Genomic DNA, 56,075 nt, shown 5'->3' with positions numbered 1-56,075 from the left:
AAGCGGTACGTCGCGTACACGCCGTGCTACCGCAAGGAGGCCGGCGGCTACCGCACGGCCGAGCGGGGAACCCTGCGCGGGCACCAGTTCAACAAGGTCGAGCTGTTCCAGTTCACCCACCCCGACGCCTCGGATACCGCGCACGAGGAACTCCTCGGCAAAGCCGAGGAGTTGGTGAAGGAACTGGGCCTGCACTACAGGATCACGCGCCTGGCGGCTGGGGACACCAGCGCAGCAATGGCCAGGACGTACGACGTCGAAGTGTGGCTGCCGAGCATCGAGGCGTACGTCGAGGTCAGCTCGGTGTCGAATGCCCGCGACTACCAGGCGAGGCGCGGCAACATCCGCTACCGGCCCCGGCAGGGCAAGTCGGCGTTCGTCCACACGCTGAATGCCTCCGGTCTGGCCACGAGCAGGCTTGTGCCCGCGCTGCTGGAGCAGCACCAGCGGGCCGACGGCACGGTCGAAGTACCCGAGGTGCTGCGCGAGTGGATGCCGAGCGGCGTCCTGGCCGCACGGTCGTCGGCCTGATGCTGAGCGGGCTGTCTGTCGAGCATGAATGGGGGCGACGCCGGTCAGAACGTCCAACCACGCCGGTCGGCCAGCCACCGTAGGGTGACCTCCCCGCACCACGTCTGATGCTGACGAATGTGCGGGGACCACTCTGCTGGGGGCTGTCCGCCGGAGGTCAGGAAGAAACCGGAGAGCGCGGCCAGCGCCGCATCGAGTTGCTCGGCGACGACTCCCCGAGAGGTGGGGTGCTGGGCGAACAGGCAGGTGGCATCGTGGCCGTCAGCGTAGGCGTTGGCCAGGAGGAGGACCAGATCGAACCAACTGGCCCCCAGGCAAGGCCAGTTCCAGTCGCAGATCCACGCGACGCCGTCTGCGTCGATCAGCACGTTGTCCTGCCGCAGGTCGTGGTGAAGGACGGCATTTCCTGCGACGGCCTCCCGCCATCCGCTCTCCAGGCCGGCCAGCACGTCCAGGAGGTCGAGTGGCATCCAGGAGGGGAGGACGCTCGTGGGTGTGGCGCCACGGGCGAGGTTGCGCCAGTCGGCGAAGTCACCGTCTTCGCCGACGGGCTTGATGCCGGCGTGCTGGAGTCCTGCGGGTGGGGTGGAGAGTGCCTCTGCAATGATCGTGTAGGCGTCTAGGGTGGCCGAGAGCTCGTCGGGTTTCCACGGCGTGGCGGGCAAACGGCCGCCGTTGACAGCTTCGAAGCCGAGGACGACCCATCCGTCCTGCTCCTCAATCCACTTCAGGCGTGGCGCCGGAATCGGTGCGGGGAGCGCCTGGTTGATCAACGCTTCCCGGCGATAGCAGTCGGCCACCACCGCGTTGTCCGTGCTGCGGACCGCTTTGATGAACTGAGGTCCGGACGTCCCACGGAGCACTGCGGCGAAGCCGCTGGTGAATCCGCTCCCGGTGCTGGGCCCGGCCTGTACCTCACCCCCGAGACGGTGTGCGATGAGTCGACGAACGTCCTGCGGGAGGTCCTGCCAGTGTGGGCGTACCGCCGTGGAGTCGTACCGGAGGCGGGGGGTGACGATCTTGGGCATGCCGTCAGGATGAGGGAACCGCACTCTCCGGCGCCACGCAGTTGTCGCGTGGACGAGTGCCGGTCCACGCGCTCACTGAGCCGCGTAGGGGCTGTGTCGAGACGAGGAGCGTCCTGGTCGCTGCGGCCACCGCCTGATCCTCTGTCCCTCACCCTGATGATCACCGGTGGCCGCACCCATGCCCGAACCGGCCGGCTGCCACGATCACGAACTGCGGACGGGATGAGGCATGGCCCAACCGGTGGCGGCCACCACCTCCCGCGCGATGTCCACGACAGGTCGTCCATCCGTCACCACCCGCACGGTATCTGCGGCGGCCCGCTGGTCCAGGAGCCGCCCCTTGCGCCCGCTCCCTTCCAGCTCCTTTTCCAGCTCCGAGCCGAGTTCCCGCCCCACCAGCCGCTCGCGGGCGGTGGCATCGGAGGCGGTGAGCAGGACTCGTATGATCCGCACCCCGGCCCCTATGGCACGCTCGAACATGCCAGCCGCCTCGGGCAGCACACTCACAGTGTTCGTGTAGATCAGACGCCGGTAGCCGCGCTGGGCGAAGTTCGCCCACACGGCAGTCAGATTGCTCTCGGTGATCTCCGCCCGGTGCGGGTCCCCTGCTGGTGCTGGATGCACCTGCCCCATGAAGTCCCCCTCGATGACCGCGTGAGGGACCGCCGCGGCGCGCATTTGCGCCGAAACCTCCCACCCCACCGTCGTCTTGCCGACGCCGGCTCGACCGCCGATGAGCAGTACTTCAGCTTGATCCATGAGGGTAGCGTGCCAGCGCGCGACCGCGGCACGCGATGCGATTACTCGCCACCGCAGTCTGATGAGAAGATCACGAGCTGAAGTGGAGCATCAGGAGAGTGTCCGCAGAGGCGGGCCTGGAGTGGCAGCTACGGGGCGGAGCATCGGCCCCGTGATGTCGACGGGTGCGTTCAAGCCGTCCAGGAGCACGATGATCCGGTCGATGTTGGTGAGGCGTCGCTGCCCAGATTCCAGCATCGACAAAAAAGCCTGGCTCAGCCCCGTGAGGAGGGCCATGTCCTCCTGGCGGAGGTGGCCGTACTCTCGCACGAGTTGGCACAGCCTGCCGAAGTCCTTGTGTAACAGGGCGTCTCTGACGTCCTGGCGAGCCCATACCTGAGGTGGAACGGAGCGCGCAGGCTCTACGGCTGTCCCACTGCGAGCGCAGCCGGAACAGATGTCTTCCCTGTTGTACCGACTCAGGCGGCATCGGCAGAGGCTGCAGAGCCGGGTGCGGCTGGTTGGCGTGGGGGTGCTTCTCGTGGCGCTCACGGCGATGCGCTCCGTGCCCGACGACGTTGGGGCGGCATCAGACGAGCGTCGAGATGAGTAGTCATTGCCACCCATCGCATCCGTACGTGCCTTCGGGCAACTCTTGGATGCGTCGCCCCAGGTCGTTGTGCCAGGGAGCGCCGCGCTCAATCCCTGATCGGGCATCCGGTCCCTCCGTTAGCCGATGATGCCCTCAGACTGGCGCCGGTCAGGACGAAGGACCCGGACAGACTGTCCGGGTCCAATTCTTCTTGTTTCCAAGCTTTAATGATGGAACGTCAGGAGACTGCCTTGCTGGCCTCGTCTAGTACGGCTTCCCACGGGTACCGGCGCCCCGGCATCCCAGCCCGCGGCTCCGCGAGCGGCCATACCTCGTCTCCGTAGATCAACCGCACACCTGAATCGTGAAGGGCTTGGATGTGCCCTTCCCATGCGGGGTGGCGAGCGTGCGCGGCGTTCACCCGGGGCCAGACGACTACCGGGAGGTCCAGTGTTCCGATGGCTTCGTTGACCTGTGTCAACGCCTGGTTGTCTGAGATCCCCAGGGCGAGCTTGGCGACGGTGTTGGCACTTGCCGGGGCCACGACGTAGCAGTCCACGGGCGGATGCGGCCGGGAGTCACCCGGCAGGCGTGATTCGGACCGCACGGGAAGGCCGGTCAGCCCCTCGAGCTGCGCCGTCTCCCCGCTCGCGCGGAGCCACTGACCTGCGGTCGGTGTGAGCGTGACCGCAACCGTCCAGCCCCGTTCGAGCGCCGGGACCACGAGCCCTGTACGCAGTTCCTCAATCCCGCCGGCGCTCGATCCGACGACGCCCAGTACCTTGCCCTGCATCGAGCTCACTGCACCGCCCTGCATCGTTGGGCCATGGCCAGCAGCTCGGACGAGTGGCTGCCGCCCGTGACCGGGGACTGCTTCCTCAGGTCGCGAAGGGTCTCGCGTACCCGTGGATTGTTCCGCACGAGCTGGGGCGAGGTGCGTTCGGCCTCCCGCAGTTCCCCGAAGGACTCGTCGACGCGACCTCTGAGGCAGAGGCCGCGGGCGTAGTCGATGCGATGAGACACGGCGCGTTCCGCCGGCATGTGGGAGACGTCGATGCCGCCATGCTCGACGACGTACGGGATGTTCTCCAGGTCAAGCTCGATCGACAGGCGGTGCAGCTCGACGTTCGTCGGACCGAAGCACGTGTGCCAGTGGTTCTCGTCGGAACCGAGACGGTCGGCGAGCCGCTTCGCCTTCTCCAACAGGGAGTTGGCGGTGTGCCGATCCTGGTGCCGTGCAGCGGCCACTGCAGCCCGCAGATGAATCATGCCAAGCAGGCTGAAGGCGGCCGGGTCGTCGTCGCGAACCCGACTGGCGAGCCAGGCCGCGGCGGTATCGCCCAGTTCGAGGGCGTCCTCGTATCGCCCGTTGGCCAGCAGTGCGTGCGTACCCGAGCGGGCGGCGGAGACGAGCGACAGCGGGTCCTCGGACTCGTCGGCGGCCCGCATGGCGCGTTCGGCCGCGAGCCACGACAAGTCGGACTCGCCGACCTTGGCGAGGGTGGTTGCCGCCAGGTGATGCGTGCGGGCCGAGACGGCGAGGCCGCGTCGCCGCTGATCGCCCGGCGGAAGGTCTTCCAGCTCCTGGGCAGTCCGCAGCAGACCGGGCAGGGCGGCGATGACGTCGCCCAGAACGCCGGCCTGGTAGTCGCCCCAGCTGCGCTCGACGAAGACCTGCGCCTGCCCCGGCCTCGGCAACTGCCGCTCCGCCGTGGGACCGAACATCTGCTTGGAGAGCCGTCGAGGGCTCATCAGCGCATCGCGGACCGCCGGCACGTCGTCCATGTGCCTTTCCTCGTCCTCCAAGAGGACGGGCTGCCCCATCAAGTCGCCGAGCGGGACACGCAATACGCGAGCGAGCTCAGCGAGCTTGTCGATTCTCGGCGGCTTTCGTACTCCTCGCTCGATCTTCGACAGCCAGTCGGTGCTATGCCCGACGAGGCCGGCGAGGACGGGCTGCGTGTAGCCCCGGCGCTCGCGGTAGAACGCGATCCGCTCTCCTACGCTGAGGTGATCACCAAGACCACGCATGCGCGCTGCCTCCCCAACTTTGGTCCGTCATTCACGGTAGCGGCCGAGCAGGCCGCGAGATCAGGCAGCGAATCGGGCTGCGGTGCCATGTTCAACATCCGCTCTCGGGCCTGGAACAGGCCGGACACTTTGTCCGGTTACACCCACGAGTCCAGGAGGTGCCAGAGCTTTGTACGTCCGCCATCCCTGCCAACGCTCGATGCCTTGGGAGGATCACTTGCGTGGTGGCGCAACGCGATGGAAGTCTCCGAGCCGCCGGATCATGAAGAAGGCTCCAGCGAACTCGTTGCGCACTCCACCGCACAGCAGTGCCTTGTCCTCAGTCAGAAGGCATCGCAATATCTTCGGTAGAGCTGAATCCGAGATCGACAGGCAGGAGCGCCCGGTGCTGCACCGTGCAGCTTGGATCTGGTCAGGCCGGGCTCCTGTCGCGGGCCGAGTGTGGCTGCCGCTATCGGGGAAGGACCACGAGCGCCGCACGGCTCCGGGACGGAAAGACCAGAGACCACTACCCACTTCGCCACCGAAGCTGGCGGGTCCTGGAGCCGATACGCTCCCAGCGACCACGCAGGGTAAGGCAGTCGACGGTCAGGCGACGGCCGGCTGAACCGTCAAGGTTCCTTCGGCGGTGTCGATCGTGGCCTGGGTGCCGAGCGGGATGGTCGGAGGGTGCAGGCCGTGTCCGGCGGGGAGTCCGCCGAGAACAGGAACACCCAGGCGAGTCAGCCGGTCACGCAGGACGTCGGCAATGCCCCATCCCCCCAGGGTCGGATCATCGGCATCCTGGTCGAAGCCAAGGAACTGGCCCAGTGCGACACCGCGCAGCCCGTCCAGGGCCCCACTACGGGTCAGCTGGGTCAGTGCACGGTCGACCTCCCCCAGCCCTGTGCCTCTCTGGTGTTCGAGAAAGAGGATCGCCCCCTTAAGGCTCGGCAGACCGGCTCCGGTCGTGGTGCGGATCGCGTCAAGGCTGCCGCCGACCAGGACACCGGTCGCGATGCCTTCGACGGTGACCGCTGCACTGGCCTGGCCGGTGTCCCGGTGGATGATGACGGGGTCAGTGGTCATCAGCGCGCGGCGAAGGGCGTCGGCTGATTTGCGCCCGGACCATGCGTCGCTCCAGTTGGCGAAGGGGCCATGCAGGCAGGCCAGGCGGCATCGGGCCCATAGTGCGAGGTGGATGTGGGTAATGTCGCTGAAGCCGACCACGGGCTTCGGGTCGCGGCGCAGCGTATCGGTATCGAGGTCGTCGACGATGCGGTAGGCGCCTTTGCCGCCCCGGGTGGCAATCACGGCGCGAACCCCCGGGTCGCCGAACGCAGAGTTCAGGTCGAAGACGCGGTCCTCATCCCGACCAGCCATATACCCCCATCGGTCAAAGACGTGCTCACCCAACTCGACCCGGAGCCCCCATGACCTCAGTAGCTCGACGCCGCGGGCGACTCCCTCGCGGCTGGGGGGACTGGCCGGAGAGACGATCCGTACCCGATCCCCGGGCCGCAACCGCGGCGACCGCACGGTCTGGAGACTGTCGAAGGTATCCATGCCACGATGTTCCTACACACGCCGAGCCGAAGAGCCTGCACATGAATGACACAGCGTCACGAAATCAGGCAGTCGTGAGCGGCCTACGCGACACCTGAACATGCCCCCTCATCAGGCCGGTCCCGTACGCCGCCAACCGGAGCGTGAGTGACTCCCGTTCTCGTGTCCGTGTGCCGCCCGCTACGTGTGCTTGGCCACCGGCCGTCGGTCGGCGCCCACACCGTCGGCCGACCGCTGCCACAATGACGTACCGTCAGGTCAGCAGCCGCCTCGTCACGGCCGACTGTGACCGGTGACGGTGCTGGTCTTGCAGGTCGACGAATCGTTCTGGGACTCTCCGGTGTTCCACGGGATCGACGACGTGGACGTTGAGGCGGCGACCGCCGCCGTCTGCACGATCGACACCACGGCCGGAGGTCCGGGCGGTCGGCGCCGCAGGTCCTGACTGCAGTCGCTTCTCGGATCGGGTGCACGACTCCTACCGGCGCAGACTGAAGGATCTGCCGCTTGATGGGCAGATTGTCGTGATCCATCTGACGGTCCGGCGATTCATCTGCGGTGCGGACGACTGCCAACGTCGAACGTATGCCGAGCTGTTCGCGCAGTTGACGGCCCGGTACTCGCGTTTCACAACGAGGCTCAACCACGTCCTGGAGCGAGTCGGGCTCGCGCTCGCCGGACAGGCCGGCACCCGGTGCCGGAACTGTCCTCTCGAGGCCGGTGAGCATCCAGCAGTAGGCGCGGGTGGCGGTAGTCCAGCCGGGTCGGTCCCAGTGTTCCATCTCGTCGACTTCGGCAGAGGCGTCCCAGTCGTGTGCCGAGACCAAGCGGGGGTCCCTGGATTCGGCTGAGGGCGCTGGCGAAAAGGCGCGCGTGTCGAGCGCGAGCGTCATCCAGTCTCCCAGCCTCGTAAATAGCCGGGCAGACCATCTGGCAGATGCCGTGATGATGCCCTGTCCATCGGCTACGGGGGAAGCCGAAGGACAGGGCGGCTCTTCATCGGGCAGCCGCGACGAGGGCCGGCGCATGTGCTGTCGCTCATAGATCGCGAGGTGTCACCATGCGTCTGGGCACCTCCGATTGCTCAACTCTGCACTAGGGCAAGGCACTTCGCACATCACTTGCGTGATATTGCTCTCGGCACCTGCTTGCTACATTACGACGCTACGCGACCCAGCCATCGCGCAGCGGTGGAAGCCTGCCTGATCATTCGAGGGGGGCAAATCGGCCGTGCGCCCCCCTGAAAGACGTCGGTTCCTGGCCAGCCCATGGTTAGGGACCGCGTTGGAAGGGGGAGAGCCTCTCATGCCGATCTGCAGTCGGTGCGCTGCTGTTGCAGCTCTACTGGAGTTCAAGGAGCGACTATGGCTATCGTTCAGGCAGGGCAGGCTTATCCGCTGTCCGATCTCGAGGCGGAGGTCGTCATCATCGGCGCTGGGCCTGCGGGTCTTGCAACAGCCTTGGGGCTAGCCTTGTCCGGACGCCGGGTCACGGTTCTCGAAAGCGGTGGCTTTGCCCCGGTGCCCGACTACGGTACAGGTGATGGGCGCGTCCGTGGACCCATGCCGTATCACAATCTATCCGAAAGCCGGGCGCGAGGGCTCGGTGGGAGTTCCGCACTGTGGGGTGGCTGGATCGTTCCGCTGGGCGACCTCGATTTCGAGACTCGCCCAGACGTCAACCTAACTGGCTGGTGCATGTCCCGTCGGAGCCTGGACCCTTACTACCAACGCGCACGCTCGTTCATCGGCGTGCCCGATGCCTTCCCTTACAAGGACTGGTCCAAAGCTAACGAACCGACCTTTCGCAACTCTCCCTTTGTCACGCGGAGTTTTCCGGCCATGGGGAGACTGCAACTTGGCCACCGCCACGCAGAGCTATTTACCATGGACTCAGCCGACTTGGTACTGGGTGCGACGGTGAAACGTATCGTCACGATCGCGGACGGATCCGCTGTCGATCACGTTATAGCGGGCACCGCCGAGGGTGATTTTGTCGTTACGGCGGACGTCTTCGTGCTCGCCACCGGCGGGATTGAGAATCCCCGCTTACTTCTGGCTTCAGCGAACAAGTCCTGGCCCAACGGTCTGGGAAATTCCTACGACTTGGTCGGGCGGTATTTCATGGAGCATCCACATGTCGACGCCATGCGGTTCCAAGCCGACCCTGGAGCGCTCGACACGGACTTCTTTACCCAACGACCAGCCGGACTGGCTGCCGACGGGGAGCCGATGGCCGTCAATGGAGCGCTCGTACTCTCGGAGGAATTTTGCACTGCCCAAGGAATCGGAGGTGCCGAACTCTTCGTGGAGCGCGCTGGCCTCCACACCATGGGCAGGATCCCCCTCGAACTCGATGGACAGCCCCACCCGCTGCGAAACCGCGAGTATCCGGCTAACGAACTGGCGTTGGTTACCGTTACAGAGCAAGTACCAAACCACAACAGCCGAGTCGTACTTGGCGACACCCGTGACCGATATGACGTTCCGCATCCCGTATTGCGATGGGAACTAGGGGAGATCGACCTACGAACCGTCCGCAACAGTGTCGACGCGGCCAGGGACCTTCTTCTGGCCTTGGGAGTCAAGGACGTGCGCAAGCGCCTACGTGGAGATGAGTGGCCAGATGACACCGTAGGCGGGCTACATCACCTGGGTACCACTCGTATGGCCCATTCCCCGACCGAAGGCGTGGTGGACTCTAACTGTCGGGCCCATGACATCCGCAACTTGTACATCGCTGGGGGTTCAATCTTTCCCACAAGCGGTTACGCGCCTCCGACCCTGACGATCATCGCCTTGGCACTGCGACTGGCCGACCACCTTGTCTCTGCTGGAGCTTGAGGTTTCGGACGCAATCGGATTCCACTACACGGGGTCCTTGGCGGCTCGCGGCGAAGCGCCTCACTGTTACTAGGAGAGTGACGCTAACTCAGCTAGCGAACCTGCTGCGCTACTCGGGCCGGAGGGGCCGAGCACATCGGTTTCTGGGCTCACCCTGCTGGATGATATAGATCACGTTCGCTCGGTCAACGTGGGTGGGAAGGATGGGTGGGGCATCCGCGTCTCTGATGCTGATTGTCGGGGAGGTGACATGCACCTGTAGACAGCTGTGCCGTCGGTGCGGGATCCGCGCATCCGCGCACGGTCTTGCCGTCGCTGGACAGGCCGACCAGTGTTGCACCGGGTTCGTCCACCGGGCCGGCGGCGTACCGCGCGAGCCAGGAGCCCACGGCGCCGTCCGGGGCGTCGCCGTCCAGGCGGCGAGGGTCTCCAGGATCTGGTGGGCGGGTTTGGCGGCCTGTCCACCGCGAAGCTACGGAAGCGCACGGAAGGATGGGACTGTGGTTGCGGAACGACGACCTATGACCAAACCGACTGGTTCTGATCTCGCTGGTTCCCGTCGCCCGATCTTCGGTATTGGTGCTCACAGAACCGGCACATCGAGTTTGACTGAGGCCCTCACCATTCTCGGCTACCGGGCCAGCCACTGGAGCGACCGCGCAGAGATCCGGCGAGATCTTGACCGGGGCGCCTTCCAGCTCGGCCTGATGAAGCGGATGGATGCCGTGAGCGACCTGCCAATCCCAACGATTTGGCGGAACCTGGCTTCCACATTCCCTGACGCTCGCTTCATTCTAACGATCCGCGCATCAGAGGAATGGATCGAAAGTGTGGAGTGGCACACTCGAGACCGCCAACTGGTTCAGGAGGAGCAGGAGTTCTACAATCGCTCAACCTTCGATCACCGCAGCTTTCTAGCCACCTATTTTGCTCACAACTCCGCCGTCATGAAATATTTCTCGGGTTGTGATAATTTCCTCGCCATGAACATTGCAGCTGGTGACGGATGGGATAAGTTGTGTCCTTTTTTGGGGGTTGATCTCCCCGGTGAAAATGTCTCTTTCCCACGGGCAGGATCTTCAAAGGGAAGCTGAGGTTTTTCAGCGAAATGATCTCCACTAGGGCGATGATCCGGGTGTGTCCGTGCCCGAGGTAGTTGGAGGGGTTCGACTATGACCACAGCGGCTGTCACGACGATCCTGTTGCGCCACGATGAGGCATTCGAATTCGTATGTGATTGGCAAGCGCCGGACGCGCCGACTGAGTTCTCGTCGGCTGAGTGGGCTATCGCTGCGTGGGAGCACCTGCCGCAACTCGGCGATCCCGCCGTGTTGCTGGCCGAGGATACCTCCGGCTGGTGCGCCCTGGCTTTGGCCTCGCACCGCGACGACGTTGGCGAGCAACTGACGCTTGCTGGCGCCCCACTGGGCGACGAACACGACATCGCTCACTCACCCGGAGCCGACCTCAATCAGCTGCTCCCTGCGCTGGTCGGCGCCTGCGAGCACCTCACCGACAGCTCTCGGCAGCGGGTGGAATTATGTGCCCTGGCCGAGGATGGCCTGCTCATCCGTGAGTTGGCACGACGACCCGAGCGCTGGCGGCTGCAGCGCGAGGCAGCCCCCATCATCCACGCCGACCGGGTCAGCATTGCCGCCTCTGGCCACCGACGGCGGGTCCGTCAGCTTGAGCGCGTGGGCGCGGTGACCTTCGGCACGGTCGAGGGAGAGTCGCTGACCTCCGACGAGGTGGAGGGGTTCGTCTCACGGAGACTGCGCAGTTGGTCGGAGCGCGGGCGCATCGATGAACTCCCGTCCGTGGAACACCTGCCGGGCTTTCCCCGCTTCATGGGCGCCGCCGTCGGCTCGCTGGCTCGCCGCAGGCGAGCCCAGCTGCGGGTGCTGGAGGTGGACGGCGTCCGGGCTGCCGAGAGCTTGCATCTCGGGCCGAACCACGACCCCCTGATGTACATGATCAGCTACGCCGCACGGTTCGCGCCCTACAGCCCGGGCCGGGTCCTGTTCGAGCACACTCTGCTCGGGTTGAGCGACGCCGCGCCGCGGCTGAGCACCGGCCGCGGCGACGAGCCGTACAAACTCGCCGCTGGCGCAGGCAATGAATGCGTCGTCACCGCACGGTCGGCCGTCATGGAAAGGGGCTGAGATGAGTCCGTCCGCTGATGACGGCTACATACCAGGGACGTACTGGGAGCGGGTGGCCAGGCGGGTCTCCGCACGAGACGGCGAGGCCAACGTCATCGCCGGCGACGACACGACATTCTACCGGCGGAAGCGGGAGCTGTTCCTGGAGCGACTGCTCGCGCCGGCCACCGAGGGCCTGCACGAGGTGCTGGAGGTGGGCTGCGGCCCGGGCGGCAATCTGGCCTGGTTGGCCGGCCGCGGCATGAGCGTGGCCGGGGCGGACGTGTCCCCGACGATGCTGGAGCACGTCCGGCGACTGCTGCCAGACGTTCCGCTCACCCACATCGATGGTCGTCAGCTGCCCTTCGCTGACCGCTCGTTCGAAGCGGTGATGACCGCGACCGTGCTTCAGCACAATCCGCCCGACGGTGCTGGGGAGTTGCTGACCGAGATCGCCCGGGTCGCGGACCGTGAGGTGCACCTCTTCGAGGACACCGCCTGGCTATGCCTACGCGACCGCCAATCGCACTGGTTGCGTCTGCCGCGGTGGTACGTGAGGCGGATGGCCGAGGTGGGCTTCGTGCCCGTTGTTCAGGAGCGGCTACCGCTGGCGGCGCAGGAGGTTGCGGCAGCCCTGGTGCGGGCCGCTGGGGACCGCGGCCACCACGAGGGAGAACGCGTCACCAGTCGGCGGCAGCGCGTAGAGGTATCCCTCGGTCAGGCCGCCAGCGTGGTTGACGCCGTGCTGCCCACCGGCGTGGGACTGACCCGGATGTCCTTCCGCCGGGCGGGCGCGCCGAGTGGCGAGAAGAACGGACGTCAGCGGTGAGCGAAGCGGAGTACGGCCTGGACCGGCAGGTGGTCCGAGCCCGCTACGCCCACCGCCCCGCCCGTCGCGGCGAGCGGCTGCCGGTCGATGAGCACGTGGTCGAGCTGGGCGACCGGCCAGTACGCCGGCCAGGTCCGGCCGCGCACGGCACGTCGGTAGCCCACGGCGGCCAACGTCAATGGCCACACCGTGTTGAGGTCGCCGAGGATGACCGTGGGGTGCGGCATCGGCGGCAGAGCACTCACCAGGCGGCGCAATTGGCCCGGGGTGGAGCGGATCCGGTACGTCAGATGGGTGTTGACGACGCGCAGCAGCATGCCGTCGCGCGTCTCGACGGTGACGACCTGAGCCGCCCGGCGGGCCATGTCACCTGGCGCCAGCCCCAGGTCGAGGACAGCGTTTTCCAGCACGGGCAGCGCGGTCAGCAGCGCCAAACCCCAGGCGCCGACGGCATGGGGGTCCGACCCGGGGATGCCCAGGTCGTGCCGGGTGGTTGCGGCGAGCAGGTCATGCCGCAACAGCCGCAGGCCGAGAGCGTCGGCCGCCACGCCGAGCGGGTCCTCCCCCCGGTGTGGATGCCACGCCTCCTGGAGGGCGACCACGTCGGCGGCCAAGTGCCGCAGCGTCTGCGCGACGTCGTATCCCCGGCCAGCACGGTCGCGGCCCGCGTGCAGGTTCATGCTCGTGATCTCCACCACGTGCGTCCCGACCCCGACGTTCTCCTCCGCGTACACGCCCTGCCCTTCGCTTCCCTCGATAGCTTCCGTGCCTTCTGCCCGTTCGGCCGGTTCGATCAGCATTTCATGGAGGAGTACGACGGTGTCGAACTATGAGGTTCATCCCGGACTTTCCGCAGCCCATCCCGAACTCCCACCTATAGCGGACGATCTGGAGACGGCCCGTAAAGACCTCGCCGCCTTCGGATGCGCCCGGCTCGGCGGTGCGCTTTCCAACACCGAGGTCAGAGAAATACGCGAAGCCGTCGCGCAGGCCGCGGAGGAAGAGGTACGGGAAGGAACCGACTACCTGTATTCAAACGGCTCCAACCAGCGTGTCTGGTCACTTTTCAACCGCGGTGAAACCTTCCTCCGGCTCGCCGAGCATTCGAGCGCCCTCGCTCTGATGGAGACCGCGCTGGGACCAAAGCCACTGGTGTCCAACCTGAGTGCCAACATCACCGGGTCCGGCGGCACGGCGATGGTGCCGCACTGGGACCAGGACTGGGCGGAGCGGCCGTGGCCGCACGCACTTGCGGCCCACGTGATCTGGATGCTGGATGACTTCACCGTGGAGAACGGTGCCACCCTGGTCGCGCCCGGCAGCCATCTGCTCGACGGGCCGCCTCCGGAGGGAACGTTGGTACCCGCCACTGGCCCGGCCGGAACCGCGCTTGCCGTCGACGGGCGCATCTGGCACGGCACTGGCGCCAACGTCTCCCAGGACGCACGGCGAATGGGCATCCTCGCCTACTACTGCCGTCCCTGGATCCGGCAGCAGGAGAACATGGCGCTCAGCATGACGCCAGAGGTGCAGGCCGGTCTCAGCCAGCAACGCCGCGCCCTGTTCGGTCTCGACTTCCATGAATACCTGAACATGGTTGGCGGCCCCCCGCGCGACCTGCCCCGCTATTGAAGGGGCGGGAGCGCATGGCCGAGAACATCACAAACCCCTTCACGGCCTCCGCACGGCTGGTCGTGCTGTCGCCGCACCTGGACGACACCGCCCTGTCCTGCGGCGCTGCCGTGGCAGCCGCTGCGACAGCTGGCGCGGACGTGGTTGCGGTCACCGTCTTCGACGGCGACCCCCAGGGCCCGCTGTCGGCCGCCGCCCGCGAGTTTCACCGCACCTGCGGCCATGGCGACGACGCCATGGCCCACCGCCGCGCGGAGGATGACGCGGCGATGGCCCGGCTCGGCGCCACCCCGGTGCGGCTGGGACTGCCCGAAGCGCTGTACCGGCGCGATGCGGTTGGCAACCCTCGCTACCCGGCAGGTCAGGACATCTTCGGCCCAGGCTTCGGCTCCGGGTGCGAGACAGCCGCTGTTGAACCGCACGATGACGCCGAGGGCGGCCCCGACCCGTACGGCATCGAGCCGGACGTCATCGCGGAGGTCGTGCGGCTGCTCACCAGCCTGGCAACCGTGCGGGAGGCGGAGGTGTTGCTGGCGCCGCTCGCGGTCGGCGGCCACGTCGACCACCGCATCACCGCCGCTGCAGCCCGGCGGCTGGGGCAACCGTTGCTGTGGTACGAGGACGTTCCCTACGCGTTGTACGACCGCTGCCGTGGCTGGCAGAAGACACTGAGACCCGTCGGACCGATGGTGCACCACGCGAGCCCCGCGGACTGGGAGGCAAAGCTCGATGCGATCGACCGCTACGTCTCCCAGCATCCAGTGCTGTGGGAGGAGCCCGACCGGCGCCGGGAGGCGCTGACCGCGTACGGCACCTCCGTCGGCGCGGGTCACACGCCCGCCGAGCGGTACTGGAGGGACCGGGCATGACGGATCCGCACTCTGTGATGCACCTGATCCGACCGCGCCCGCCCAGCGAGATCGGTGGCGCCGACCTTCACATCGCAGACCTCGCCGAAGCCCAGCATGCCGCGGGCACCAAGGTCGCAGTGGTCAGCTTCGGGGTCAACCCGTCTTTCGCGGCGCTGCTGCGGGATCGAGGCGTGGAGTGCGTTGAGGTCCCCGGCGAGAGTCTGTACAGCTGGTACGCCGCTGTCTGCCGCGCGATAGCCGAGCGTCGGCCGAGCGTCGTCCACTCCCACGGCTACCGCGCCGACCTCGTCGCCGCGCTGCTGCGGTGGGGACGCCGGCGACGGGCGGCGCACCGGCCTGCATTGGTGATGAGCGTGCACGGCTTCGTCCGCAACGGCCCTCTCTTCCGGGCTCTCACCAGGCTGAACGAGTTCTGCTTACGGGCTGCGGACCTCGTGGTCGCCACCAGTGCCCAGGAGGCCGCGCGGCTGGACGCCAAGGGGTTGCGCACCGTCCGTTTCATTCCCAACGGCGTGCGCCCGCTGCCGGACGCGCCGCGTGACTATCTCGCCGAGCAACTGGGCGTGCGCGCCGCGCGGCGAATGGTGTACGTCGGCCGCCTGTCGCCGGAGAAGCGCCCCGACCTGTTTCTGGAAGCGGCCCGACTGCTCGCCGACCGGTGGCCCGACTTGGACTTCGTAGTGATCGGCAGCGGTCCGCTGGAGGCACGGGTACGCGCGCTGGCCGAGCAGTCGGGGCTCGCGGGCCGCACGTGCTTCGCGGGACTGCGCCGCGACGTGGGCCGGTTGCTGCGCGGCGCCGATGTACTGGTGTGCCCCTCGGACACGGAAGGCACCCCGCGGGCGGTGATCGAGGCGATGAGCAGCGGCGTGCCCGTGGTGGCCACCCGGGTGGGCGGGCTGCCCGACCTCATCGCCGACGGCACCGGTGTCCTCGTGCTCCCCGGTGTCGCGGGCCCGCTCGCAGACGCCGTGGACGACCTGCTGGCGCACCCGGAGCAGGCTCGGCTGATGGCCCGCGCCGCCGCCGAGCGTGCTCGCGACAACTTCGCCATCGAACTCATGGAGAACCGAACGGCCCGCGCCTACGCGGACATCAACCACAACACGGAGGTAGTCAGATGAGATTCAAGATCCTCATGCCCGGCTGGAACTGCTATCCCTACCTGGAGCGCAGTCTGCGGTCGGTGGCCGCACAGACCGATCCTGCCTTCGACGTGTGCGTTGTCGACGACGCCTCCGACGACCCGCGCCAAGCCAAGTTCATCACAGACTTCTGCGCCGACCAGGGCTGGATGTCGGTGGTCAACGAGGAGCGCCGGGGCGCACTGTACAACCTCTACCACGCGGCCCGGCTACTGGAGCCGGAGCCGGAGGACGTCATCGTCTTCGTGGACGCCGACGACCGGCTGATCCACCCACGCGTCCTGGAGCGGCTCCGCTGGTACTACGACACGTACCGGCCGCTGCTCACCCACGGCAGCTACATCTGCGATCCGCGAGACGACCTCGTCACCCCGGCGCTGAACTTCCCCGACGAGGTCGTGGCGACAAACGCCTACCGGGCCTTCACCGGGCGCGACGATCCGGACGCGACCTGGTTCAACCACCTGCGATCCATGCGCTACGAACTGTTCGCCCAGCTCACCCCGGAGGACTTCACGTTCGACAACGGCGAGTGGTTCATGGCGTGTTACGACACGGCCATCATGGTGCCGGCCTTTGAACTGGCCGGCGGACGCCACCTGATGATCCCGGAGGTGTTCTACCTCTACACACGTGACAACCCCCTCAGCGACTGTCGCGCCAGCACCGCCGAGGTGGACACCGCGCACCAAGTGATCTTCTCCCGGCCGCCCAAGCAGCCGCTCGGCCCCATCGTGCGGCCCACCGTGCTGACCGACAAGCGCCCCGACCCTTCCGCGTACTACGACGCTTCCGGCACCTTCCTCTCCTTCCCCACGCCCGAGTCTCTCCCCTCACCCGAGCCCACCGCCGCGACCGACCAGCTGGCCTGATGCCCCTTCAGGAGCTCATGATGAACGAGACCGAGCGCTACCTCTTCGACCTCAACGGTTACATCGTGCTGCGCGGCGTGCTCGACGCCGGGCAACTGAAGCAGTTGAACAGCGCGGTGGACGCGGCAGGCGTCCCGGAGCTGCTAGAGAAGACCTCCTACGTCCACACTGGCTTCCCTGTTCTGGAGAACGGCAACTCCGATGAGGCAGCAGGACCGGTGGACATAGCCAACGGCCTGCTCACCGACTGGGGGCAGGAGTTCCGCGACCTGGTCGACCACCCGGCAGTACTGCCTGCGCTGGAGGAACTGCTGGGGCCGGAACTGCGGCTGGACCACAGCTATGCCATCTTCATGCGCGCGGGTGCCGGCACCACTACTCCGCACCACCTGCACAACGGTGCCACGCCCTACGACCCGTCGCAGTCATACACGGTGCGCGACGGCCGGATGTTCAACGGCCTAGTCGTAGTGTCGTACGCACTCACCGACGTGGGCCCCGGCGACGGCGGGTTCTGCGCTATCCCGGGTAGCCACAAGTCCAACTTCCCGGTACCCGCTGAGATCCAAGGCATCACCGGCGAGACCCCGCCGGTGATGCACGTGCCGATGAAAGCTGGCGACGCGGTCATCTTCACGGAGGCGGTCACTCACGGCTCCATCCCCTGGTCCGCTCCTCACGAGCGGCGCGCGCTGCTGTACAAGTACGCGCCCGGCTTTATGCAGTGGGAGCGGCAGTCACCGTGGGCCAGCATGGACCACCCGTGGACCGAGCAGCAGCGCCGACTCCTGGCAGGGCCGTACGCCGGTGGCCGACCCACCGCCCGGGGTATCTCGGAAGGCACTGCCACTGCGGACGGGCGGTAGGACGACGATGAGGTTCAGCTGGCTGGCCGAGCAACGGCTGTCCTGGCCGGAACTGCTCACCCAGGCTGCCGCAGTCAAGCGCGCAGGGTACGACGCGATCTGGCTCAGCGACCACGTCCTCGCGGAGGACGGCAGCTGGCTGCTCGACTGCCTGACAACCGCCGGCGCACTGGGCGCCGCCGTCCCGCAGGTTGGGATCGGCACCCTGGTGGCTGCCAACACCTTCCGGCACCCGCCTCTGATCGCGCAGGCGGCGCTCAGCCTAGACCGGATCACGGGCGGAAGGTTCGTGCTGGGCATCGGGGCGGGCGGCTCGCGCGAGGAGCACGAAGCGCTGGGCATCCCGTTCCCGCCGATCGTGGAGCGCGCGGAGCGGCTGGAGGAGGCGTGCGCAGCGATCCGCGGAACACTGCGCGACCAGGGCACCAAGATCCCTCTACTGGTCGGCGGCCTCGGGCGGCACGTGCTGGACGTGGTGGCCCGGCACGCCGACCGCTGGACGGTATGGGCCGACCCCTACGCGGTGGCCCGGCTGCGCGGCCGACTGGACGAGCACTGCCGGGCCGTCGGCAGGAACATCGCGGACATCCGGCGTGGCGCCATCACCATGATCACACCGACCCATCTGCCCGTCCTGCCTGGCGGTCCCTGGGAGGCGGTGATGGCCGGCGACCGCGCTGCGATGCGCGAGCAGGTGGCCCGCTACACCGAGGCCGGCGTGGACGAACTCGTCGTCTGCGAGTACGCGGTCGCGCCGGGAAGCCGGGCGGAAGCGCTGCAGTGGTTCGCCGAACAGGTCGCAGGTTGATAGTGGTCGACGGCCAAGGAGGCCCCTTGCAAGTCAGCGTTGGCATCTTCACCCACAACGATGCGGACACCATCGGCGAGGTCATTGAGGCGTTCCTGGACCAGGAGACCGCCACCGCCGACATCACGGAGATCATCGTGGTGTGCTGCGAGTGCACCGACGACACAGTGGCGACCATCTTCAAACACGCCCGGGGCGACGACCGCGTGCGGGTGGTGGAGCGACAGCGGCGGCAGGGAAAGGTGGCGGCCATCGGCACCTTCCTTTCCGAAGCCACCGGCGAGGTCGTCGTCATCTCCGGCGGCGACATCGTGCCCAGCCCCGGCCTGGTCGAACGCCTGACAGCCCCTATGGCCGCGGACCGCCGTTGCTCAATGACCGGACCGCAGGTGCTCAGCACGGCTACCGGGCGGCCCACCTTCGCCGCCCGACTGCACGACGTGCTGTGGCGCTTGCATCACGAGGTGGCCCGCCGCTCCCCCAAGCTCGGCGAGACCATCGCCGTCCGCCGGTCTGCCCTGCCGCGGTCGCTGCCGGGTGGCGTGCACTGCGACGAGGTGTTGATCGAGTCGCTGGTCATCCGGGACGGCGGGCAACTGACCTACGTGCCCGGGGCACACGTCCGCAACTTCCCGCCCCGGCGCGTTTCCGACCTGTATGGCCAGCGGCGGCGGGTGGTCTGCCAGCACGCCAGCGCTCGGAGCCTGCTGCATTACCGCCCCGCCACTAGCCGACTGTCGAACGTGTTACCGGCGCTGGGTGCCACAGCACGCAGCGACCGCACGGTTTGGGCCCCACTCGCTGGGCTGGTCGCCCTGCAGACCGTCGCGGTGCTGCACGGGCACCTAGACTACCTGCGCGGCCGACGCTACAGCGTCTGGCAGCCTGTGGGCCGCGAGGCGGCGGTTGTAGGGCCCGCCGTCGACCGACTGGTATCGGAAGAGGGGAAGAAGCCGTGAAACCGACCTCACCGACCTTGGTCAGGCACGCGGGACCGGGATCACGAGGGCGAACAGTGACCCGCTTCTCTTCCTTCGATCCCTCCGGCCGCCCGCGCACCGCCCCTGCCTGGCCCCGGCCCCGCCGGGGCCCGCGAAGGGATCATGGACAGCCAGCCCCGGTATATCCACACCACGATCAACGACGATGTGCAAACCCACGGAGTGCACGTTGGGCGCTGGGTGTCTCAGATCTGTCGACGGTACACTGTCACGGTGCGCTACTTCATGCAATATGCGGCTGGGACCAGCGATCTACTCCTCGACGCAATCTCCAACCAGATTCGGGACGTCGACGTACTCTACCGCGATGACAGCGCAGTCATCTTCGAGTCAAGATCGCCTGCAAAGGAAGTTGCGTCGCTCCCCTTTGCGAAGAACGCCTTTATAGTGCTAACCAGCACCGCTCGAGGAAATATCGACAGGGGAGTCGAGCAGCTTAGCCGCTCTGTAAACAAGATTCGGTTTCCAAATCAATCTCCGAAGATCAACGCTTTCCGCACGATGATTCACATTGACGGAGAGCTTTCCTCGGTTAGTCAAAAATCCAAGAGCGCTCTCGAAAGGGCGATCGCCGGTCAGACGAGAGCACGCCTAGAACCTCGTGGCAAGTGCCAGGAGTACTGGGTGATTGGCCGACTTGACATGCGCGAACTGCTGCTCTGCATGCGTCTGCCAAAACCAGAGCGCCCGCCGAAAGCAAAGGGTGCGATTTCCTACGAGCTATCTGCAATGCTGGTGCATGCTTCCCGTCCACACCCAAAGGACATCTTTCTTGATCCTTTCGCGGGAAGCGGTTCTTTCGTACAGGCACGCCTTGAGCTTCCAGCTCACGAGATCTGGTATTCAGACCGAGACTTGCGATCCTTCCGCCCGAACTTCCCGCGCGAGATGACAACGGACAAGCGGGTTGGCTTTTTGTCTGACGATGCACTGACCTTGCCATCTGTCCCCGATGGTGGAGTCGACGTGATCGTGACAGATCCACCTTGGGGCGAGCATGAAGAGCTCAAAATGCCCTACCCTGATTTCGCGAATGCAATGGCCAAAAGCTTCGACCGCGTCCTGCACCCGACCCATGGGGACTTTGTTATTTTGTGCTCGCGCAGGACGTCTGAAATCATTGCCCGTAGCCTGCAAGATGCGGCCTTCGAAATCAATGCTTCGCACTCAATCTTGGTCAATGGGCACCCTGCTACGGTGCTTATGGGCGGCAGGCCGAAATCTTGAGACTCTGAGGGACTCCGCGGCCACTCGCCTCCACTAATTCGGACCAGCATAGCGGAACAAGATGTCGCCTCTGATACCGAGCTGAGTCGAAGTCCTTCTGGCCCAGGCGCATCAGCGGCTATACCAGACGCGGTTCAGCTCCGATCGGGGACTTATGGCTGTCGCGTCTGCATTCCCCCTTGAGGGACATGATGCGGTCCGCAGTCGGAGAACGGCGAGCCAGACTGCCGGCAGCTGGCGTGCCCACCTGGAGCGGAAACAGCCCCACGGCGTGGGCTCCGCCGTGGTCGTGAGTGCGGACGGGTTGGCCCGCCCGTATCGGGAGATGGGCCATCATCGCGAGCTGACCCGCGTGTTCGGGACGGTCACCGTCGAGCGGTGCCCCTGGCGGCAGAAGGGCTGTCCAGCGGCATCCCGCCGACGCGGAGCTGTCCTGGCCCGTCGGCCGGCACTTCCACGGCCTGCACCGGCTTGCGGTCGCCGAGGCCGTCTGCGGTTCCTACGACCAAGCCGTAGCGGCCATCGACCGGCGGTTCGGGAAGGGACAGGGCAAACGGCAGGCCGAAGGTCTGGTCATCGAAGCGGCCCGGACATCGACGCCTTCTGTCGGCACAAGATCCCACTGCCGGCAAACCGCCGCCACCCTGGTCCTGCAGGTCGACGGCAAAGGGCATCGTCATGCGGCCCGAGGCCCTGGGGCCCGCCGCCCTCAATCTCCGCGGCCTGACCAACAACGGCGACTTCCAGGAGTACTGGCACTACCACCTCGCCCGCGAACACAAATGCCTCTACCCCACCCCCGCCAGCACCGATACCAACTCACGGCCTGAACCACGATCTTCCCTCAGCGCGAGCTACACCCTGCTCCGAATGCAGAACTGGATGGGCGATCCCGACGGCTGTCATGGTTACGACGAATCACGGGCCCAGCCGTGGCTCAGGGCGAGTCGGCCGAACCGGTGTGCTTGGCGCTGCTCGATGATCCACTGCTCGACCTGGTCCACGGATTCCGCGACTGGTCGGTGCGTGGTGTCGAGCAACTTGGTGCGCCATCGGGGATCATCGGCGTTCCAGCCGGTCCAGCGGTGCCAGACCATCTCGGGCCAGCCGTCACCGACGATGACGTGAGTCCGGTGACGGGGGTCGAGAGCATGCTTGCGGTGCCACTCGGCCCAGCCAAGGAAGGCGTCGACCTCCTGAGTGTCCCACCGCCCGGGGTCACGATCGGCAAGACGAGCCCGCCGAACCTCGTCGGCGACATCGACCAGGCACATGGCGATGCCGTCCAGCAGTGGGGCGGAGGGCGCGGCCAGGACTTCACCCAAGGGGGACTGTCCGGTGATGAGCAGGTCGATGCCCCTGTCCTGATACGCCAGCGCACGGCGCAACCACATCTCAGTCATGCGATGGCGCCAGTGCCGGTCGGCACCTTCCGGCACACCCAGTTCATCGAAGTCGTGCACGGCGATCTTCCGGAGCCTGTCGGCCGCGGCATATGCGAGTGTCGTCTTCCCCGAGCAACTGGATCCGGTGAGCTTGAACAGCATCACGCAAGGGTGTCAGTACCACTGCGCCTTCCTCGACCGGTTTCTTCGAACGACGACTCATCACTTGGGATCGTCGTCGAGATGGTTCCAGACACTCTGTGCGACGAGGAGTTCCGGCATTTCACCCTGTCACTGCCGAACAGTACGGTTTCCGGCACGAGGGGACCCTGCAGCGCATGATGTTCGAACCGGCCCAGCAGCACGCGTTCCGGGACGTGCACCCGCACGGCTGCCAGGCGACGGCCCCACATCCGGAGTACGCGGAAGGATGCGGCGCCTGACAGCGCCCCGTCAGCCTCGCCCCGTCGGAAAACCACGGGCGCAGTCGGTGAACGCGCGGGATCATGAGGCATGCGCACGGACGACTGGCACATCACCGATGACGTCAACAGCTTCCTGGCTCGCGCAGGAGACTTCCTACACTCGCGTCCCGCCATGCACACCATCCCCCTGACGGTGACCGAGGCGCTGCGTACGCGCGGGCCACACGCATACGGCGCCCAGCCCCCCGTCTTCGGCATGCTGAAGCGGGCGGGCAAGGTCCACGCGACCTACTTCCGCACCCCGCCCCGCCGCCTGAACCTCACCCCCCTCACCCCCGACGAGGCCGACACCCTCGCCGCCCACCTGGCCGCCCTCGGTGTCACGCTCCCCGGTGTCAGCGCGGACCGTGATACCGCCGCAGCCTTCGCCGAGGCATGGCAACGGCACACCGGTGCGACATCGACGCTCCGTGAGCGCCAGCGGCTGTATCGCCTTGGCACTCTCACCCCACCGGAGCCGCATCCAGGGGGCCAGGGCCGGGTCGCAGGCGAGCAGGACCGCACGCAACTCATGCTCTGGTACCGCGAGTTCGCTGAGGCCATTGGGGAAGTCGTCTCCGCGGACGCCGGCTCCTGGGCTGACACGCGCATCGTCTACGGACGCGTCACGTTCTGGGAGACCCCTGACGGTACCCCCGTCTCGATGGCGGGCGTGACCCCGATAGTCGCCGGCCAGATCCGGGTCGCCCCCGTCTACACCCCGGCCCAGCTGCGCGGCCGGGGTTACGCGGGGGCTGTCACGGCCGAGGTCAGTCGGGCCGGAGTGGCGGCGGGCGCGACGGAGGTTCTGTTGTTCGCGGACCTGGCCAACCCCACCAGCAACAGCCTGTACCAGCGCATCGGCTACCGCCCAGTGACAGACTTCGCGGTGTACGACTTCTCAGCGCATCCAGCGGACCGTGGACGGAGCCCAACCTGATCGTCTCGGTCGTACGTAGGCGCCCTTGTCGTACCGGCAGCAGCGTCCCGGTTGCTTCATTCAGGCCGCGCCCCATTGGGCTTGCTTGTCCCCGTTTTTCAGAGTTTCGATGCGATAGGACAGTTGCTTGGCGGCACTCAGGTCACCGTAATCCGCACGTCGGATGAAGGAGCCGAGGGTGTGTAGCTCTCGGATTCCAACCAGGACGGAGAGTCCTGGCCACTGCCTGATGTCGTATCCGTACCGGAGACTGAAGTCATCCAGTTCTGCCGAAGTACGTCCGAATCGGACTCCTTGGAAGGTGTTAGCCAAGTCGATCTCTCGCGGTCCGAAAGCGGCTTCGTCCCAGTCTCCGAGCCTGCAGTCCTGAGCGTCCCACAGTGTGTTGCCTGGGTAGGCGTCTCCATGGAGATGCCCATGGCCCAAGGGAAAGTCCAGCTTTGCATAGGAATTCAGGAGTTCCTGCCGGCGCTCCATGAGCCACGCACGCTGGTTCCGTGCCAGGTAGGTGCTGGATTCCACAGCGGTCTTGAACGAGGCAAGCGGTTGGTACCGCGGCAGTGTCATCGGCGGGGTCGGCAGGGAATGCAGGGTTCGCAGCAGGTCGCCCAACCGGCCGGTCGGAGGCCGCCCGCATTCGGGTTGCGGATAGTGCCGCCAGAACGTGACGGCGTAGGACTCGTACGCCACCGGTTGGGGCACGTCTGCGGGTTCTGTCGCCGGAAAGTTGCTCGCGACGAGCCAGCGTGTGAGTGAGACGGCCATCGAGAGGTTTCGCTGCTGCGAGATGGGACTCACGCGCACCACAATGTCTTCTGCGGCGAGGAGGAACACGGAGGTGGCGTGGTGGTGAAGCGGGACGAGGGAGCGGTCTGTTAGACCTGATGTCCGGCAGGCCATGCGGGCAGCGGACTCAGGAGAGACCGTCGTTGTCATGAGGTGAGGGCCTTCGCTCTGGTGTCGATCGCCTGATAGCCGCGGGCGGCGTCGGCAAGCTCGCGGACAACCCGGCTTCTGGCAAACCGTGGGTCTTCCAGAAGCCTAGCTACTCCTTGAACGGCGTCGCCGAGCTGTCGGATGCGACGGTCTGCTGGCAGTTCGAGGATGGGTTGGAGCTGTTCGCCAGCTCCCTCGATCTCGCCAGCGGCGATGCGGGCAGTGACGATGTCGAGGCGCGCCAGGGCCTCGTCGCCGTACGATCGCTGCTCCGTCGGGCCCGTCTCGTACAAATGGATCGCTGCGGCAGCGTGCTGCTCGGCCAGCTCGTGTTCGCCGAGGAGAGCGTACGTCCCGCCGATGTAGTACGCCTGCTTGGCTTCGGGGAAGGTGAGCAGCCCTCCGAATCGTGTGAGTCCGTTAGGGTCTGTTCGCTGCTCACGGGCGCGCTCGACTTCCTTGAGCGCGGACAGAGCCGTGCTCCGGTCTCCGATACGTGCCGCTGCCCGGGCCTCGATGGCCGCAGTCCTGATCCGTGTCTCACCGTCGGGGGCGAGCCGGATCGCTTGCTGGGTGTACTCAAGAGCTGTGCGCCGGTGAGTCGACCATTCTGCGATCAGTGCCGCGGTGCCTTTGACCCATGCGCGGAGATCGTTGTGGTCGGCGTGTCCGGCGAAGGCCCAGGCCGTCTGGAGCTGGGCGATCGCCGACTCCTGGTCGCCAAGGTTTTGTGACGCGTGGGCAAGGAGCAGGCAGGTCGTGCCAGCGAGCAGGTACAGTTCGCGGGTTTGTCCTGGGGGCTGATGGCCGCTCAGCAGGGAGAAGAGTCTGTCTCTCGTGGACAGCAGGTCGTGGAAGAGCGGATACAACGGAGCGTGAACGTAGTCCGCCGCGATCCGGGTGATCTTGGACTCTAGTCCCTCGAGTTCGACATCGCTTACGTTACTCTTCGTGATCTCTTCCGTGAACTGCAATGACTGTGCAGCTGCTTGTGCTGCGAGTTCGCGCAGGCCCTCTGTCCGCTCTCCAGTCGCAACCTGATCGACGCCGACGGGTTGTCCCGGGTGCGGCAGGGGAAGCGGTGTCGAGCCCGGGTGTTGTTCACGGAACGGCGGCGGGAGCAGGATGTCGGGTGCTTCGATGCCCCTGAGGAAATTGGCGACCTTGTCGAGGTTCGTTAAGCGGCGGGTGCCCGCTTCGAGCATGGACAGGAAGCCTTGGCTCAGTCCGGTCATGTGGGCCATGTCGTCCTGGCGGAGCTTCGCCCTCTCGCGGATGAGACGGCTTGCTCGGCCAAAGTCCCATGCGGCGATCGCAGCTTGGACTTCAGCCTCGCGCCAGACGTGGTCTGGGACGCGGCGTTGGAGGCGGGTGCCGAGACGCCTGTCACGTACGCACGCGGCACACCAGTCTTCATCGTTGTACTGGCTCAATCGGCATCCGCAGCCAACGCATACGCGAGCGGGCCTTGGCATCGCACCCCCGTTTCTCGTCTGCGTCAGACAGCGTAGGCGTGGGTACGCCGTGCCGGTATCACTCACGTAATACCCGCAGTTGAAGCGCGCGCGGCTGTGCAGTCGCCTTCAGCAGCGACCCCGGGTAGTAGCGGTGATCGCGTTCAGGAGCCGCGGCACGTCTTCCAGGCTGTCGAGAACCAAGTCGGCTCCGGCCGAGGCAAGTTCATCGGCGGTCGTCTTGCCCGAAGCGACTCCAATCACAGAAGCGCCGCCCTCAAGGCCAGTACGGACGTCTTCGAGAGAGTCTCCGACGATGACCGTGTTAGATCGGGTGAAAACCGTCCCGCATTTGGCCTGGGCACGCTGTTGCGCGACGGCGACGAGGGCAGGACGGTGGTCGTCGTCCGAGGAGTATCCGCCGATCTCTGGGTCGAGGAAGACCTGGAGGTTGAAGGCTTCGAGCTTCAGAAGCGCGTTGGGCTTGAGGTTCCCAGTGACGACGGTGGGCACGAGGTCCAACTGCGCATGGACCGCCTTCAGGGCTGCGATGGCGCCCGGCATGAGGATGCCCTTCTCGCGCAGGTCCTTCGCATGTGCAGCAAGACGGTGCGGAAGGAGTTCCACCATGCGAGGCACCAAGCGGGGGACATCGGACTCCGAGACGCCATTGTCCAGAAGCAGTGACCGGATCGCGAGGGGCATGGTGACGCCGGTTCCCCGTGCTGGCAAGTGTTCTGAGGGGCGCCCGACGATCTCAGCAAACGTCTCGCGGTAGACCTGTCGGTCGATGTCGCCGACGTACAGCAGCGTGCGATCGATGTCCCACAGCACGAGGATCCGCTGGGTCCCAATCAAGTTCGGCTCCCTGTTCCCGTCACGGCGGCCACTCGTTCCAGTACGCCTTGAGCGTACGGGCTGTAAATCATCGGCTGTAGTTGGCGGAGCATGACGTCGATGTGGTCATCCAGGCGGGCGGACTGGAGTTGATCAGCAAGGTCGAGGGCTTCATGTGCTGTGGCGCACCCGGCTTCGACGTCGCCCTGCTCAAAGCGGGCAGTGGCGGCGCGCGTGAGGAAGAGGCCCCGGGTTCGGTGGTCACTCGGATTGAGGGCTTCTCGCGCCTTGGTGAAGCCAGCGATGGCGCTTTGTGCGTCGCCCAGGTCGAGGTAGCAACTGCCGCTCTGTCCGTAGATTTCGCCTTCGTTGATCCAGTACAGCCACTCTGGATCGTGCTCTGAGCGCCCCTGGGCGCAGAGCTCTGCCGCTCGTCCAAGTGCAGCGAGCGCCGCTTGGCGCTCGCCGAGTTTCGCGTGCCCGCGCGCCTGTCGGGTCAGCAGCATGGCTTCGAGGGCGGGTGTACCGAGCTTCTTGACCTTCTCCCGTGCTGTCCGTGCTGCAGCGACGGCGTGATGCGGCGCTCCAGTGGAGTAGCCATGGATGGCGAGGTACGACAGGGCGCCGGCCCCGAGCCGGACGTCTCCTGAGGCTTTGGCTGCGCGAAGCGCGGCGTACAGGTAGCCGAGTGTCCGGTCGCGCTCGCCGGAGTCGAAGACGAACCATCCCGTCTGGGTAGCAGTGTCGGCGATGATCGCCGCAAGTCGCCGGCCTATTGCCTCGTCGTACGAGGTGTGTTCCACGAGGTGCTTGAGGAACTGGAGGTGCTTGTTGCCCAGGTCCGTGAGGGTGCCGCTGCCGCCGCTCGCGTCCATGGTCCGCAGGCTGTCGGTCGTGTGCTGGAGGCTATCGAGCAGGTCGTGGGAGAGGCGGCTTCCCTCGGCCGCGCGCCAAAGCGGTTCGGCTTCTGAACTGTCCCATTGGTTGACGAATGCGGTGAGTGCTATGCCGCTGGCGGTGAGGAATCGTCGGCGGTCCATGGCGCTACCTCCTACCGCGGTTTCCAGTGCTGCCACCATACGGGCCGTGGTCCAGGGCAGGGTTGGATCGGCGTCACCCGCGAAGGGCACCAGAGGTGGCGGCACTGTGACGGCGGCCCGTGGGAGGGGGAGGGGAACAAGTTCGGCAGGAACGCCAAGACCGGACACGAACTGGACGATCTTGTCGATGTTGGTGAGACGACGACTGCCCGCCTCCAGCATGGACAGGAACGCCTGACTCAGTCCGGAGAGTTGGGCCATGTCGTCTTGGCGGAGGGAGCCGCGTAGCCGGATCAGTCGGCTGGCTTGCCCGAAGTCCCACGCCGCAAGCGCGCTGCGTACATCTGGGTCGAACCAGACGTATTCCGGCACCTTAGGTGTCGGCACTTCCAGGGTTCGGGTGCGCGCGCACGCGAAGCACTGGGTGTCGGTGTTGTAGTTGCTCAGCGGGCCACCGCACCGGCCGCAGCTTCGCAGCGACTGCTGACGCACGTCATGCCTCCCCATCAGCGAGAGCGTGCAATCTCAACTACGCCTTGTAGAGCTGGAATCACACAAGTGATATCACCCTGGGAATGTGTGCACGGCACGTTTTGCCGTCAGTGTTGGGGCTCCCGCGGCACGGCGTGGAGACGAACCGGATGAGAGCGTGATCATTCGGCCCAACTGCTACTCGTCGAGTTCCGGGGAAACGCGAACCTGTCGCTGCTCTCTTCCAACGGAGTCCACGTTGCCCTCCGCCACACGAGCAGGGGCGGCCAGGAGCCCGCTCCTGTCGCCCCGGCGTCTGCTTGACGCACCTCATCCCGCCGGACTGCGCTGCCACTGGGTGGTGTGCGGTGGCCATTAGCATCTCCGCCGTCGTGCTCCTGGGCATTCTCGTTTTCATCTTCGTCAAGAAGAGCGGACTGAATGCCGTGCACGCCATCGTGTGCAGTCTCTTCGGATTCTTCCTGGCGAGTACCTCAATGGCACCAAGCATCAATCGGTTTGTTACCGGCGTTGCAGGCATGATCGGCCAGATTCATTTTTAGGACGATCTGCACGCCTTAGCGAACCGCTTCTCGTCGCTTGAACCGTTCGCGTTTCCGTTCTGCTGCCCAATCCCCCAAATCCCCTCTGAGGCCCTCGATGACACTCACGCCCCACCGGAAAGAAACACCGAGTCGAACTGCTCGTGTTCCTCAGGCGAGCAGCTCGATTCAGCCTTCGGAACGTCCTTGGCGCCGATTCGAGGGCGCGTGATGCGTCTTGTGTACCACCCGGCCGGCCACGACGAAGAGTTGCGCGTGGCTCTCGTCGAGTTGGAGGCGGGGCGATGGAGAACGGCCGGGAAGCTCCTTCTGGATACAGGCGTGCATTGGGCGTTGCGCACATCGCGCACCCAGCTGTTGGCCGTGGCGGCGGCCCGGTCGGATGTGGTCGGCGTATGGCTCGACGAGGAGCCCGGCAGCTACGACGCGCAACTGATGGGCGCTCGCGTAGCGGTAGAGCGGGCGCTGCGCGCACACCGCCAACGACATCCGGGAACCATGGAGTTGGAGTTCAGGGCGCGGCGAGATGTGCTGCTCGCAGCGCGTCGCGCGCCGCAGGATCCGGTGCCGTGGGTGTGCCTCGTGGCGTTGGCTCAGATTGATACCCGGCAGCTGCGTCATGAGCACCGTGTGGCACCCGCCGAGCCCATGTTGCCGAGCGGTCCGTGGGGTTTGCTGTACGAGGTCAACCAGCGTGACCCGTACAACCGCGAGGCTTACCACCGTGTGCTGCAGTTCATGCTCGCCCTGGACACACCAAGGGCCGCGTCCTTGGCCGGCATGTTCGACTTCGGGCGGTCGGTGGCCTCACAGCGGCCCCTTGGCTCGCCGTTATTGCTGCTGCCGGCGTACGCCCAGGTCGAGCAGCGGCGACGGTCGAACGCTGATCCTTTGTGGCGGCGGCAGTGGGCGCAAGAGTCGACGCTCGACTACACGCTGAATGCCTTCTACGACTGGTTCCGCAAGGCTCCCGCTCGGGAGCGATCGGTGGCCGATCTGAACCTTCTCGCCTACGCGTTGTGGGCGGGCCACCAGTACGTGGAAGCCGCCGAGGTGTTCGAGGCGATGGGCCCATATGCGGCTCGCGAGCCGTGGGCCTCAGTGCATGACGGGGCCGCGGGACCAGACCCCGCTACGGCGCTGCTCCTGAGAGCGCGTGCAGAGTCCCTTTCCTTCGCCCGCACACATCGCCCCCGTGCCTGGCCCCATCCGTGACCGGTTGGCATGAACTTGTCCGCTTTATTTTCAATTGAATCTTGGAGGTTGCCCATGTCTCGATTGAGTCCTGGTCATCGCGCAACAGCCCGGAAGCCCGACGACGCGTACTTGCGGGAGCTCGGCTACGAGCCAGTGCTGACCCGGCGCATGGGGCCGTTCGGAAACTTCGCGATCAGCTTCTCTGTCATCAGCGTCTTGTCCGGCTGCATGACCCTGTACGGGTTCGGTCTGAACACCGGCGGCCCGTCCGTGATGCTGTGGGGCTGGGTCGTCGTGGGCGCCATGGTGATGTTCATCGGCGCCGGGCTGGCCGAGGTGACCTCCGCCTATCCGACCTCCGGTGCCTTGTACTACCAGGCAGAGCAGCTCGGCGGACGGAAGTGGGGCTGGTACACGGGCTGGCTCAACTTGCTGGGCCTGCTCGGTGCGATCGCCGGCATCGACTACGGGGCCGCGCTGTTCACGGGCGCCTTCCTCAACCTGCAGTGGGGCTTCGAGCCGACCCCCGGCAAGATCATGGTGATCTTCCTGTGCATCCTCGCCCTGCATCTCGCGCTGAACCTGTTCGGAGTCCGGCTGGTCAGCATCCTCAACAGCATCAGCGTCTGGTGGCACCTGGCCGGCGTCACCGTGATCGTCGGCGCGCTGGCGATTGTGCCCTCCCACCACCAGTCGTCTGATTTCGTGTTCGGCGAGTTCGTCAACAACACCGGCTGGTCCAGCCCCTTGTACGTGGCGGTGCTCGGCCTGCTGCTGGCCCAGTACACCTTCTGCGGCTACGACGCCTCCGCGCACCTGTCAGAGGAGACCACGGACGCCCAGGTGTCCGCCTCCCGGGGGATCATCCACTCGATCGGCTGGTCATGGCTGGCCGGGTTCGTGCTGCTGGCCGGACTCACCTTCGCGATCCAGGACTACGCGGGCACCGTGGGCACGGCAACCGGGGTGCCGCCGGCACAGATCTTCCTTGACGCCCTGGGCATGGCAGGGGCGAAGGCGCTGCTCCTGGTCGTGATCGTCGCCCAGCTGTTCTGCGGCAACGCGGAGACCGCGGCCGCCAGCCGGATGGTGTTCGCTTTCTCTCGGGACGGAGCGCTGCCGGGCTCTCAGCTGTGGCGGCAGGTGGATCGTCGTACCGGCACCCCGCGCAAGGCGGTGCTGCTGTCCGTGGTGTGCGCCGCGGTGTTGGCGCTGCCGAGTCTGTACAGCCCGGTCGCGTACGCGGCGATCACCAGTATCAACGTCATCGGCATCACACCGGCGTACGCGATCCCGATCTTCCTGCGGGTCAAGAACCGGCGTCGGTTCAAGCCCGGCCCGTGGAACCTGGGCGGCTGGGGCGTGATGGTGGGCACGATCGCCGTCATCTGGGTGGCGTTCGTGACCGTCCTGTTCTGTCTGCCCCAGACCCGCCCCGAGGGCGGCGCCCTCGCCACGGTTGACACGTTCAACTACGCGCCGGTGGCCCTGCTCGTCGTGCTCGCGCTGGCGTGGGGGTGGTGGCACAAGCAGGGCAGCACGTACGAGGTGCCGGCCCAGAACTTCGACCGCTCGACGGGCGAGTACGAAGACGAGGTCGTGTGATGACCACAACGAGCAACGGCACAGCCCCGCGCCTGGCCGTAGCGGCGGCTGCCGCATCGGGTGCGCGCTCGGAGAAGGCCCTGTCCCTGACCGACCTGCGCAACCTCGTGAAGGGCGGCGCGATCGACACCGTGCTGCTGGCCGTTCCCGATCTGCTGGGGAGGCTGAAGGGAAAACGGTACGACGCCGACCACTTCCTCAAGCGCGTCGCGCATCACGGTGCCGAACTGTGCGCCTACGTCTTGGCCACCGACGCTGAGATGAGCCCGGCGGACGGCTTCGAGCTGACCTCGTGGGACAGCGGCTACCAGGACCTGTCCGTACAGCCGGCTCTCGGCACCCTGCGCGTGGTGCCGTGGCTGCCGCGCTCCGCCATCGTCCTCGGCGACGCCGTGCACCACGACGGATCCCCCATCGAGGTCGCGCCCCGCCAGATCCTCCATCAGCAGCTGACCCGGCTGTCACGGCACGGCCTCCAGGCCAAAGCGGGAATCGAGACCGAGTTCACCCTCTACCAGGGCACGTACGCGGAAGCGGAACAGGCCGGGTACCAGCGCCTGCGGCCTGTGACGATGGAGAATCTTGACTACGCCCTCGACCACGGCCCCGCCTGCGACCGGTTCTTCCGCCGCCTGCAGCGGGCACTGGCCGGGGCCGGCATGCCCGTGGAAGCGATCAAGACCGAGGCCGGCCCCGGCCAGGTAGAGGTGACCTTCCCGTACGGACCCGCGCTCACCGCCTGCGACCGGCACCTGCTGTTCAAGCACGCGGTGCGCACGCTGGGGACGCGCGCCGGTCTGGCGCCCACGTTCATGGCGGCCCCAGAGACCGCGTGGGCCAACGGCCTGCACCTGCACGTCTCACTGTGGTCGAAAGCCCTCAGCCAACTCCACGCCCCTGACAACGAATACGAGCTGTCCCAGATCGGACGGAACGCAATCGCGGGGCTGCTCGCAGGCTTGCCAGAGCTGGGCCCGTTCTATGCCCCGAACGTCAACTCCTACAAGCGATTCACGCCCGGCTCGTTCGCGCCGACCACGCTCCACTGGGGCCACGACAACCGCACGTGCGCTGTCCGCGTCGTCGGTCACGGAGAGGGCCTCCATCTGGAAATCCGTGTGCCGGGAGCGGATGCCAACCCCTATTTGGCCCTGTCCGCGGTACTGGCGGCGATCGACCACGGCATCGAGCAACAGCTCTCCCTCGGCCCTGAAGCGGCCGGCAACGCCTACAGCGGGGGCGGCACCCCTGTGCCGCCCACCCTCGCTGACGCCCTGACCGCCTTCCAGGAAAGTGCCCTGGCCCACGCCGCGTTCGGCACCGGAGTGGTCGAGCACTACGCCCAACTCGCCCGCCTGGAACTCGACCACCAGCAGCGCCTGGTCACCGATGCCGAGCGGCAGAGGTGGCTGGCCCGGGCCTGACGGTCAAGCCACTCGAGATGGTCTCTGGCACGGTCCTCCGTGCCGCGGCCCCTGCATGACCAGCTCAGACCGAGTTGTCAGTCCCCCGTGGCACACTCCCCATCCTCGCGCGAATACCAAGAGCACCCAATCAATCACCCTTTGCTATCGGGCTGGGTGGTTTGACCAATGGAAGGGCGCACTAAACGTGACCGATATGCCCAGTGCACTCCACCAGTTGGTGGAATCGGTGACCGACACCTACACCGTGGTTGCCGAGCACCCCCGGCCCGGCGACATCAGACCATCGCTCTGGGAGATCAACGGACTCTGCGGCGAGCGATGGTTCGCCAAGCAGCACGCCGGCCCGAAGCTGCACCGGCGTGAGGTCGACGCGTACCGGAAGTGGACGGTCTCGCTGGGCGCCGACCGTGCACCCGAGCTCATCGCTTCGGACGCGGAGACGCTTACCGTCCTGGTAACCGCCGTGCCCGGCCGCGGCCTGGACACGCTACGGCTGCCGGCCGAGCAGGAGCGCAAGGCGTATGAGCAGGCTGGTGAACTCCTGGCCCGGCATCACACCGCGGCGGCTGACGAGCCGAGTTCGAACGTGACAGAGGAGGCGTGGGGCACGACGGCCGCGAAGCTGCTGGATGATGCTGCCTCCCACGTACCGGAGCACGAGATCACGATGGTGCGTGCACTCGTGAAGGAAACTCCGCCGCGTCTGCCGCAGGTGGCGGCGCACGGCGACTACATGCCCAAGAACTGGATGTGGGACGAGGCTGAGCAACGGCTTCGGATCATCGACTTCGAGCGGGCGGAACTTCAGCCCGCTGCCCGCCGGGACTTCAGCCGCCTTCGCTACCGGATCCTTCTGCAGCACCCAGATCTCCTTGCCGCCGTTCACCACGGATACGGCCGCCAGCTCACCGAGGAAGAGGCGGCGGCATGCCGGGCGTACGCGGCCTTGGACGCGCTCGACTCGCTGTCCTGGGGGATCACTCATCGCGACATCGGGCTCGTCGATGAGGCCCACACCATGCTGGAGAACCTGCGCCAGGAGACAGGCGCGCGCATGTGGGGCGGGTGGGGTTCGTGAACGCCTTTGCCGGAACTGCCGCCTATTACCGGCGCTTCCGCCCCGGCATTCCAGCCAGTCTGGCCGCCCTCCTCGCACACGAGGCGCCCGCGAGTTCTCCACGGCGCCTGCTGGACATCGGCACCGGCCCAGGGCTCGTTGCCAGCACACTCGCCCCGTACTTCGACGAGGTGATCGCGGTCGACTCCGGCCCGGCGATGTGCGCCGAAGCTGAGGCCGTGCTCCGTCCCGCGCTCTCCGGCGGTCAGCGGTTGCAGATCCGGCACGCGCTGGCAGAGGACTTCGAACCGCCGGCGGGATGGCAGCCTCACCTCGTGACCTGTGGCCGTGTTTTCCACTGGCTCGACCAGCCCCGCTTCCTCGACCGCCTGGCCGAGTACGTCGACCCCAGCGCTGTGCTTGCAGTGTTCAGCGATCGCAGCCTTTGGACCGCCGAGAGTGCCTGGCAACAAGCCGCCCGAGCCGTCGTCCAGCAGTTTCTCGGAGAGCAGCGGCGTGCAGGGGACGGCGTCTTCGGCCCGCCCGGGCCGCCGTACGAGGAAGTGCTGCGTGCTTCCGCCTTCTGCGAGGTCACCACCGCGACCATCCCTGTTCGCCGCGAATGGAGCATCGCTGAAGTCATCGGCTACCTGTACTCGACTTCGTTCGCGGCCTCGCACCTGTTCGGCGACCGCCAGGATGCCTTCGAGACGGCACTCACCGAGGCCCTGGCCCCCTTCGCGGAGGGCGGGTTCCTCGTGGAGGACAACAGGTTCACCGTCCTCACCGCGCGCCGCCCCTCTTCCACGGACCGGTGACTGGGATGACCGAGGCGGACTGGAACGCGGCGGTGACAGCTGACGTGCTGGAGGAGCGGTACGGGCTCGTCGCGAACGTGGTCGAGCCCGTGCACATGGGCACCGACACGATCAACCGGCGGGTCCTGACCGACGACGGGATACGGCTGTTCGTCAAGGAGTACCGGTCAGGCGCCGACCTGGAGGCGGCCCGTACCGCATGGGACATGTCGGAGTACTGCCGGGCCGCGCGACTTCCCATCCCGCGCGTCTGGGACGACGCAGATGGCAACCTCGTCACGATCGCGCAAGGCAGCGCCTGGGCCGTGGTTGATGAGGCGCCCGGCCGCGTGACCACCGCGGCGATGACGGTGCCCCTCGCCGAACACACCGGCACGGTGATGGGGCGCATGCACCGGGTACTGGCTGCCTACCCGCTGCCGAGGCGCGTGCAGCAGTCTCGCTGGCGGACGGGCACGGCCGAGGACGCGGTCGCCAAGTGCGACACCGTGTTGGCCACGGCCCTGCGGCAGGGGCATGAGAGTCTCGAGCACCTACGGACGGACCTCGCTCAGCGGCGGGAGGACCTCAAGGATCACGTCCACAAGCTACGGAAGCACCTGCCCGGCACGTTCGTGGAGCAGGCACTGCACGCGGACCTCAGCCGCACCAACATGATCGTCCTCGCCGATGCCGTCACCGGTGTCATCGACTTCCGGGGCGCAACCGGCATGCTGGCCTGGGAGCTGGGCCGGGCCGCGTTCGATCCGCGCACTGTGGCCACCAGCCCGGAGTGGAAAGCCTGCGCGCTGGCGATGGTAAGCGCCTACCACGAAGAGAACCCCAGCCTCCCCCAGGGGGAAGTACGGGCCTGCGCCCGGGTCGCATTGCTGTACATGCTGTTCAGCTTCTACGGCGCGACCACCGCCGAATACGGTCTTCGCCCCGAAGCGGAAGCCGACCTGAAGCGGCACTGGAACGAGCGGCAGACCGCCATCCGCCGCATGCTGGACAGCCTTTCCGACCTCGATGACGGGTTCGCCAGCCTCTCCACGGGCGGAGGCCGCTCGTGACGAACCCGCCGTCACGCCTCGGCCGACCGGACGGCGGCATGACCCACCACGATTCCGAACTCGTCCAGCGCACCCACTGCACACTGGTCGGCTTGCACCAGGTGGCCCGTTCCTGGTCCCTCCCACTACCAGCCCGCCTGAAGGAGATATCCCGTTGACCTACACCGAACAGGAGGAAAGGCTTACGCCGAAGGGCAGGGCTTCCGGCAGATCGGGGACCGTGAGCGAGCTGCACTGGCCGAGCATGTGCCCGCCCCTGCCGAGGACGGCCGCGCCTTGGGCACGTGCGTTCCGAACATGGACCGAGCCGCGCCCGTCCCTCTGACCAACGGCGTCAGAGACCGATGCCCTCGGCCGCTCCTCCGAGAAGCGACGCCAAGAATTCAGCCACTGCAAGCAAGGATCGGTCCGAGTACATCGGTCCCACGAGTTGCACGCCGATCGGGAGCCCCTCCGCGTTCCGCACAACGGGTACGGCGACGCTGGGCAGACCGACGTGGCTGGTGAGGTTGGCCCAGCCGGTCTGGTCGATGAAGCTCCGCTCGACGCCGTCGACCGTGAGAGAGCGGGTGTCGGCCGGGATCGCCGCAGGGGGCGGCCGGCGTGATGAGGACATCGTGCTCGGAGTCAGCGAAGAACCGGTTCCACGTCTTGCGAAGCCGGGGGCGTTCCTCGTTGGCGCGGAGCCATGTGCGGCGTGTCTGGGCTCGGTGACGGAGGAAGGGTGGCCCATGGGCTCGCGTCATCCTCGTGGAGGTCACGTGCTGCTGCGAGTTCGGCCGCGCCCCGCATCGTCGTCGGTGGCGGCCGTCGCTGTGGCAGAGGAGCTACCGGAAGAGGCGGAGACAGTCGGCGAAGCCGACCGGCCCCACGGTGCGGCGGACGTCAGCGCTGGCGGAGGCAAGCGCCTGCTCGGCAGTGGGGAGAGCATTCGCCGTTTTGCGGTCCACGGGACAGGAGGCATCCTCCGCCCACACCGCCACACAGAGCTGGCCGACTACACGACGCGCCGTGGGCAGATTGACGCGCCAGGGGCTGTCCTCTGCGGGTGACGGCGTCGTCAGCGCGTCGAGGAGCAGGTCAAGGTCTCGGAGGTGGCGTGCCAAGGGGCCGGGAGTGACCATGTCACTGCTGGTGATCCATCCCGGCAGGCAGGGGATGTGGCCGCGGCCGGGATGAGTCCGTGCGTGGGACACAGGCCGTTCGCCACAGTAGTGAGCCGGGGAAGCCGAAGCGAGCCCGCGAGGTCGCTGCCGAGGTCGGCGGGGGTCAGGTGGGCGGCAACTGCGGCGGCCGGGCCGCCGACGGAACCACCGGCGGTGCGCTCGGGGTCGTGCGGGTTGAGCGTGGGCCCGAACAGCTGTTGTCCGTGTGCAGGTCCTGGCAGTACGCCGGGGTGTTGGTCTTGCCCATGATCACGGCGCCTTGAAAGCGAAGCACCGCCAGCAGGCCCGCGCCACCGGCCTGCGCAACCTGCTCCTTCCGGCAAAGCCCACCGCTGGGAACCCCGCCACCTGCGGCTTCGCCTGTTCTCCGCAGCCGGCCAACTCGTCACCACCGGACGCCGCCGCATCCTCCGCCTCGCGGCGGACTAGCCCTGGACCAATGTGATCACAGACGCCCTCGACCGGCTCCATGCTCTTCCGAACCCTGGCTAATCAGCACCTTCGCGCCGCTGCGACCCGCACCACCCCACCGGAGCCGTGGAACGGGCGCTCACCCGGCGTGACAGCCGGGGCCCAGCCCAGCCACGGTCAGCCCTCAGAGCCGAAACGGCCCGCCAGGAAAACCGACGGACTGTCAGTAGAGATCGAGGTTAAGGCATCGACGCTTAATTTCGATCTTGGAATCCAGATTGTGAGATTTTTACGCCCCGGGTGACCTTCACAACACCCCCGCCTATATGGATCACGCTTTCCCCCTTGTACCATCAGCGCACAGGCCGCGCCGACCGACCGCCGCATGCCTCAAGCACAAGCTCCCGGCTACTAGCGCCCCGCGCATGAGTATCGGGATGGGACTGGCAGAGAACACCTCAGCGGCATGTCAATGGAGCGACCATGCGTTGGCGTAGAGACCGTTCACAGCGCGCACTCGTAAAAGAATGCGAGAGACTACTCGCCGATCTCCCCATCCCTGCTCCTTTCAGTATCGAGGCGCTGGTGCAGAATATGGAGGGCGTGTCTGGTCGCCAGATTCGACTAGTGCCACTGGACGATCCCGACGGGGGCCTGGGCACAGCATGCGGTCTTCGAGTCAAAGCGCCGGAGTTCACAATCATTCTTTATCGCCGCCGTTCAAGTCGCAATCACACCGAGCACATCATTCTCCATGAGCTCGCGCACGAATGGCTGGACCACGGGACCTCCCTGACGGCTACCGAGATCGAGCGATACATCCCTGAACGCATCCGCCAGGAAGTGGTTCGACGTTTCCCGTCGACTCTGGTCCAAGGGCGCGTAGATTTTGACAGTCCCGAGGAAAAGCAGGCGGAGATTTCAGCCTCATTGATAAAACGGTTGGCGCGTCGCCAGTCGGCCACAGGAGATGACATGGTTAGTCTCCTGGAATCTTCACTTGTTCACCCAGTTGCTCCACCGCGACGCCGCCGCTAACCACGATGGTGTGGCGACCACCGAGGTGAGCTTCCCGACCTCGTAACTTTCGCCGCACCGAATAGTCTTCCTACTGGCAATTAATGCTGCAGTCAGTCGCTCTTACGGGTCGGCAAAACGTGCAGCCAGCGCAGATAGTCATTGGTTGCATGTTCGACTACTTTACATACCTGACTGCGGCAGTGATGACCGTCATCGCCGTATGGCGATTCCCTGCAGTTCGGTACGGTGACTCTCACCGCAGGGCGCTCTGGGGCGGCTATGCGGGATTCGCTGTAGCCCTGTGGCTCTACACGCCAGCAGCAATGGATGCGCTAGATCGTATTCCCGTGGTGGACCTGAGTGCCCTACTCAGACACTTCGCTAGCACTGCATCGATCATCGCGGCCCTGACCTACGTCGCCACCAGCTACGGGAAAAGTTCGGAGACAGTCGTACCCCGGCACGTAGCGGTCTCCCGCTGGGTCGCCCGCGCATCCTACAAGGCTGGGGCGATAGGCGTCACTCTGCTCGCAGTCCTATTTTTCACTGTGGTGGACCGCCCCACGCCGAGTCGAAATTTCCTCATCGACCACGCTGGAGAATGGGGAGTCGCGGTCTACATGACCGTCTTCTACTTCTTCCCACTTATCACGACCGCGATTTGCGGCTACCAGTGGACGAGGGCGGCGCGACAGGCCGAGAGCACAAGCATGCGTGTGGGACTGGGCTTGATGGGGATTTCGATGTGGATGGGGCTGGCACATACATTGGCCCGTATCACCATCCTATGGGCTGCGGTAGCCTTCCCACTAAGCCCATCCACAGTACAGCTCCTCGTAGACGCCACATCAATATGGATGGATCTGCTGTTCCTAATAGTTGCCGTCGGTGCGAGCATTCCCACCACTAGCGCGGCGGCGGCCCAGTGGAAGACTTGGCGCACCCTCTACAGGACTTATCCACTCTGGTTTGACCTGGTGGAGGCTTTTCCTGGGACGAGCCTGTATCCGCCCGGACGGCGCGTCGTGGAACTCATGCACATACGCGTCCCCATAGATGTCCGCCTGGACCGATGGACCCAGGATATTTCTGACGCCTGCGAAAAGCTGCGCTACTACGCTCCACGAGACTTGATGTTCGCCGCCGAGGACATCACTGCATCGCTCCCCGACCCCGAGGCGGCAGCGGAAGCGTACTGGATTAAGGCCGGACTCCAGGCCGCTGACACCATGCCAGCCAATCCGTACCCCGCTGCTACCTTGAGAGCGAAACCGTTCGTTGACACCGATAGTGAAGCGGCGTGGCTAGCACGGGTCAGCACGGCCTACTCGTACATCACCACGGATCAAGCTCAGGAGCTTCTCCTGCACTCCACAGAGGCGGAATCCGAACCAGGCAGGTAGCCTGCAATGAGCTTCACATGCTGATTTCTCAGTTCAGACCTCATTGCCTTTCGCGCATAACCATGCGACATAGCGATCTTGAGGGCGTGTCGGCAAGTGAGATTTAGCACCATCCGCCGCATGAACTGAGCTGGTACCGTCGGTCGCGCGGACTGATAGGTCTTGCTCCGCCACGTAAGTGGACCGGCCTGCGACGCACAGATACTGCCGTCGCCACATGTAGCCGGGCCGTTACGCCGTCCGGTCTGGATGGGCGTCGAAATCTCAGCAATGGAGTTCCCGCATGTCCAACCGCTCCGGTCTTATTCTCGATTTCGGGGGCGTTCTCACCACCCCCCTGCTGCCCGTGGTGCTCGCCTTCGAGCAGCGTGAGGGACTCCCGCAGGGTGCTTGCATCTCCGCGCTGTACAAGGACGAAGAGGGCGTCCGGCTCACCAGCGATCTTGAGCGTGGCGTGGTCAGTCAGACCGAGTGGAACACCATCGCGGGCAAGAAGCTCGGTGTCTCCCCCGACAACTTGATGGGCCGGATCTTCGGCGGTTTGCGTCCTGAGCCGCTGATGATCAATGCGGCTGCTGCGGCGAGGCGAGCCGGGATCAAGGTGGGCATCCTGTCCAACTCCGTAGGGCTCGCGCCTTGGGACCTGTACGACGGCTACGAGCTTGAGCGGCTGTACGACGTCGTGGTGATCTCCGAGCAGCACCTGCTGCGCAAGCCCGACCCCGAGCTCTTCAAGATCACGCTCAAGCTCATGGCTCTGCCCGCCGAGGAGTGCATCTTCGTCGACGACACCGAGGGTTATGTTCGGGCAGCGGAGCAGCTCGGCCTCGCGGGGGTGCACAACCAGGACCCCCGGCAGACGGTGGCCACTCTCTCCGAGCTGCTCGGCGTGGACCTTACAGCGTCTTAGAGGTTGCGCGGAACCAGCAGACCCCTGGTCGGCGAACGCAAACGCGCCGCCCTCGTAGGCGCTCTGCGGTGCGTCGACTGGGTATTCCTCTACGACGAAGTCACCGCCGACCGATCGGATCCGCTTCCTGCGTCCTCAGGTCTGCGCTATGGCGCGCGCGAGCATCTCCGCATACCCCCGCGGTGCCGCCGAGGTCGATCACCTTCGCGCGCATCTGCCGCAGCAGCTCGGCCTGCTCCTCGCGTCGCTCGTCGTGCCAGATCACGTCCACCAGGTCCGACACGAGCTTGACCAGGTCAGTCTTGGTGCACTCGTGCCAGCCGGTCAGATCCCGCAGCTTGCTGAGTGCCGCTTGGCCGCGCGGGAGGTGAAGTCGTAGAAGGCCAGCTCGGACGCGGCGACACTGACCTGCCTGGTGACGTGCTCGACCGCGTCGGACGGCTGCTCCAGGCACATCGGGAAAGCCAGCTGTCCCGCGCGACCGTGGGCTTCAGCACCGGCGATCCCCGGTAGGCCGGCGGTGTCTCCCTCGTCGACGGGCACGGCGTTCTTGCCGCCGTCTTCAGTCCTGACTCCGGGCGCGTACGCGGGGAGGCGTTCCTGCTGCTGGCCGAACTCCTGCTGATCTTCCCCAGCAGGGCCGACCAGCGCCGGTTCGAGAATGGCAGTCGTCTTCGGCGCCCTCCGCGTTCGCCTCACCCTGGGCGGGGAAGTGGCCGGTCAGGATGGTGAAGACCAGCGCATCCAGGCGGCGGGTGCAGTCCTTTAAGCCGGCAGAGCGGAAACGCCTCAGACATCCAAGCCCGCGAGGAGTGCTCGCCGACCGCGTCACTCCCCGTCCTGCACCTCTGGCAGCTTGTGCTTCAGCTCTCCGACGAGCTCGTTGATGTGGGCCATCATCTCGGCGGACAGACCCCTGCTGCTGCCGCGGGCAGCCAGGCCGAGGATCTGCCCTCGGTGAATCGAGCCGAGGAAGCGGAGTGCCTCCAGGAATTCGCGGGCCGCAGGGTCGACCTCGGCATCGTCCTGGAAGAGGGCCGCGTCGACCTGGAGGGCCTGGGCTAGGCCGGCACGCACCACATCAGAAGCCTCGGTTGTGGCCCCCGCGCGAAGGGCGGCGATGCCGTCGGCGGTGACGGCCGCCATGCCCGCATGCTCATTGACGATGCGCGCAATTTCCTCATCAGAGGGCGCTTCCTGACCAACGTACCCGTGCTGCAGGAGATAGTTGATCTTCTCCCCGACCGTGCGAGGTGCGGACGCCTGCTCGTCTCGCGAGCCCCTGGGGTGAAGCCCGAACGAGCAGTCCTGGGCGGCCAGCAATTCTTCTTCGGTCACCCCGTACGCCTGTGCGAGCGGCTGCACGTAAGCATCACTGAGCCGGCGGCGGCCGGATTCGGCGTTGCTCACCGGCACGCGGCTCGCGTCGATGATCGCAGCGGCCTGCGCCATGCTGAGGCCCGCGTCGCAGCGCAGGAGCTGCAGGTCCGGCGGACCGTCGTGAGGGAAAAGGACATCAAGCGGCTGACCGAGCGCCGCTGCAATTGCGGGGAGCTTCTCACCCTTGGGGAAGTCCTGGCCGCTCTCCCATCGCGCGACCGTGGGGGCGCTGACGCCCACCATCGCGGCCAATTCCTTCTGATGGAGGTCCTTGCCCCGCCGGACAGCACGTACGCGGCTGCCGTCGAACTGACGTGGGGGCACATGAACTCCTGCAGGGTGGCGATCGGGCCGGTGGGAGCGTCCTCTGGAGCAACTGTAGCCCAGGCTTGATACATTTACGCAACTGGCGTACGTTTCCGTATCGCACTCGCTGGCCGGCTCCAGCTCTCTACGGTGCGAGCCTCAGGAAGGACCCTCCGTGCATGTTGCGTCGCCGTCGCCTCCTGCGCAATGCGCCGCCGGATTCGGTATCCATCCGTTGCCGGCGACGGGACCGTGGATTCGGCCCCGCCCTCATCGACGACCGCACGCTGTCGGGGCCGTGTGGGAACAGCCCCACGTCGCAACCCCGCCCGCAGGGGTGCTGGCTGATGCCTCGCAGCCGTCCAGTCCAGTGCCGAATACCTGGCAGAGCGGGACGAATGAGGCCGATTACTCGAAGGTCCTATATGGCGATAGATAGGGGTGCGGGGGCGATGCACGTACGCGCGCTGTACGGCGCGCGACACGCAAGCGCACGCGCGATCACCCGGCGGCCGACGTGTCCGGGAGCACAAGAAGATGCCACCCGGCCGAGAGCGGCAACTCTCAGGCGGACACGGCACGAGTCGGCACTTCCGGGCCAGCGTAAAAGCGGGGTTCCCCGTCGCTCTCTGCAACCAGTACAGAGTTTAAGGACCAACTCTGGATCTTGACACGGGTCCGTGCGTATGTTCGTCGTCCCGGGCAGACTGCCCGGCACCACGGACGCAAGGAGTGCAGCAGCCATCGACCTGTAGGTCCGCATACAGCGACGGCGTCCGAGAGCGGGAACTCCCGGACGCCGAACGCTAAATGGCATGTCCGCCCCGGCAAGGGCGGAGGTTGCCCACCATTACCACGCTGAGTCCTTCCTAGGGGCGCGTCAGCGTGGCAACACTGCAACGAGGAGTATCGCATGCCTCCTGCCCTGCGCAAAAGGCCCTTCTGCCTGGCCTGCGCGGCAGCCACCTCCGCCTCGGCGCCTCGGCGCCCCGAGTCGGAGTACACCATCCCTGCCTCGGCGGGCCACCGGCCCCGCCTGCTCATCGGGAGCGGCCGATGAGCAGCGAAGCCCGCGAGTGGGTGTGGGAGCACAGCTCCAGCAGGGGAACCGCGCGTCTGGTCCTGCTGTCGATCGCCGACCGGGTGGCCGACGAGCAGTGCGTCTCCTGGGCGTCGCTGTCGAGCCTGGCCAAACGGACGCGCGCCTCCGTCTCCACGGTGCGCGAGGCCATCGACCGTCTGGTCCGCGCCGGTGAGCTGGAGCAGCTCGACGACTTCACCGGCCCGCAGCGCAGCACCGTCTACCGCCTCCCCCTCGCCGCCCAGACCGTGGCGGAGACCACAGAGGACGAGGAAGCAGACCAGGCGCCGGCGGAGGTGCCCGAGGACACCCCCGCGCTGCGGATCTCGGCCCTGCGGCGGTACGGAATCCGCCCGCGTGAGGTGCCGGAATCCCCCGCGAGGGTCCGGAAACCGGCAGTACCTGAATCCGGCAGGTCGAGGCGGAAACCGGCACCTCGACGTACCGGAAACCGGCACAGCGATGTACCGGAAACCGGCACACAGAACCGTAGTGAACCGGATTTGAACCGTAGGTACAGCAGTGGTGGTGCTGCCGTCCTCTCGGCTGCCGAGTGGCAGGTCGACCCAGCCACCCACGCCTGGGCCCGCCAGCAGGGACACCTCGACCGCCTCGGCGAGCAGGGCCTGCAGGCAGCCGACGCGAAGTGGCGTGCCCACCGGTCCGCCTTCAAGCCGAGGCCGGCGGATGCCTGGGCGGCCGACTGGCGCTCCTGGATCGCCCGAGAGCACGCCCCGGGTCGCCCGAACCTCTACGCAGTGCCCGGCAAGGGCCCCTCCGTGCCGGGCGGCATGACGCGGGCCGAGGCCCACACCGCCGCCCTTCTCGCCGCCCTCGACGAGCCGACCGGAACGGAGGGCTGACCGTGGACCGCCGCGAAATCGCCGCCCTGCTGGCCTACATCGGCCGACTCGACCCCCGCACCATCCGCACCGACCAGGGCGAGGCCCGCGACCAGCTCGCGCAGTGGCACGAGCTGCTCGGAGATGTGCCGATGGCCACCCCGCACGGGTGGGACGTCCGGGTCGCCGCCCGCCAGCACATCCGCACCTCGCCGTACCAGATCCTGCCTGCGGACGTGGCCCGGCCCTGGGAGAGCTACCGGCGCGACCGCCTGGCGCGGCACTCCGATCCCACGCCGTCCGTCGACCCGGACGACCAGGCCGCGTGGACCGCCGAGCTGGTTGGCACCCGCCGCGCGGTCGCCGCCGGCATCGCGCAGCCCTCGCAGGCCCGGGCGATCACCAGCGGTCACGACGGAATCGACCCGAGGCTGGAGGCGCGGCTGCGGGAGATCGGCTCCTGCATACCGCCCGCCGCCCGAGCCGCCCTCGCGCCCTACCGGCCCGCGCGAGCAGCACGCGAAGCAGCCGTTGCACAGGGGTTGCCCGACGCCCTGAGCGTTAAGTGCGAGTGGTGCCTGGCCCAGCCCGGCGAGCCGTGTCGCCGCCGCCGGATCGGCCCCGACGACGGGGTACGTACCACTGCCCCGCGCGCCACCCCACACCCCGGCCGCCTCGACCTCGCCGCCGCCCAGCAGGCCCAGCAGACGGAGCAGGCTCAACAGCCCGCGATGGCCTGACCGGCGCATCCGGGGCGTGCATCCCGTCCGATGCACCTACTCCCAACATCACCGTCCTTATTCCGGCTGCGGCGCACGCCCGCGCGGCGCAGCCGACACCCGACGCCGCGCCCGCCGAGCACCGCCCCGGCCGGCCGACGCGGCAGCACATCGGAGATCGCCTTGCGCCACATCACCACCCACGACGCGCCGGCCACTGGCCTGCGCGGCATTGGAGACACCAGCTGGCACACCCGCGGAGCGTGCCACGGCATGGACGTCGAGGACGCCGACGCCGTCTTCTTCCCCGGGCCCCGTGACCACGAGGACATCGCTGAGGCGAAGGAGCTGTGCGGCTGGTGCCCGGTACGCCGCGACTGCCTCGACTTCGCCCTGGAGAACGTCCTCAAGGAGGGCATCTGGGGCGGCCTCACCGAAGCCGAGCGACGCCCCTTGCACGACGGACTGCCCAAGCGCCTCGACTACCGGCGCGTGACGGCCTTCTTCCAGGGACGCGACGTCCATCTGACCGAGGCCGAGCGGCAGGTCGTCATCGACCACGCCTACGTACGCGGCTGGCGGCCCGACCGGCTCGCCGCCGCCCTGCAGATCAGCCACAAGCACGCCCGAGACCTGCTCCGGCAGGCCGCCAACAAGGTCTTCGACCGCGACCGCACCTACGGCGTGCCGCGGCCCAAGAAGAAGCGGAAGAAGACCACCCCGGCAGCAAGCAGCCCCGCGCCCACTGCACCCGGCACACAGCAGCCGGCGGCCCGCCCAGCAGCGTCGACTTCGGCGTCCGCCTCTCTCGGAAAGGCCGCATGACCCACCCCGTCCTGGCCCTCAGCGCCGCTCCGGACCTCCCTCTCCTCCTCGCCGCCATCGTGCCCGCCGCCCTCGTGCTGGTACTGGTCGCCTGGACGATCCGACGCCGGGGTACGCACCCGCAGAAACGTCTCGGCGGACCGGCGGTCAAGGTCGCTGCCCTTGCAGCCCTCGGCTGCACCGCCTACAGCGCCGACACCTCATGGCGCTTCGCAGTCGACTTCCTCGACATGGCCGGCACCGCCGAGCGGGCCGGCATGTTCGCCGCCGCCGAGCTGGCGCTCTTCGCCACCGCGCTGATGGCACGCCAGAACCTGGCCACCCAGGGTGCTCCTGGTCTGCCGGGCACCCTGGTCTGGGTGATCACCGGAGTGCAGGTGATCCCCGCCTACGCCGAGAGCGGTCCTATCGGCGGCACGGTCCGGGCCTTCGTCGGGCCGGTCATGGCGGCGATGCTGTGGCACCTCGCGATGGGGATCGAGCTGCGCCTGCACACCCCGGGCGCCGCCTCCCACGGACTGATCGCCGTCCTGGGCCGGGAGGCACGCGAGCGGCTCCTGTCCCGCCTCGGCATCGCCGCACGAGACCGCGACGCCGCGCAGATCACCCGGGACCGGGCTACCACCCGCGCGGTCGCCCTCGCCGCCCGCCTCGCCGAGCGCACCCCCGAGCAGCAGCGGAGCTGGCGCGGCCGGCGGCTCACGCGGCGCCTGTCGAAGGCAGTCGGCAGGGCCTCGGTCGGCACCGACCCCCTCCAGCGCGCGAACCTGCTCGACCAGCTCGCCGCCCGCCGGCACGCACTCGCGCTCGCTACGGTCCCGCTGCCCTCGCCCTGGTCCCCGGTGCAGAGCACCGCAACGGCAGCAACGGTCCCCTCGCAGTCGGCCTCGACGACGGTCCCCGTAGCCGGTCCCCACGGTCCCGCCGAGTCGGACGGGGGCCCGGGACCGAGTGCCCCGAGGGGACCGGTCCCCGAAACCGCGGACTCGAAGGCATCGGCAGGCGCGGGGACCGAAAGCGAGAACGCGGGGACCGGCGTGGGGACCGAGGCCCCAGAAACAAGCGCGGTCCCGGGGACCGGTCCCGCCAACCCGGAAGCCTCGGAGGGGGACGCCCGAAGCATGGGGACCGAGCGCCTGACGCGAGAAGTGCCTGCTCATGGCCCTGATTCGAGTCGGGGACCCAACGCCGCCGAGTCGGGGACCGAGCCCACCGGGGACCGGGGACCGACCGACACCGACACGGGGACCGAGCCCACCCGGGACCGGGGACCGACCGACACCGACACGGGGACCGAACCCACCCGGGACCGGGGCCACACGGTCCCCCTCCGGCGGAAGACGACCACGAAGACCAGGACGAAGAACAAGGGGAAGCGCGGCCGGCCCCGCACCCCGCAGACACAGCGCCCGCCACGCGACCTGGAGCAGTCGGTGGAACAGCTCGTCCAGCAGGTCCGTCCCCACGTCCCCGCCCTGCTCGAACGGGACGGCAACGAGTCCGTCACCCGGGTCCAGCTGCGGGAGATCCTCCGCCGCGAGGGCCTCAAGGGCGGCCGGAACGACCGGCTGAGCCTCGTCCTCCAGGAACTGCGGAGCGACGACACCACAAAGACAAGGAGCACCGCCCGATGAGGACCTGCCACCAGTTCGACACCGTCCGCGCGCAGTACGAGCGGGAGATCGGCTTCATGCTCGCCCACTCCAAGCGGCACGAAGGCAGGCCGGCAGCGAAATCCAGCGCAAAGCAGGCTGCCTCGACGAAGCAGCGGATGGCCCGGGCGCTCAACAGCCACGTCGGGCGATGCCCCGAGTGCGGCTAAACCGGCCAAACCCCAGCTCAACACTCCTATCCGCAACGGGTGGCCCGGCTCCGTGCCGGGCCACCACCCCGCTTAAGGAGGCACGCCGTGATTCCGCGTCCCCCTCGTTCATCCGAGCCCACCGCCGCCGAGGCCAGCGCCTGGGCGGAAGTCCTGGTCCGCCGGCGAGTCCTGCACGCCGCCGTCCTCACCCCGAACGGCCAGTGGCTCGTCCAGGACCACCCCGACGGACCCCTCCGCGTCCTCCTGGGACCGGCCGATCTCGTCGCGCTGGCCGCGACCATCCAGCACCGCACCCGAACCATGAGGCCCGAAATCCGATGACGAACCCCACTCAGAACGGCACCACCCCGGAACCTCCTTGCGACTCCAACTCGGTCTCGGGGCGAGCAAGTTGGGGCGGAAGCGTAGCTTCCGCCAACCCCGCCCCCAAGGGGGACGGGGAGGACCTGCACCAGGGGGCGCAGGTCCATCAGGCTTCGACCGAGGGCGGATCGAAGCTGGGACCGGAGGAGAAGCCGACCGAGCGCCGCAGCCACCGCGAGCGCGCTGCCCACGCCCGTCAGCGTCCGCGTCAGCCGCGCGCCACAAAGCGCCTGCACCAGCCCAACACCCGTTTCAACGAAGAAGAGTTCGCGCTGATCAAGTCCGCCGCCGCCCGGTGCAACCTGTCCGTCGCCGGCTTCCTCGCCCGCGCCGCACTCGCCGCAGCCCGCGACCTCGACCGAACCAGCGCCGAGATAGCCGACGAACGCGAAGTGATCACCGCGCTGTTCGACAGCCGCCGCAAGCTCGGCTGGGCCGGCAGCAACCTCAACCAGGCCGTGAAGGCCCTGAACTCCGGTGCCGAAACTCCCCAGCTGGAAGCGGCGATCGCCGCCGTCCACCGCGCGGCCGAGAGCGTCCGCGACGCCTCCGCCCGCCTGATCGACCAGCGTGCCGCGTGATCCCCAGCGTCAACAACGCCGGATCAGAGACCTTCGGTCTCCTCAAATACCTCTACGAGACCGGCAAGTACGAGGACCACACCGACCCTCACCTCGTGGCCTCCTTCGACGGCATGGCCCCCGACCCCGGCCGCGACCCGAACGCCACCCTCAAGGACCTGCAGCAGCTCTTGGACCAGCCGGTGATGGCCCTGCCGAAGCATGCCCGTCCGGCCAAGCACGTCTGGCACACCTCCGTGCGCGCGACAGCGGACGACCGGATCCTGTCCGACGAGGAATGGGGTGAGATCGCCCGGCGGATCGTGGCCGCCACCGGCATCGACCCCGGCGATGGGCAGCCCGGCTGCCGTTGGGCCGCCGTACGCCACGCAGACGACCACATCCACATCGTCGCCACCGTGGTGTGCGAGGACGGCAGCCGCCCCGACGACTTCCGCTCCGGCAAACGCGCCCAGGCCGAGTGCCGCCTCATCGAGAAGGAACTCGGCCTCCACCAGGTCGCCCCCGGCGACGGCACCGCCGCCCAGCGGCCCACCAGCGCCGAACGCCACAAGGCCGAACGCCAGGGTCGCGAGCGCACCGCCCGCGAGGAGCTGCGCGAGACGGTACGGCGCGCGGTATCCGGTGCGAGAAGTGACGAGGAGTTCTTCGACCGGCTCGCCGCCGCCGGCCTCCTGATCCGTAAGCGCGCCGCGCCCTCCGGAGACCTCCTCGGATACAAGGTCGCCCTGCCCGACGACCTGAACAAGGACGGCGAGCCGGTGTTCTACACCGGCGCACGCCTGGCCCCCGATCTGTCGCTGCCCCGCATCCGGGAGCGCTGGTCCGGCGACACCGGTGCCGATCCGACTCCACGGCAGGAGGACACGGTCCGTACGGGGCCCGGCGCCCCGTCCTCCGCCCGCCGCAGGACGGCATCGGCCGCGTGGCAGGCCGTGCTCATCGTCGAGCACGGCGACGACGCGGTCGCCGCCGCCCACATCGCCGCCGCCGGCGAAGTCCTGGACGCGCTCGCGAAGACCTCTGCGGCACACACCCGCCGCGAACTGCGAGACGCCGCAGCAGCGTTCGAGCGGGCCTCCCGCTCCCACGTACGCGCCGTACGCGGGCACGACCGCGCGTTGCGGCAGGCCGCCCGCGACCTCGTCCACGCAGGGCCCGCCCTCGGCCGCGGTGAGGACGGTGCCACCACCGCGATGGCGATCGACATGCTGTTCTTCCTCATCACCGCCGCCGCCCACTGGCACGCGAGAAAGGGCCATGCCCAGCAGGCCGAAGCCGCCGCCCAGGCGGCCGGGCACCTGCGCACCGCCTACCAAGCCGCCGCCGCCCAGCCGCTCGGCGTGCTCTACCAGCGAGGCCGACGTCTGAGCCGACCGGTGCTCCAGCGGCAGACCGTGCTGCTGCGCGAAACGCTGCCCCAACTCGCCGAGCAGGTCCTCGCCGAGCCCGGCTGGTACGCCCTGGCCGCGACCATCGCGGAAGCCGAAGCCGCCGGCCACGATCCGGCCGCTCTTCTGTCCGCCGTGGTCGGGCGTCGTGAACTCGACACTGCGGAGTCGGTGAGCGACGTGCTGGTGTGGCGGATGCGGCGGGCGGCCGATCTGCCAGCCGACGCCTCGCCCCTGTCCGAAAGCGGCACCGCTGGGGTCCAGTCCTCAACGCGCAGGACGGCCCCCCAGACTTCCGCACCTGGCCGCCGCCGCAGCGGGGAGGAGACATCGGGCAAGACCCGGTGAGCCTTTCCGGCCGGGGTGCAGCCTCAGCGCACGGCCATGAGCAGGCGCACCGCCACCGCCCTGCTCGCGACCCACAGCCTTGCCGTCCGTCACAGCGGACCCCGGCGGCGTTCAGACCCGCCCTGTGGGTCACGGGCACTACGCACACTCAGGAGGAACGCAAGGGCACAGGTGCGGCGACTCGAGCCGGTAGGCGACGCGAAGTTGGGCGGTCGAAGCTGACGTGGCGTGTTCGGGCACGCCGAGGGGGACATCACTCATCCGCTCGGAGACACGCCCCGTGCCCACTCGTCATCCGCGCCCCCAGGAGGCGGAAAACACCTGATGACCTGCCCGAAGGCGACTGTGGACTTTGTGAATTGAAACCGCCAGGGGCGTAAGGCACGATCATGAAGCGAGCAGGACGAGGCACAGGAGGACGCCAGGGTGTTTCACCGAATACGCCGCCGGGCCAAGGAGCCCAGCGAGGAACAGCGCCGATTCTTCGAGCTGTCGGCGCGGCTGCAGAACCAGGTCCCGCCCGGGATCGGGGTGCCGCTCGCCGAGCCGGAACACATCGAGCCGACCGCGGTGGTGGACGACTTCCTTCCGCCGGAGCTGCGGGTACCCAGCCACGACCAGGTCGACGGCACCATGATGCCGTGGAAGCAGCCGCTCGTCCTCGACGGCGAGATGGTCGCCTGCTCCGAGTGCGGCGCGTACCGGGACTGGCTCATCCTCTCCACCCGCGACCAGATCTGGCTGCGTTGCCGGGTTGGCCACCAACAGCAGGAAACCCGCCTCGACACCGCCTGGTTCAACCGGAACCGCGGACCGGCGGACGCGACGCACGCCACGTTCGAGGACTGCCTGCGCCACCTCGGGCACTGACCCCCACTCCTACGACCCCACCGGGCCCGCGGGCCCGCACTGACCACCCGTCGCCCAGCACCAAGGGGTCAGTTCCGTCATGCGCGTTCGCGTCTCCACCACCGTCCTCGGCATCACCGGCGCCCTCCTCACCGTGTCCGCCTGCTCCACCGACACCACCGGCGCCAAGCACTCCACCGCCCGGACCGGGTCGCCGGCCGACGCCGCCCAGCAGACTGCCCCGCTCACGTCGGCCGCGCTGGAGACGCGCCTGCTCGACCAGAGTGACCTCGGCAACGGCTATCTGCGCAAGCCGGAGCGCCTCACCCAGCACGACGACGTCACCGTCATCGGCTGCCCGGCCCTGAGCGAACTGGGCGGCGGCACGGCGACCGGCGGCACGCTCACCTTCCCGCACAAGGCGAAGGCCACCTTCACCTACGGCGGCAGCTCCTCCGAGATCTCGGAGGAGCTGTACAGCGACGGCGCGACCAAGCTGTCCGACGGCATCGGCCGGATCTTCGACGCCATGACCGGATGCCCTACCTATCAGGTCGTCGCGGGCGGCACCCCGATCGACATCGCCTCGCAAAAGCTGCCCGCGCCCCACGGCCTCGGTGACGAGCAGTGGAGCCAGCTCCTGACGTTCTCCGCCGGAGGACGGAGCACCGTGGTCAAGCAGACCGCGATCCGCGACGGCAGCCTGCTGCTGATCGTCTCCGGCTCCCCGGCCCTCGTCGACCGCCACCTCGACAAGGCCCTCACCAAGGCCACGGCAGCCAACTGACCGGCCCCGACACACTGCTGCCCCCGACCAGGACGGTCGGGGGCAGCAGTGCTGTGCTGAGCTTGTTCCGCTTTGACGGACACCATCAGTGCGGTGGTCAGGCTGCGGTTCCGTACATCCAGCGGCGAACCACGGTGTAACCGTCAGGAAGCTCGTCGCCCGTCAACTCCCTGTACCTCGCCTTGGCCTCTTCGCCGGCGTGCTGACCGGGAGGGAGCCTTCGGAGGAAGGGGTCGCGGTCAGGGTCAGGGTAGGACTGGCGAGGCTGCTCCGTAGCTTCATCGTCGGAGGCCGGTTCGTAATCCGTGATGTCCTCGACCTCATGCCTTGCGGAGCCCTGCCTTGCGAGGTAAGCGACCACGGCGAGACCCGCGACCAGAGTCATGCCGGCGATGACGCGGATCTTCGGCTTGTGCTTCGCGTACCAGCTCTTCAACTTCTCGTCGGAGGGCGCGGGCTCGCCATCTGCGGGAGTGGGTTCCCCGGCCGTGGAGTCGTCCATGTGCACACATCTACCGGACCCAGCCGCTACCTGTCAGGCAATCAACCGACATCACCCGATCCGCTTCAATACACCAAGCAGACCCCCGCTTCACCGCACTTACCCGCCTTGAGACCGGAGGCGATCGCCGGTACGGGCAGGCCCGACACCTTGTACTCAGCGCCCCGGTCGCCGCCCTCCGACTCGATGGCTCGCCCGAGCCCCGGAGGGAAATGCCAGAAGCCCAGCCTCATACGAGAGGACCGGGCTTCTTCCATCTGGCTGAGGGGCGCCGTCGATCACTGGGCCGGCGCCCGCAGCAGTCGCTCCCGGGTGGCCTCAGGCAGGACTCGGCGCAGGACCGGTGCGGTCGAGCTGAGGGAGGCGGCGAATGCTGCCACGAGGTCGTGCGGAACGCTGGAACCGAAGGAGACCGCCCACAGGCAGGGGGCGCCGAGCGCGGGCTCGGCCCATGCCTGCCATCCAGTTGGTCCAGGCTCGTCGGCTTCGGTCGTCAGGGCGCGCGGGTCGGCGTCCTGGATGAGGGGCGGTACCTCGCCGAGGCTGATGTGCGAGGTGAACGTCGGGTCCGTCGCTGCCGCGTTGGGCTGGTCGATGTCGCGGAGCCAGCCGTGTGCGGCGACGGCGTCGAGGACCAGTTCGGGGCCGGCGAACGGCGCGGCGGGCTGGTCTCGGGCGTCGAGCGCGACGAGGAAGTCGGCCACAGCCTCGCCTGGGACATCGGTGGTGAAGTAGCACGACCACGACGCAAGCGGGCTGCTGGTGTCCGCGCGGGCGGAGATCTGCCAGGCGATCGGCAGGTCTCCCAGGTGGAACGGCTCGTCCGCCAGGCTCCACTGCGCCCACCGAAGGGTGTCGGAGCTGATGTGCAGAACGGTACTGCGCAGGACCTGGCGGTCCTCCGGTGCCTCGTCCGGCTCATGACGTCCGCGGACAATCGTCAGGCTCGTCCAGCCCAGACCGGAGAGCGTGTCGGCAACACGGTCGTAGAGGCGCCCGTCGTCACCGGCCAGATGCCGGGGGCCGACCCAGAACGCGGGCTGGCCGCCGGGCGGAATGGATGGGTCGGGCGGGAAGTCGGGGTACAGGGGCGCCTCCAAGGGGTCGGTGCGGGTCTAATTGCCGCCAGCACTGCGGCGGGGGCGGCGCGGGGGTGCCTGGACGGGGCCCTGCCAGGTCAGGGCGATGGCGACCTCGGGCGGCAGATGTCCGAGCTGTGCGTCCTCGTCCCGTCCCTCGGCGAGGTAGACGACGGTCCGGCCGGTCTCGTCCACGGACTGCACGACCTGCGCCAGGCGGTGTGCCATCGGAAAGAAGGGGTTCATGGCCTGACGGACCGGAGCATCCCGGTCGCAGGCGGACAGCAGGTCGATGAGATCGCCGACGGTCATATCCGGGGTCGTCACGAACAGCCTCCTGGGGTGAGGGGATACGGTGAGCGATGAAAGAAACGGGGCCCGACATCTGGCCACCGGTCCGAGCGAGAACTACTCGTGGGTGCTTGGCTGTCGTACACGACGTGAGGTCTCCAGCACACGCGCCACGGCGGCGGCGACGATGTCGGCCGGCGTCTCGGTGTCGAACGACAGGTGATAGCCGCGCACCTTGGCCGTGCCGGACACAGCGATCTTCCATCCCTCACCGTCCGTGCCGGGACGGCCGAGCGGGAACCAGCCGAGGTAGAAGCGGCCGTCCTTCGAGCTGACGTGCACGTCCGCGCGGTCGTCCACAATCAGGTGGAAGTCCTCTGCGGAGAACTGGTCCATCACGAGCGTGGGCTGGCCGGGGCCGAGCTGCCACTCGCGCAGCCGCAGGGCTTCGACGGTGGTGGAGAAACCGGAGTCCACGGGCGCTACGGTCACGGGCAATCACCTCTCTGACCTGGGGTTTCTTGCAAGGTCGTCTACGTTGACATGCCCCCGCCCGCGTTGGCCAGTCTTTCCGCGATCTTTCCTGTCTGCCCCCGGCGAACTGCCGTTCCGAGTCATTTCGCGTCGACCTCACCAAGTCACCCCAAGGAAAGGGGTGGCCGACCGGGGGCCTGTTGGTGCATGCTGACCCGTTTCCCATCGTGAGGAGAAGTGCATGGAGATCCGGTCGCTTGAGGAGTTGCGCGCCGCGGATGATCTGTCGCTGGCGTTCAATCCCTACGGGCTCGGCGGCCGTATGAAGCCCGAGGACGCTGCGGAGTTCCAGCAGCGTCAGATCGCCGACTGCGACCTGACGGCGGGTGTCGCGGCCGGAACACGCGACTCCTTCGAGCGGCTGCGCACCGTCTTCGCCTACGGCGTGCTGTGTTACGACGTGTACACCATCGTCGGCGACCAGGCGCTCCTCATCTACGAGCAGGCGTTGCAAGATCGCTTCTTGGAATGGTGCGCCGGCACCATCACCTTCCGCGTCCCCCAGGCCCCGGACGTCTCCTACACCGTCTCGTCGTACGACGACGTCAAGAAGCGTGCAGACAGGATGACGCGACAGCGTGCGAAGCTGGTCGTCGCCAACCAGGCCATCGAGTTCAACGGGATGCTGCACGGGCTCCGCCTGTGGGCGCGTACGGCGGGTCTGCTCCGCGGGCGGCGCAGCCGCGCGGTCGAGGAGGCGCTGGCCAGGCTGCGTAACTACGTTGCCCATCCCTCGGGCCACCATGTCGACACCCCCGTCGAGGCGGCCCGAACGGTGCGGGATCTGGCGGAACTGATCAACCAGCTGTGGGGGCAAGCCACTCCGGGTGGGCGCCTGTACCCGGCACCTCTGCGCCGGGAGGTCGCCGTGCTGAGCTGGAACGGTTCCGGGCGGGCTCGGATGGAGCCCGCCCACGCTCTCGCCGTCCCCGGTCCCAGGGAAGATCAGGAGGACGACGAGTACCAGCACGTTGTGGTGCGCGCCATCCCCTTCGTACCGGGCAGTCGCTGGGATGATGCTCACTGGGCGGAGTTCGACACCCGCTACGAGACCACGCGGTTCCCGACGGATTATCTGTGGGGGCCGGGCACCCGCGAGGAGGCCCAGGCGTGGCTCGAGCAGGAGCGTCCCGAGGGGGACAGCGTCGACTTCACCGACCGGGTGTTTCTCGTCCAGGACCACGGACGCCTGTTGCCGCCGATGCGCCCGGCGGTAGCGGCCGGGCTACCCGACGACGAGCGCCTCGGCGTCTGGCATGCCGTGCGAGCCGACTTTCCCGACGACGCCTTCGCGCACGTCCGAGGCTCCGGAGATCGCAGCGCCGGTCATGGCCGCCGCCCCGGTGACTGTCCTGCCTGTTCTGCTGAAGTCCTCGGCTCCGGCTCCTACGACCAAGCCCTTCGCGCTGCTGCAGCCGCTCTCGGACCAATCCACGCGGTACAACTGCCCTCCGTCCGGCTCCCTTTGTCGACCTTCTGGCCCGACCGACCGTGAGCAGTACAACGCGAGGAGAC

59 protein-coding genes and 1 pseudogene (1 of these 60 only partly in view) are annotated in these 56,075 nt (G+C 67.3%); 38 read left to right on the top strand and 22 right to left on the bottom strand.

Going from position 1 to position 56,075, the window contains the following annotated elements; all coding sequences use genetic code 11:
- A protein-coding gene (gene serS, locus ACIBAF_RS23490) for a serine--tRNA ligase (RefSeq protein ID WP_399465392.1) crosses the window boundary here: on the top strand, positions 1-531 show its 3' portion. It extends 756 nt beyond the left edge of the window; only the last 531 of its 1,287 coding nucleotides appear in the window; its start codon lies off the left edge, out of view; the stop codon is at positions 529-531.
- A gap of 44 nt (positions 532-575) precedes the next feature.
- Here serS and ACIBAF_RS23485 read toward each other — a convergent pair whose 3' ends face one another.
- From ACIBAF_RS23485 to ACIBAF_RS23465, 5 genes are all read right to left on the bottom strand, one after another.
- Positions 576-1,559, bottom strand: a complete 984-nt coding sequence (locus ACIBAF_RS23485; protein ID WP_399465391.1) for a phosphotransferase family protein — start codon at positions 1,557-1,559, stop codon at positions 576-578.
- 204 nt (positions 1,560-1,763) lie between these two features.
- A complete protein-coding gene (locus tag ACIBAF_RS23480; RefSeq protein ID WP_399465389.1) occupies positions 1,764-2,318 on the bottom strand; it encodes an AAA family ATPase in 555 nt (184 codons plus the stop codon).
- A gap of 90 nt (positions 2,319-2,408) precedes the next feature.
- Entirely contained in the window at positions 2,409-2,924 is a 516-nt protein-coding gene (locus tag ACIBAF_RS23475) for a helix-turn-helix domain-containing protein (protein ID WP_399465459.1), read from the bottom strand.
- Between the two features lie 203 nt (positions 2,925-3,127).
- Positions 3,128-3,682, bottom strand: coding sequence for a flavoprotein (locus ACIBAF_RS23470; RefSeq protein WP_399465457.1), 555 nt, complete (start codon positions 3,680-3,682; stop codon positions 3,128-3,130).
- A 5-nt stretch (positions 3,683-3,687) separates the two neighbouring features.
- On the bottom strand, positions 3,688-4,920 hold the full coding sequence (locus ACIBAF_RS23465; RefSeq protein ID WP_399465388.1) for a helix-turn-helix domain-containing protein: 1,233 nt from the start codon (positions 4,918-4,920) through the stop codon (positions 3,688-3,690).
- On the opposite strand from ACIBAF_RS23465, the gene ACIBAF_RS23460 reads away from it, so the two are divergent.
- Entirely contained in the window at positions 4,819-5,271 is a 453-nt protein-coding gene (locus ACIBAF_RS23460; RefSeq protein WP_399465463.1) for a hypothetical protein, read from the top strand. The two genes, ACIBAF_RS23465 and ACIBAF_RS23460, sit on opposite strands and share 102 nt — an antisense overlap.
- Positions 5,272-5,508: 237 nt before the next feature.
- Here the strand turns inward: ACIBAF_RS23460 and ACIBAF_RS23455 are convergent, their stop codons facing one another.
- Positions 5,509-6,465 carry an LD-carboxypeptidase gene (locus tag ACIBAF_RS23455; protein ID WP_399465387.1) on the bottom strand — a complete coding sequence of 319 codons (957 nt, stop codon included), beginning with the start codon at positions 6,463-6,465 and terminating at the stop codon, positions 5,509-5,511.
- A gap of 307 nt (positions 6,466-6,772) precedes the next feature.
- Between ACIBAF_RS23455 and ACIBAF_RS23450 the strand changes: the two genes are divergently transcribed.
- From ACIBAF_RS23450 to ACIBAF_RS23425, 6 genes are all read left to right on the top strand, one after another.
- Positions 6,773-6,910: a hypothetical protein gene (locus ACIBAF_RS23450; RefSeq protein WP_399465386.1), complete on the top strand. Its 138-nt coding sequence runs from the start codon at positions 6,773-6,775 to the stop codon at positions 6,908-6,910.
- Between the two features lie 22 nt (positions 6,911-6,932).
- A complete protein-coding gene (locus ACIBAF_RS23445) occupies positions 6,933-7,316 on the top strand; it encodes a hypothetical protein (protein ID WP_399465384.1) in 384 nt (127 codons plus the stop codon).
- 513 nt (positions 7,317-7,829) lie between these two features.
- Positions 7,830-9,308 carry a GMC oxidoreductase gene (locus tag ACIBAF_RS23440; protein WP_399465382.1) on the top strand — a complete coding sequence of 493 codons (1,479 nt, stop codon included), beginning with the start codon at positions 7,830-7,832 and terminating at the stop codon, positions 9,306-9,308.
- 521 nt (positions 9,309-9,829) lie between these two features.
- Positions 9,830-10,402 carry a sulfotransferase family protein gene (locus ACIBAF_RS23435; RefSeq protein ID WP_399465380.1) on the top strand — a complete coding sequence of 191 codons (573 nt, stop codon included), beginning with the start codon at positions 9,830-9,832 and terminating at the stop codon, positions 10,400-10,402.
- Positions 10,403-10,480: 78 nt separating this feature from the next.
- A complete protein-coding gene (locus tag ACIBAF_RS23430) occupies positions 10,481-11,470 on the top strand; it encodes a GNAT family N-acetyltransferase (protein ID WP_399465379.1) in 990 nt (329 codons plus the stop codon).
- Position 11,471: 1 nt separating this feature from the next.
- Complete coding sequence (locus ACIBAF_RS23425) at positions 11,472-12,278, top strand: class I SAM-dependent methyltransferase (protein ID WP_399465377.1); 807 nt, start codon at positions 11,472-11,474, stop codon at positions 12,276-12,278.
- Here the strand turns inward: ACIBAF_RS23425 and ACIBAF_RS23420 are convergent.
- Complete coding sequence (locus tag ACIBAF_RS23420; protein WP_399465375.1) at positions 12,269-13,078, bottom strand: endonuclease/exonuclease/phosphatase family protein; 810 nt, start codon at positions 13,076-13,078, stop codon at positions 12,269-12,271. The two genes, ACIBAF_RS23425 and ACIBAF_RS23420, sit on opposite strands and share 10 nt — an antisense overlap.
- A gap of 19 nt (positions 13,079-13,097) precedes the next feature.
- Here ACIBAF_RS23420 and ACIBAF_RS23415 point away from each other — a divergent pair, with 19 nt between their 5' ends.
- From ACIBAF_RS23415 to ACIBAF_RS23380, 8 genes are all read left to right on the top strand, one after another.
- Positions 13,098-13,910, top strand: a complete 813-nt coding sequence (locus tag ACIBAF_RS23415) for a phytanoyl-CoA dioxygenase family protein (protein ID WP_399465373.1) — start codon at positions 13,098-13,100, stop codon at positions 13,908-13,910.
- A 14-nt stretch (positions 13,911-13,924) separates the two neighbouring features.
- Positions 13,925-14,779, top strand: coding sequence for a PIG-L deacetylase family protein (locus tag ACIBAF_RS23410; RefSeq protein WP_399465371.1), 855 nt, complete (start codon positions 13,925-13,927; stop codon positions 14,777-14,779).
- A complete protein-coding gene (locus ACIBAF_RS23405) occupies positions 14,776-15,906 on the top strand; it encodes a glycosyltransferase (RefSeq protein ID WP_399465370.1) in 1,131 nt (376 codons plus the stop codon). The genes ACIBAF_RS23410 and ACIBAF_RS23405 overlap by 4 nt, the downstream gene beginning before the upstream one ends.
- On the top strand, positions 15,903-16,799 hold the full coding sequence (locus tag ACIBAF_RS23400) for a glycosyltransferase family A protein (RefSeq protein WP_399465369.1): 897 nt from the start codon (positions 15,903-15,905) through the stop codon (positions 16,797-16,799). Before ACIBAF_RS23405 ends, ACIBAF_RS23400 begins: the two co-directional genes overlap by 4 nt.
- 17 nt (positions 16,800-16,816) lie before the next feature.
- Positions 16,817-17,665, top strand: a complete 849-nt coding sequence (locus ACIBAF_RS23395) for a phytanoyl-CoA dioxygenase family protein (RefSeq protein ID WP_399465368.1) — start codon at positions 16,817-16,819, stop codon at positions 17,663-17,665.
- A gap of 7 nt (positions 17,666-17,672) precedes the next feature.
- Positions 17,673-18,473, top strand: coding sequence for an LLM class flavin-dependent oxidoreductase (locus ACIBAF_RS23390; RefSeq protein WP_399465366.1), 801 nt, complete (start codon positions 17,673-17,675; stop codon positions 18,471-18,473).
- Between the two features lie 26 nt (positions 18,474-18,499).
- Positions 18,500-19,432 carry a glycosyltransferase gene (locus tag ACIBAF_RS23385; protein ID WP_399465364.1) on the top strand — a complete coding sequence of 311 codons (933 nt, stop codon included), beginning with the start codon at positions 18,500-18,502 and terminating at the stop codon, positions 19,430-19,432.
- Between the two features lie 255 nt (positions 19,433-19,687).
- Positions 19,688-20,701: a hypothetical protein gene (locus tag ACIBAF_RS23380; RefSeq protein WP_399465362.1), complete on the top strand. Its 1,014-nt coding sequence runs from the start codon at positions 19,688-19,690 to the stop codon at positions 20,699-20,701.
- Between the two features lie 365 nt (positions 20,702-21,066).
- Here ACIBAF_RS23380 and ACIBAF_RS23375 read toward each other — a convergent pair whose 3' ends face one another.
- Together ACIBAF_RS23375 and ACIBAF_RS23370 are read right to left on the bottom strand one after the other, a co-directional pair.
- Positions 21,067-21,381, bottom strand: coding sequence for a hypothetical protein (locus ACIBAF_RS23375; protein WP_399465361.1), 315 nt, complete (start codon positions 21,379-21,381; stop codon positions 21,067-21,069).
- Positions 21,382-21,609: 228 nt separating this feature from the next.
- Positions 21,610-22,248, bottom strand: coding sequence for a hypothetical protein (locus ACIBAF_RS23370; protein WP_399465359.1), 639 nt, complete (start codon positions 22,246-22,248; stop codon positions 21,610-21,612).
- Positions 22,249-22,599: 351 nt separating this feature from the next.
- Here ACIBAF_RS23370 and ACIBAF_RS23365 point away from each other — a divergent pair, with 351 nt between their 5' ends.
- Entirely contained in the window at positions 22,600-23,490 is an 891-nt protein-coding gene (locus ACIBAF_RS23365; RefSeq protein WP_399465357.1) for a GNAT family N-acetyltransferase, read from the top strand.
- Between the two features lie 60 nt (positions 23,491-23,550).
- Here the strand turns inward: ACIBAF_RS23365 and ACIBAF_RS23360 are convergent, their stop codons facing one another.
- From ACIBAF_RS23360 to ACIBAF_RS23345, 4 genes are all read right to left on the bottom strand, one after another.
- Positions 23,551-24,324 carry an aminoglycoside phosphotransferase family protein gene (locus ACIBAF_RS23360; RefSeq protein ID WP_399465355.1) on the bottom strand — a complete coding sequence of 258 codons (774 nt, stop codon included), beginning with the start codon at positions 24,322-24,324 and terminating at the stop codon, positions 23,551-23,553.
- A 98-nt stretch (positions 24,325-24,422) separates the two neighbouring features.
- Complete coding sequence (locus tag ACIBAF_RS23355) at positions 24,423-25,661, bottom strand: XRE family transcriptional regulator (RefSeq protein ID WP_399465353.1); 1,239 nt, start codon at positions 25,659-25,661, stop codon at positions 24,423-24,425.
- Between the two features lie 348 nt (positions 25,662-26,009).
- Positions 26,010-26,738, bottom strand: a complete 729-nt coding sequence (locus ACIBAF_RS23350; protein ID WP_399465351.1) for an HAD family hydrolase — start codon at positions 26,736-26,738, stop codon at positions 26,010-26,012.
- Complete coding sequence (locus tag ACIBAF_RS23345; RefSeq protein WP_399465349.1) at positions 26,735-28,249, bottom strand: helix-turn-helix domain-containing protein; 1,515 nt, start codon at positions 28,247-28,249, stop codon at positions 26,735-26,737. The genes ACIBAF_RS23350 and ACIBAF_RS23345 overlap by 4 nt, the downstream gene beginning before the upstream one ends.
- 347 nt (positions 28,250-28,596) lie before the next feature.
- Here ACIBAF_RS23345 and ACIBAF_RS23340 point away from each other — a divergent pair, with 347 nt between their 5' ends.
- From ACIBAF_RS23340 to ACIBAF_RS23310, 7 genes are all read left to right on the top strand, one after another.
- Entirely contained in the window at positions 28,597-28,791 is a 195-nt protein-coding gene (locus ACIBAF_RS23340) for a hypothetical protein (RefSeq protein ID WP_399465347.1), read from the top strand.
- Between the two features lie 210 nt (positions 28,792-29,001).
- On the top strand, positions 29,002-30,006 hold the full coding sequence (locus ACIBAF_RS23335) for a hypothetical protein (protein WP_399465345.1): 1,005 nt from the start codon (positions 29,002-29,004) through the stop codon (positions 30,004-30,006).
- A gap of 54 nt (positions 30,007-30,060) precedes the next feature.
- Positions 30,061-31,593, top strand: a complete 1,533-nt coding sequence (locus ACIBAF_RS23330; protein WP_399465343.1) for an amino acid permease — start codon at positions 30,061-30,063, stop codon at positions 31,591-31,593.
- The gene (locus ACIBAF_RS23325) at positions 31,593-33,017 is read left to right on the top strand and encodes a glutamine synthetase family protein (protein ID WP_399465342.1); all 1,425 of its coding nucleotides are present in this window, start codon (positions 31,593-31,595) and stop codon (positions 33,015-33,017) included. The genes ACIBAF_RS23330 and ACIBAF_RS23325 overlap by 1 nt, the downstream gene beginning before the upstream one ends.
- A gap of 196 nt (positions 33,018-33,213) precedes the next feature.
- Positions 33,214-34,098 carry an aminoglycoside phosphotransferase family protein gene (locus ACIBAF_RS23320; RefSeq protein WP_360815887.1) on the top strand — a complete coding sequence of 295 codons (885 nt, stop codon included), beginning with the start codon at positions 33,214-33,216 and terminating at the stop codon, positions 34,096-34,098.
- Positions 34,095-34,895: a class I SAM-dependent methyltransferase gene (locus ACIBAF_RS23315; protein ID WP_399465340.1), complete on the top strand. Its 801-nt coding sequence runs from the start codon at positions 34,095-34,097 to the stop codon at positions 34,893-34,895. The genes ACIBAF_RS23320 and ACIBAF_RS23315 overlap by 4 nt, the downstream gene beginning before the upstream one ends.
- Before the next feature lie 5 nt (positions 34,896-34,900).
- Positions 34,901-35,947, top strand: a complete 1,047-nt coding sequence (locus ACIBAF_RS23310; RefSeq protein WP_399465339.1) for a phosphotransferase enzyme family protein — start codon at positions 34,901-34,903, stop codon at positions 35,945-35,947.
- Between the two features lie 334 nt (positions 35,948-36,281).
- Here the strand turns inward: ACIBAF_RS23310 and ACIBAF_RS23305 are convergent, their stop codons facing one another.
- Together ACIBAF_RS23305 and ACIBAF_RS23300 are read right to left on the bottom strand one after the other, a co-directional pair.
- Positions 36,282-36,563: an amidase family protein gene (locus ACIBAF_RS23305; RefSeq protein WP_399465337.1), complete on the bottom strand. Its 282-nt coding sequence runs from the start codon at positions 36,561-36,563 to the stop codon at positions 36,282-36,284.
- Positions 36,564-37,007: 444 nt separating this feature from the next.
- Positions 37,008-37,502, bottom strand: coding sequence for an amidase family protein (locus ACIBAF_RS23300; RefSeq protein ID WP_399465336.1), 495 nt, complete (start codon positions 37,500-37,502; stop codon positions 37,008-37,010).
- Between ACIBAF_RS23300 and ACIBAF_RS23295 the strand changes: the two are divergent.
- The 3 genes and pseudogenes from ACIBAF_RS23295 to ACIBAF_RS23285 all read left to right on the top strand — a co-directional run.
- Positions 37,423-37,605: pseudogene (locus ACIBAF_RS23295) on the top strand (transposase); the annotation flags it as partial. The gene ACIBAF_RS23300 and the pseudogene ACIBAF_RS23295 sit on opposite strands and share 80 nt — an antisense overlap.
- A 1,106-nt stretch (positions 37,606-38,711) precedes the next feature.
- Complete coding sequence (locus ACIBAF_RS23290; protein WP_399465334.1) at positions 38,712-39,947, top strand: MAB_1171c family putative transporter; 1,236 nt, start codon at positions 38,712-38,714, stop codon at positions 39,945-39,947.
- 283 nt (positions 39,948-40,230) lie between these two features.
- Positions 40,231-40,857: an HAD-IA family hydrolase gene (locus ACIBAF_RS23285; RefSeq protein ID WP_399465332.1), complete on the top strand. Its 627-nt coding sequence runs from the start codon at positions 40,231-40,233 to the stop codon at positions 40,855-40,857.
- A gap of 100 nt (positions 40,858-40,957) precedes the next feature.
- On the opposite strand, the gene ACIBAF_RS23280 is transcribed toward ACIBAF_RS23285, so the two are convergent.
- The 3 genes from ACIBAF_RS23280 to ACIBAF_RS23270 form a co-directional block, all read right to left on the bottom strand.
- The gene (locus ACIBAF_RS23280; RefSeq protein ID WP_399465330.1) at positions 40,958-41,140 is read right to left on the bottom strand and encodes a hypothetical protein; all 183 of its coding nucleotides are present in this window, start codon (positions 41,138-41,140) and stop codon (positions 40,958-40,960) included.
- 41 nt (positions 41,141-41,181) lie between these two features.
- The gene (locus ACIBAF_RS23275; RefSeq protein WP_399465328.1) at positions 41,182-41,556 is read right to left on the bottom strand and encodes a hypothetical protein; all 375 of its coding nucleotides are present in this window, start codon (positions 41,554-41,556) and stop codon (positions 41,182-41,184) included.
- A 129-nt stretch (positions 41,557-41,685) separates the two neighbouring features.
- Positions 41,686-42,561, bottom strand: a complete 876-nt coding sequence (locus tag ACIBAF_RS23270) for a helix-turn-helix domain-containing protein (RefSeq protein WP_399465327.1) — start codon at positions 42,559-42,561, stop codon at positions 41,686-41,688.
- A gap of 1,038 nt (positions 42,562-43,599) precedes the next feature.
- On the opposite strand from ACIBAF_RS23270, the gene ACIBAF_RS23265 reads away from it, so the two are divergent.
- The 10 genes from ACIBAF_RS23265 (at position 43,600) to ACIBAF_RS23220 (ending at position 52,154) form a co-directional block, all read left to right on the top strand.
- On the top strand, positions 43,600-44,487 hold the full coding sequence (locus tag ACIBAF_RS23265; RefSeq protein WP_360815919.1) for a helix-turn-helix domain-containing protein: 888 nt from the start codon (positions 43,600-43,602) through the stop codon (positions 44,485-44,487).
- Between the two features lie 2 nt (positions 44,488-44,489).
- Positions 44,490-45,206: a hypothetical protein gene (locus ACIBAF_RS23260; RefSeq protein WP_399465326.1), complete on the top strand. Its 717-nt coding sequence runs from the start codon at positions 44,490-44,492 to the stop codon at positions 45,204-45,206.
- Positions 45,207-45,368: 162 nt separating this feature from the next.
- Positions 45,369-46,010 carry a WhiB family transcriptional regulator gene (locus ACIBAF_RS23255; RefSeq protein WP_399465324.1) on the top strand — a complete coding sequence of 214 codons (642 nt, stop codon included), beginning with the start codon at positions 45,369-45,371 and terminating at the stop codon, positions 46,008-46,010.
- Positions 46,007-47,644 (top strand): hypothetical protein, encoded by a 1,638-nt coding sequence (locus tag ACIBAF_RS23250; protein WP_399465323.1) that lies wholly within the window; start codon positions 46,007-46,009, stop codon positions 47,642-47,644. The genes ACIBAF_RS23255 and ACIBAF_RS23250 overlap by 4 nt, the downstream gene beginning before the upstream one ends.
- The gene (locus ACIBAF_RS23245; protein WP_399465322.1) at positions 47,641-47,832 is read left to right on the top strand and encodes a hypothetical protein; all 192 of its coding nucleotides are present in this window, start codon (positions 47,641-47,643) and stop codon (positions 47,830-47,832) included. The genes ACIBAF_RS23250 and ACIBAF_RS23245 overlap by 4 nt, the downstream gene beginning before the upstream one ends.
- 87 nt (positions 47,833-47,919) lie before the next feature.
- Positions 47,920-48,156 carry a hypothetical protein gene (locus tag ACIBAF_RS23240; protein ID WP_399465320.1) on the top strand — a complete coding sequence of 79 codons (237 nt, stop codon included), beginning with the start codon at positions 47,920-47,922 and terminating at the stop codon, positions 48,154-48,156.
- The gene (locus tag ACIBAF_RS23235) at positions 48,153-48,779 is read left to right on the top strand and encodes a plasmid mobilization protein (RefSeq protein ID WP_399465318.1); all 627 of its coding nucleotides are present in this window, start codon (positions 48,153-48,155) and stop codon (positions 48,777-48,779) included. The genes ACIBAF_RS23240 and ACIBAF_RS23235 overlap by 4 nt, the downstream gene beginning before the upstream one ends.
- Positions 48,776-50,518 (top strand): relaxase/mobilization nuclease domain-containing protein, encoded by a 1,743-nt coding sequence (locus tag ACIBAF_RS23230; protein ID WP_399465316.1) that lies wholly within the window; start codon positions 48,776-48,778, stop codon positions 50,516-50,518. The genes ACIBAF_RS23235 and ACIBAF_RS23230 overlap by 4 nt, the downstream gene beginning before the upstream one ends.
- 426 nt (positions 50,519-50,944) lie before the next feature.
- Complete coding sequence (locus tag ACIBAF_RS23225) at positions 50,945-51,388, top strand: hypothetical protein (RefSeq protein ID WP_334648885.1); 444 nt, start codon at positions 50,945-50,947, stop codon at positions 51,386-51,388.
- Between the two features lie 79 nt (positions 51,389-51,467).
- Positions 51,468-52,154 (top strand): hypothetical protein, encoded by a 687-nt coding sequence (locus ACIBAF_RS23220; protein ID WP_399465315.1) that lies wholly within the window; start codon positions 51,468-51,470, stop codon positions 52,152-52,154.
- A 97-nt stretch (positions 52,155-52,251) separates the two neighbouring features.
- Here the strand turns inward: ACIBAF_RS23220 and ACIBAF_RS23215 are convergent, their stop codons facing one another.
- The 4 genes from ACIBAF_RS23215 to ACIBAF_RS23200 all read right to left on the bottom strand — a co-directional run bounded on the left by ACIBAF_RS23215 (position 52,252) and on the right by ACIBAF_RS23200 (position 54,518).
- Positions 52,252-52,656 (bottom strand): hypothetical protein, encoded by a 405-nt coding sequence (locus tag ACIBAF_RS23215; protein WP_399465313.1) that lies wholly within the window; start codon positions 52,654-52,656, stop codon positions 52,252-52,254.
- 278 nt (positions 52,657-52,934) lie between these two features.
- Complete coding sequence (locus tag ACIBAF_RS23210; protein WP_399465312.1) at positions 52,935-53,756, bottom strand: DUF317 domain-containing protein; 822 nt, start codon at positions 53,754-53,756, stop codon at positions 52,935-52,937.
- 15 nt (positions 53,757-53,771) lie between these two features.
- Complete coding sequence (locus tag ACIBAF_RS23205) at positions 53,772-54,062, bottom strand: hypothetical protein (RefSeq protein ID WP_399465311.1); 291 nt, start codon at positions 54,060-54,062, stop codon at positions 53,772-53,774.
- Positions 54,063-54,143: 81 nt separating this feature from the next.
- Entirely contained in the window at positions 54,144-54,518 is a 375-nt protein-coding gene (locus tag ACIBAF_RS23200) for a DUF317 domain-containing protein (RefSeq protein ID WP_399465309.1), read from the bottom strand.
- A 223-nt stretch (positions 54,519-54,741) separates the two neighbouring features.
- Here ACIBAF_RS23200 and ACIBAF_RS23195 point away from each other — a divergent pair, with 223 nt between their 5' ends.
- Positions 54,742-56,055 carry a hypothetical protein gene (locus tag ACIBAF_RS23195; RefSeq protein ID WP_399465308.1) on the top strand — a complete coding sequence of 438 codons (1,314 nt, stop codon included), beginning with the start codon at positions 54,742-54,744 and terminating at the stop codon, positions 56,053-56,055.
- The last annotated feature ends 20 nt before the right edge of the window (positions 56,056-56,075 follow it).

The sequence above is a fragment of the Streptomyces sp. NPDC051677 genome (genome assembly GCF_044453465.1).
Classification (GTDB): Bacteria; Actinomycetota; Actinomycetes; order Streptomycetales; family Streptomycetaceae; genus Streptomyces.
This window is presented reverse-complemented; position numbering and strand designations above follow the sequence as displayed.

Bases quoted from the DNA above. Each gene is read 5' to 3' on its own strand.
- ACIBAF_RS23390 (WP_399465366.1), top strand. From the start codon at position 17,673: ATGAGGTTCAGCTGGCTGGCCGAGCAACGGCTGTCCTGGCCGGAACTG.
- ACIBAF_RS23395 (WP_399465368.1), top strand. From the start codon at position 16,817: ATGATGAACGAGACCGAGCGCTACCTCTTCGACCTCAACGGTTACATC.
- ACIBAF_RS23215 (WP_399465313.1), bottom strand. From the start codon at position 52,656: ATGGACGACTCCACGGCCGGGGAACCCACTCCCGCAGATGGCGAGCCC.
- ACIBAF_RS23480 (WP_399465389.1), bottom strand. From the start codon at position 2,318: ATGGATCAAGCTGAAGTACTGCTCATCGGCGGTCGAGCCGGCGTCGGC.
- ACIBAF_RS23405 (WP_399465370.1), top strand. From the start codon at position 14,776: ATGACGGATCCGCACTCTGTGATGCACCTGATCCGACCGCGCCCGCCC.
- ACIBAF_RS23475 (WP_399465459.1), bottom strand. From the start codon at position 2,924: ATGGGTGGCAATGACTACTCATCTCGACGCTCGTCTGATGCCGCCCCA.
- ACIBAF_RS23410 (WP_399465371.1), top strand. From the start codon at position 13,925: ATGGCCGAGAACATCACAAACCCCTTCACGGCCTCCGCACGGCTGGTC.
- ACIBAF_RS23305 (WP_399465337.1), bottom strand. From the start codon at position 36,563: ATGTCCTCATCACGCCGGCCGCCCCCTGCGGCGATCCCGGCCGACACC.
- ACIBAF_RS23220 (WP_399465315.1), top strand. From the start codon at position 51,468: ATGCGCGTTCGCGTCTCCACCACCGTCCTCGGCATCACCGGCGCCCTC.
- ACIBAF_RS23375 (WP_399465361.1), bottom strand. From the start codon at position 21,381: ATGACGATGCCCTTTGCCGTCGACCTGCAGGACCAGGGTGGCGGCGGT.
- ACIBAF_RS23365 (WP_399465357.1), top strand. From the start codon at position 22,600: ATGCGCACGGACGACTGGCACATCACCGATGACGTCAACAGCTTCCTG.
- ACIBAF_RS23325 (WP_399465342.1), top strand. From the start codon at position 31,593: ATGACCACAACGAGCAACGGCACAGCCCCGCGCCTGGCCGTAGCGGCG.
- ACIBAF_RS23440 (WP_399465382.1), top strand. From the start codon at position 7,830: ATGGCTATCGTTCAGGCAGGGCAGGCTTATCCGCTGTCCGATCTCGAG.
- ACIBAF_RS23195 (WP_399465308.1), top strand. From the start codon at position 54,742: ATGGAGATCCGGTCGCTTGAGGAGTTGCGCGCCGCGGATGATCTGTCG.
- ACIBAF_RS23310 (WP_399465339.1), top strand. From the start codon at position 34,901: ATGACCGAGGCGGACTGGAACGCGGCGGTGACAGCTGACGTGCTGGAG.
- ACIBAF_RS23465 (WP_399465388.1), bottom strand. From the start codon at position 4,920: ATGCGTGGTCTTGGTGATCACCTCAGCGTAGGAGAGCGGATCGCGTTC.
- ACIBAF_RS23485 (WP_399465391.1), bottom strand. From the start codon at position 1,559: ATGCCCAAGATCGTCACCCCCCGCCTCCGGTACGACTCCACGGCGGTA.
- ACIBAF_RS23430 (WP_399465379.1), top strand. From the start codon at position 10,481: ATGACCACAGCGGCTGTCACGACGATCCTGTTGCGCCACGATGAGGCA.
- ACIBAF_RS23265 (WP_360815919.1), top strand. From the start codon at position 43,600: ATGAGCAGCGAAGCCCGCGAGTGGGTGTGGGAGCACAGCTCCAGCAGG.
- ACIBAF_RS23420 (WP_399465375.1), bottom strand. From the start codon at position 13,078: ATGCTGATCGAACCGGCCGAACGGGCAGAAGGCACGGAAGCTATCGAG.
- ACIBAF_RS23400 (WP_399465369.1), top strand. From the start codon at position 15,903: ATGAGATTCAAGATCCTCATGCCCGGCTGGAACTGCTATCCCTACCTG.
- ACIBAF_RS23335 (WP_399465345.1), top strand. From the start codon at position 29,002: ATGCGTCTTGTGTACCACCCGGCCGGCCACGACGAAGAGTTGCGCGTG.
- ACIBAF_RS23435 (WP_399465380.1), top strand. From the start codon at position 9,830: ATGACCAAACCGACTGGTTCTGATCTCGCTGGTTCCCGTCGCCCGATC.
- ACIBAF_RS23290 (WP_399465334.1), top strand. From the start codon at position 38,712: ATGTTCGACTACTTTACATACCTGACTGCGGCAGTGATGACCGTCATC.
- ACIBAF_RS23455 (WP_399465387.1), bottom strand. From the start codon at position 6,465: ATGGATACCTTCGACAGTCTCCAGACCGTGCGGTCGCCGCGGTTGCGG.
- ACIBAF_RS23330 (WP_399465343.1), top strand. From the start codon at position 30,061: ATGTCTCGATTGAGTCCTGGTCATCGCGCAACAGCCCGGAAGCCCGAC.
- ACIBAF_RS23235 (WP_399465318.1), top strand. From the start codon at position 48,153: ATGACGAACCCCACTCAGAACGGCACCACCCCGGAACCTCCTTGCGAC.
- ACIBAF_RS23245 (WP_399465322.1), top strand. From the start codon at position 47,641: ATGAGGACCTGCCACCAGTTCGACACCGTCCGCGCGCAGTACGAGCGG.
- ACIBAF_RS23470 (WP_399465457.1), bottom strand. From the start codon at position 3,682: ATGCAGGGCAAGGTACTGGGCGTCGTCGGATCGAGCGCCGGCGGGATT.
- ACIBAF_RS23370 (WP_399465359.1), bottom strand. From the start codon at position 22,248: ATGCTGTTCAAGCTCACCGGATCCAGTTGCTCGGGGAAGACGACACTC.
- ACIBAF_RS23285 (WP_399465332.1), top strand. From the start codon at position 40,231: ATGTCCAACCGCTCCGGTCTTATTCTCGATTTCGGGGGCGTTCTCACC.
- ACIBAF_RS23425 (WP_399465377.1), top strand. From the start codon at position 11,472: ATGAGTCCGTCCGCTGATGACGGCTACATACCAGGGACGTACTGGGAG.
- ACIBAF_RS23250 (WP_399465323.1), top strand. From the start codon at position 46,007: ATGACCCACCCCGTCCTGGCCCTCAGCGCCGCTCCGGACCTCCCTCTC.
- ACIBAF_RS23355 (WP_399465353.1), bottom strand. From the start codon at position 25,661: ATGACCGGACTGAGCCAAGGCTTCCTGTCCATGCTCGAAGCGGGCACC.
- ACIBAF_RS23320 (WP_360815887.1), top strand. From the start codon at position 33,214: ATGCCCAGTGCACTCCACCAGTTGGTGGAATCGGTGACCGACACCTAC.
- ACIBAF_RS23460 (WP_399465463.1), top strand. From the start codon at position 4,819: ATGCCCGACGAGGCCGGCGAGGACGGGCTGCGTGTAGCCCCGGCGCTC.